Here is a 48,849-nt window from a genome sequence, read left to right on the forward strand (position 1 = left end):
TTTCGGGCCACAAAATCGTAAAGTGCTTTGCGCTTGTTCACCCCGAAATCGTGTTTTTCATCGGGTAAATGCACATTTTCTACCTTATTTTTTGCGCCGTAGTAGCTGTAAATATTTTGCAGATACGGAAAATCATGCAAAGGTGTATGTGCTGTCCAATCGCCGCCATCAGAAACCAACAATTGCGGACGTGGAGCGGCAAAAGCGGCCAGTTCTACGTTATCTGTTCCGCCAGCGCATAAGTGGATAGGCAAACCGCTTTCGCAAGGGCAACCGCCATAAAAGTATGAGGATATAGCCACCACCGGTGCGCTCAGTTTAATACGGTCGTCAATAGCCGTAACTAAAACCGTGTGACTTCCAGCGCCGGAACCTCCGCTGATACCCACACGTTCCGGGTCAACATCTTTTCTGGTTAAGAAATAATCCAACAAACGGATGGCATCCAAAGTTTGTACTGCCATTGAGAGACTTTTGCGGTGGTCTTCGTAATCAAACTGCAGCATGGATTCGCCCCAGGCAAACAAATCGTAGCTGAAAGCCATTGCGCCCATACGGGCTAGTGTGGCGCAACGTATTTGGCAATCTTCACGGTAACGTTGCTGGTACCAATGCCCGTCCGGACTTAAAATCAAAGGAATTTTTCCTTTTACTTTAGTCGGGCGATATAAGGACCCGTTGATATAAACTCCCGGTAAAACCTCTAAGGCCATATTTTGAACGGTGTAACCGTCAAACTGGCGGATGCTGGTAAAAATGGGTTTGCTGTTAGGCCTTGGTGGCATCGGCGAAAGCTTTAATGCTTCTAATAAACAAGGTTTAATTTCTGCTTTGCGCTGTTCCCAGCTTCCTTTATCGTGATATTTAGAAGCCAGTCTGGCCAGTTCTGCCCAGCCGTCCTCCGGTTGCCAACGGTAGTATTCGTATTCCTTTAGCTTATAAACGCCCTCTTTCTCTTTGTTCACCTTCATATCCAAAGGCTTAAGAACATTGTTTAAAGTTTCGTCTACATCTGCGCGGAAACGCCATTGGGCATAATCCACGGTTTTTCCTTCGACCTGTTTGTCGCTGAATTTAATGGTTACGTGATAACGATCCTGAATTTCTAAAAGCACATCCTTTAATGATTTTGGGTATTTGTCATCTGAATTTTGCGCTTTTACTGTCATCAGCGAAAGCAAAAATAAAAACGAGAATAAAAGCCTCATCCTAAATCCTTCTCCGAAGGAGAAGGACTTGCCTATCGTGGTGTATTTCTTGTGTTTTATCAACATCTTAAAGAATTATTTCAATGTAAAAACCATTAACCAACTAATCGCCTAACTAACCATCGAACCAACTGAACCCTATTCTTCTGCTGGTACGTTTTCTGGTTTTGGTGCGGTGTAACCTTTTAATTTTGGCCATTCGCCGTTTTTAATTTTCTTTAATTTAAGTTTTGAAGGATCAACCACCACATGCTTAATTTTCTCACGTCGCCAGGTGTAAACAAAATGCAACAAACCGTCGCTGGTTTGGATTACAGATGGATACGAATATTGGCTGATCGGTGAATCTTCGAGAATTAAAGCGGCTTTCCAATGGATTCCATCTTTTGAAAGCGAAACATTAAGCGGTGTACGCGGGCCTTTAGCCAAATTTCCCGGAGGCAAAACGTGGTTGTAAACCAAAACATGCTTGCCATTTTTCATGGTTACCGCATCTGTACCGGAGTTGTTGTTGGGCAAATTTGTTTTTTCTAAAGGCGTCCAAGTTTCTCCGTTATCATAAGACCAAGCGGTTGCCAAAGCCCTGCTTCTACTACGAGCTAAAATCTGTAATTTTCCGTCGCCATGAGTTAAAATACTAGGCTGAATGGCATCAATGGTGTCTTTTCCTTGATCTAAAGGACCAATTTTTCTCCACGTTTTTCCGAAATCCGGCGTTACTTCAAAATGTATATGCCAGCCATTCCCTTCTGTGCTGCTTGGTGCAAATAAGTTTCCGTTGCTTAATAAAATAGGTTTGTTTTTTACGGGACCAATTTGATTGTTTGGTAGTTTTTCTGCTGCTGACCATGTTTTTCCGCCATCTTTAGAGCGTTTTAGCATTCCCCACCATTCTGACGGTTTTGGACCTATTTTGTAAAACAGCATTAAATCGCCACCGGGAATCTGGTACAAAACCGGATTCCAAGTAGGTAAGCGCTTGTCAGCACTTTGCACACCATCTGCAACAGAAACCGGAGCTGTCCATTTGCCGTTTACCATGCGCGAAACATAAATTTCCACATCCGGATTACGCTCTCTTGTGCCTCCAAAAAACGCACTTACTAAACCTGTTGGCGTTTCGGCAATTGTTGCCGAATGTACCGACGGAAAATTGGCTTTATCGTAAATAAATTCATCGGTAATAATGCCTTTTCGCCAAGGTTTGTCTTGTGCAATGCTGTAACTGCTTAGTAAAAGTAATCCGGCTAATAATACGCTGTTTCTCATCTGTTTATTTGTTTTTTTGTGCTTTTATTTTCTTTACGTAATCGCTGTACATTTGGCGCCAATTGCGTCCGTTGTTATTTAAATATTGCTCGGCTTGGGTTTTGTAGATTTCAAAAATGGCCGAAATCTGCTTCATACTTTTATAATCTACCGCTTGCTCACGGGCTTTCTCTAACAATGCGCGGATGGTTTTTGCTTCTGTTTCTGTGAGGTTAGGCACAATGGCTTCGTAGCCTTTCATGGTAAAATCCACTTTACCGATGGTGTATTTATCTAAAATGGTATTCACCTGCGCTTCGGTTAAATCTTTACGCAAACCGTCCATTAGATTTTGGTGTACCGATGTAGGGATGGAAGAATCCACAATGATTTGCCTAAATAACTCGGACAGCGGTTTTCCGTCGAGCGGATTGATACCCGCCGGCACCAAGGTATAAGGATGGCTATTATGCCAATCTCTGATTTGTGTTAAATGCAAAGCAATTACATCGGTAAGTCTTGCTTCCTTTTCGGGATTTTTGAGCGCTAAACTGCTTACCCATTCTCTGGCTTTTGTGATATTTTCAGCATCAGCTTTTTGAGTGACTTCCTGAGCTTTTACAAGCGTTGTCATCGCCGTAAAGGCAATTATTAAAACAGTTTTTAGATAGTTGATTTTCATATTCCTTATTTATTTAAATAATTCCTTTCGCTAATGCCTTTTCAGCACAGCCTTTCCTGCCCTCATGCCGGGCAGTGGCATTTACTTTTTTTCCGCAAAAAAGTAAACAAAAAACTCTCGCCTGCGCAATTTGCTAGGGAAGGAAGTGCTTTTACTTTCTCCACTTGTACCGCAAATTCCAAGGGCGAAAAAGAGTTGAACATCAGTCTGTGCTTGAGGCCGGATTGACGGGATACAGCCAAAATATGACACATACGATATGTTAAACTCGAAACCACGTTATTTTTTAATTTGAAAGGCATAATTGCCTGAATTTATTTTATAAATCATTTTATCTCCGTCTTTACGGATGAATTCAATATCTTTTTGATTGGTAATGTTTTTCCCGCTTTCGCTGATTGATTTTTGATTGCTTGCTGGCAAATAAACTGTTGCCGAGGTATTTGCCGGAATACTGATATTCCAATTGAAAGTCTTTTTATCCCTTTTCCAGTTGCTTTTAATTTTACCAAAAGGAGAATCAAAACTTGCATTTACATAATTAAGCCCGGCAATGCTTGTTTCTGGTTTCATTAAAATTTCTTTAAACCCGGAGATTTCAGCTTTTATCCCAGCCAGATTTTCGTAGTACCAAATCAGCAAATCGCCCAGCATCATCACGTGGTTCTGCGAGTTCATTCTGGGGTGTGCGGTATTGCCGTTCCACAACTCCCAAATGGTTGTTGCACCGTTTTCTATCATATAACCCCAACTTGGGTAAGTTTTTTGGGTAGCTATGGTATAAGCCAAATCTGGCCGACCGTAATCGTTTAAACAACGCATTAACCATTGTATGCCTACCAAGCCGTTGCTTAAATGTCCGTTGTTGGTTACCTCAACGGTGTAAACTATATTTCTAAAAACTTTGTCGGTTTCTGCTTGTGGCACCATCCCAAAATAAAGTGGAATAATGTTATCGGTTAATTTGTTATCGCCATAGAAACCTTTATCGTTGTAAAACTTTTGATTAAAAGCATCTTTCACTTTTTGTGCTAAAATTTCAAATTGGCTGTAGTCATTTTCGTTTCCGGTTAACTTGCTGTACTCCATCATCAACTTTAAAAAATGATAGTGATAGGCGGTGGAAATTAGCTGTGACGGATATTTTTTATCGGCGCTTTTGCCTCTTCCGGCTTCGATGGTAATGGGCGGCGCACACCAATCGCCATAGCTATCTTTGGTCATGATGTAGTTTTCCATGTACCTATCCTGCATGTACGCGAGCCATTTTTTAATTGCCGGGTAGTTGTCTTTAACAACCTGAACATTTCCAGTTTGCGTGTACAACATATCGGTTATGGAGGCAATTGTGCCTGCCCAAGTCATGTTGTCGCTGTAGTAACGCCAAAATGCAGGCGCCACATCGGGGATTGCACCATCCTCTTTTTGCGAGTTGCGGATGTCTTCTAACCATTTGGTGTAAATGCGTTCGTTATCGAAAACAAAATTTTCGCCGTAAGCCACCTCACCTCTATCGCCCAACCAAGGCATGCGCTCGTTCCGTTGCGGACAATCTAAAGGCATTCCTTTATAATTGCCGGCAATGCCCCACCAAGCATTTTTAAAAATTTGGTTGAGCAACGCGTTTGAACTTTCAAAAGTGCCAACGGTTTCGATATTATCATAAACCATTTTACCTACAAAATCCGCGACTTTTGGTTGATAGGTATAGCCAGAAAGCTCTACAAATCTAAATCCGCGATACACGAAAGTAGGTTCCCATGTTTCCTCCTCTCCCCCTTTTAAAGTATATAAATCGGTGTTTTTTGCGTTGCGAAGATTAGCTGTAAAAAGTTCGCCGTTATCTTCTAACGATTCTGCAAAACGAAGTTTAATCTGCTGACCTTTTTTGCCTTTTACTTTAATCTGCAACCAGCCCACCATATTTTGTCCCATATCCAAAATATACCTTCTGCCCGAAAGTTTGGTAATAGAAACAGGCTGAAGCGTTTTCATCACCTTCATATTCTCGTTCATCTGCGCTTCAATGGTGCCGCTTGGTTCTTGCACATATTCTGCTTGTAGCCATTTGCTATCATCAAAACCGATTTTATTCCATCCTGCAAATTCTTTTGTGGCATCATATTCTTCGCCATCATACTCGTTATTGGTGCGGATTGGCCCGTCGGCAGTTCCCTTCCAACTATTGTCGGTTTCAATCTCTGTAGAAGTTCCATCGGTGTAAACGATATGAAGATTCAATAGCATTTTTGGGAAACCAAATGTTTTGATTTTATAGGGCTTTTCATTTTGCCGCATAGCGAAAAACCGACCATTGCCCAAAACTGCACCTACCGCATTTTTCCCGTTTTGGAGGTAGGATGTAACATCGTACGTATTGGCTTTTACGTTTTTGGTATAATCTGTTGACGACGGTGCCAAAACATCATCGCTCACTTTTTTGCCATTGATAAAAAGCTCGTACAAACCCAAACCTACAATAGATACTGTGGCCGATTTAACCTCTTTTTTGTTTTCAAATTCTTTTCTGAAATACCTTGCAGACAAGCGAGAAGCGTTTTCGATGCTATCCCAGGGAAAAGCCCTGTCGAAACCAATCCATGCTTTTGGCCAGTCTTTGTAATAAAGCAAACCCATAGTCCAAAAGTTGGTTTTGGACCATTCACTTTCGCCAACATTTGTCCAGATTTTAACTTTCCAAAAGCATTTGCCTCGGCTTGTTAATTCTTTGCCATTGTATTTTACGTAGATGGATTCCGAAGAATTTACTTTTCCGGTGTTCCACAAATCGCCTTCATTTTGTGCCAGTTTTTCTGCTGAAGAAGCCACTAAAACTTGATAAGCTTTTTGCCCGACACCGCGTTTTTGCGAAACAATTTGCCAGCTCAAATTCGGTTGCTTTACATCTATACCCAAAGGATTTACCAACTGCTCCACCTTAAGCGCAGTAACTTGCAAAACCTGGGCTTTTAGGCTGTAAAAACCAAAAATCAGCAGTGATAATATGATGAATCTCTTAGTCATTTCCAGTAAAATCAAAGTATAAAGTCAGCTCTTTTGCCCTTTCTGGACTTTTCTCGTAATCGTAATAAATATTTTTTTGCCCCATTGGCCCGGTACTTTCTGCGGTTTGTGTTTTATTGCCGATGCTTGGAATGGCCTGCATAAAACTGATATCGCCAGTAGGGAAAAGTGGCACATAATTATGCCATTGGTCGTCCATAAATCTGGGTGTAAACAATCGTAAAAAAGTATCTTCATCGGCAGCCAAAACCTTAAAATCCTGACCTTTTGTTAAAAACTTGCACCAATACATATTAGAGTGATAACCCTTAAATTCGGGATAAACAAAAGGGATTTCGCCGGTTTCGGTGTTATTATAGTCTTTGTGCCAAACACCAAATTCGGTTCCTTTCATCCGGTTTTTCCAAACGCGGTAAGGGCCGTTGCCCATATACTCCACGCCTTTTATCTCGCTTTCCGGAAAAGAAAAGTTAACGCCGGCAAACCAGGTATAAAATTCGCCTGGGAAATATTTCACTTTTAACTGTATAAATCCATTCGGATAAACGCTCCACTGTAAGGTGTTGTAGCTCTCTTTCTTGTTAAAAACCGATGCTATTACCAAAGTATCGGCATCCATTTTAGCGGTAAAACCTTTAAAGTTGTTTGCGCCCTCCTGCAAAACCGGACCGTTGTTAAAAGGGATTTCTCGGTTTTCATTGTTCACGCTTTCCAAAATCCCAGTGCTTCTGTTGATTTTGATTTGCAGGTTTTTAACTTTTACCAAAAAGCTTTCGCCGATGCTTGAATAAGTTACTTTATTGTTGGCTTTAGCCTGATTTAAAATTGCTTTACTTATCTGATTTGGTTTGCTGATTGGAAACGACCAAGTGAAAATTTCATGCTGATTTACATCTTTTGCGGTGATATAAAGTGCATCGTAACTGAACCAATCTTTTGGTAAATCTATATTTAAAACGCCTTTTGCATGCGGCTTAATATCTGGTGCATTGCTTTTTCCTGATAAAATGGGTTTTGCTAAGGAATTATCTAACAAATTGAATTTCTTCAGTTCCCAAGTAAAACTGCATTGATTGATGTTTGTAAAATCGTAACGGTTTTCGATGTTGAATTTTCCATCAAAACCTGCGGTCATTTCTCTGGCTTCAAAATGAACAGGGCTCCAAACTTCTTTTATTGTAAAATAGCTTCCTTCTTTTTCATGGAAAGGTCCAACAATTCCGTCTGGGCCACGGTCTTTATCGGTATCAATAATTCCGTCTTTATCTGTGCGCACCACGCCTTCATCAGCAAAAACCCACAAAAAACCACCGGCAGACGTTGGTTTGTTCCACATAGCTTCCCAATAATCATCCAAACCGGCTCCATGTCCGCCATCGTACAAACCATGTAAAAATTCGGTTGGCATTACAATATCATGTCCGTTCATGTAATTGCCAATTCCGTAATTGTACTGGCGGTAATGTTGCGTATCAAAACCGCCGTAATTCGCCCAAGGATGCACAACCGGACGATTTTGTATATCCCATTCTTTGAAATATCTATCCAAATCTAAATTGTGGCCGCCTTCGTTTCCGTTTGCCCAAAAAATAATAGACGGATGGTTTACATCATGCGTCATCATTTCTTTTAACAGTTTTTTGCCGGTTGGTGTATCATAATGCCCATGCCAGCCCGCCAATTCGTCCATCACGTAAAGTCCTAAAGAATCACAAACGTCCAAAAAATGCGCATCCGGCGGGTAATGCGCCATCCTCACGGCGTTCATGTTCATGTCCTTCATCAGCTTTACATCTTCAACACTTTGTGCCTTGCTGGTGGTTCTGCCGGAGGTTGGCCAAAACGAGTGGCGGTTTACGCCTTTGAACTTCATTTTTACACCGTTCACATAAACACCATCGCGCTCTTTTACTTCTATGGTTCTGAAACCAATTTTTTTATCGATTTGATGAAGAACCTTTCCTTTGTTCAAAAGCGAGAATTTTGCGATATAAAGATTTGGAAACTCTGCCGACCATAATTTCGGGTTTTCGAAATTTGCGTTCAGGAAAGCAGATTGACCACCATCAATTTTTTGTGAGAACTTTTTGCCGAAAGCTTTCCCATTAGCATCCAATAAATCCATTTGGATTTCATCGGCTTTGCCCGTAAAAGAAAGTTGAGCTTTTAAAACACCGCTTGCTTTCGCATCAATCGCCAATTCCGTAATGTGCTGTTGCGGTAAAACTTCCAAATAAACCGGACGGAAAACACCTCCGAAAAGCCAAAAATCGCCACGGCGTTCCGCATCATTCACAGATTCGTTTGCCGAATGTTTGGCAACATCAACCTCCAGCAAGTTATCCGCACCGTATTTTAATAATTTGCTGATGTTGTAACGGAAAGCATAATAAGCCCCTTGGTGAGTTGGCCCGGCAAGTTTTCCGTTGATTTTAACGGTTGCATCGGTAAACACGCCTTCAAAAACAATTTGAACAACTCTATTTTTGTAATTGGCGGGCACATTGAAATGGTAGCGGTATTTGGCTGTTTCTTTTCCACGCAGGCTGTCTTTGGCAAAGCCGTAATCGTACTTGCCAAAACCTTGCAGTTCCCAACAAGACGGAACGCCAATTTTTGTCCATTTGCCAGAGTTTTGCCCTGCCGAACAGTAAAAATCCCATTTCACCATATCGTCTTTCCCTTTTCCGGAAAGATATATTTTCTCTGTTTCCTGAGCGTTTGCTGAAAAGAAGCTCATTAAAAAGCCAAAAATTGCGATATGTTTGATAAAAGTCTTCAAAAATTTAGGGATTAAATTGGTTGATGATCGGGTTATCCGTTCTGAAAGCGCTTGCCGGTAAATTTGCGCTGTTCACTAAATTCGGCTGGGCAATTTCATCCCAACCGAAACGGGCTTTTACAGGATTTTCTACTTCCGTTGCCGTTAATAAAATCTTTTTTCCTTTGATTTCCGCTTTCGCGGGATGAAAAACACCGTCGGTACCGGCCAGCTCAAAATAATTTAGAGGTTTGCCGTCTCTGCTTTTTAAGCCTTTAGCATTATCAAAATAAAGAACTAGCTCTTTGCCTTTAGTTTTCATTTTATCATAAACAGGACCATCAGAAACAAGTCGCTCGTTATAAGTTTTGTCCAAAGCTTGAAGCGCCAATCTTCTACCTACCTCCCATTTATAACCGGGATGAATGCCGCCGCCACCATCAAATAAATCGGTAATTACCGCCATTCCAGTATTCGGGATTTTTAACGCTGCGGATTGTGCCTCCCAAAATTCGGGTAAATCGTATTTGTCCAATTTTGGTTCTCCTTGTGATGATGAATATTCAAAAGGTGCGATTTGCACATAGTAAAAAGGCAATTCTGCGCCCCAATCTTTTCGCCAACCGTCAACCAACGCTTTCATTTTATAGGTATAGTTGACGCGGTCTTTTAAAAAGCAGTTGCTTTCGCCCTGATACCACAGAAATCCTTTGATAGCAAAAGGAACCAACGGTTCTATCATTGGATGATAAAATTTGGCGGGGTCGCCATCTACTTTTTTGTCTTTAAAATAAACGGAGTTGGTGAAATCTTCTTCATTAATCCAAGGCTCAATTCTGCTTCCGGGAACGGAAGAAGCTATTACACCAACCGGTACATCTAATTCTCGATTTAAGTTTTTAGCAAAGAAATAACCCACGGCAGAAAAGTTTCTTAAGGCCGTTCCTTCGGCAATATCCCAACCCTCGTGTGTTGGCGATGGCTTAATTAGTTCTTTTCGGTTTACCAAAAACAGACGGATATTTTTATGATGCGCAAAAAATAGTTCGTCAATAGGGCTTGGACTTAATCCTTCGGCTTCTTTTCTATCAACCTTGCTATTTTTTCGCATGGTGTATTCCATGTTTGACTGGCCGGAGCATAACCACACTTCGCCCACCAAAATATCTTTCAGTACAATGGTGTTTGTGCCTTTAATGGTCAGGTCGCGGTTTTCAAAACTCGCTTCAAGCGGATTTAACACCACTTTCCATTTACCATTTTCATCGGCAAGGGTTTGTGCGGATTCATCGGCAAACGAAACAGAAACTTGTTCGCCAACATTCGCGGTTCCCCAAATTACAATCGGTTTTTGCTGTTGCAAAACCATTTGGTTGCCTAAAATTCGTGGCAATATTATTTCGGCTTTCAGTTGAAAACCCGCTAAGAGCAATAGAAAAAGTGTTTTTATAAACTTCATTATTAACTTGCTTAGGTCTAGCGCCTTTTCAGCACAACCTTACTTGCCTTTATTCCGGGCAGTGGCATTTACTTTTTAGGCTTACGAAGTTTTAGAAACTTCGTAAGTCTTACAAAACCCAAAAGAAAGTGTTTTTACTTTCCTCATCTCTTCCGCAAATTCCAAGGGCGAAAAAAACGTTACGTCGGTTGTGCTTGGGCTGGATTGAATGAAAAGCCATCGCACTTCACATTATTTTACATCCCTCAAAACCGTTCATTTTAATAGGTGGTTTTTAATGAATGAACATAAAAAACCGCTTCTGGTGCTTTTTCGCCTGCATTTTTTAAATCATAATCTTGGTCTGTTGGCGTTTCTGCGTTGGGGAAATGGCGTACTTCTCCGGTTCTAAACATCACTCTGTTAAATGCGCTAACCGGAGCGAAATAAACTTTTGCCCCTTTATCTTGTCCGTTTACCTTTATTTTATAAATACGGGTATTGCAGTCCAGCTCCAGTGCTATTTTGTAAGTTTTTCCAGCTTCGTAATCCATCACTCCCGAATAGCGGTATCCAACTTTAGCTTTTAATTTACCTTCGGCATCAAAAACTAATCTTAATGCTGGCAAACCTTTGGCATCTTGCAGTTCAATTTGGAGTTCGCCGTTGTTGTTCTGTTTTGGCGTAACTGTAAATTCAACGGTCAGTTTTTTTGCGGGTTTAATTACTCTTTCTGCCTTGGCATAATCAAACGGGTCCGAATCGTGTAAAGCCAAAACTTTTTCTCCGTTCAATTTCTCAATCTGGGTTCTAGCCCAAATCGGACTGAACAGGTTCCATTTGTCCAACTCTTTACCATCAGGCATTTGGCTGAACGTTTCGTTAACCACAGCAGTTTCTTCGGCCGTAACCGGAACAGGAACTTTAGCTACCCAAATATCCTCTTTATTCATGCTGTAGGTTAACCACATATCGCCTCCCGGCGGATTTCCGTTGCCCTCAATAATTCCACGAATGTATTGCGGACCGTACGATTTGTAATTTCCACCATAGCGCATAGAAGATATTTCGCCGTTAACTAACAGCAAATCGGTATAATTTAAACCGTCTGCACTGGTTGAAACCGCCAAAGGCCATCTAAACTCCGAAGGATTATAAACCGTTGCGTACTTTCCGTCCGAAGTTTTTTGTCCCCAAATTTTAGCGTTGCTGTTGATGAAACCGGGCGCTCTTAATGGATTATATTCCCAAGTTTTCCCTTCATCGGCGCTTTCGGAAGTTAAAGCGTGTTTCCACAAGCCAATCACTTTTCCGTTTGGCAAATGGTAATAGCTGAACGCTTTATATTCCTTTTTTAATGGGATTAATGGATCGTCGCGGTCTGCTTCTTCTACCCACTGCTGCATCATTAAGGGGTTGGCAAGCAACTCTTCGCAAGCTTTTTTAAAACCTTTATCTTTTGATGAAGTGTAAAACGGATAAGTGGATAATTTTTTGTTCCAATTTTTATTGTTTCTGATGAAGTAAATAGGCCCGTAAGTGCCGTTTTTGTAAACTTCACGCACCACGCGGCCAATTCCCTTACCATCGTTGGGGCTGTCTTTCATATCCATGGCAATGCCATAATATGCCAAGGTAAGCAAGCGACCGCTTTTGGCGGTAAAAAATGCCATCCGTTGATGCATTACGGCGTATAAATCTTTGGCTACGCCCGGATAACCTTCTTTTTTATAGCCATCAGGGATTTTGTAAGGCGGAAAAAGAATTTCTGGCTTGCTCCAGTTAATGCCGTCTTTAGAAGTAAGCATTAAAGTTTGCCCCGGTGCAATATGCTCGCCGACCGGATTGCTTAAATATTGCAGATAAAATTGGTTGTTCCAATAAGCCATCAGCGGTTGGTGGTTGTAAGTCCAGTTGTTACCACCGGCCCACTCTGGATGTTCTCGGTTTGCTCGGAAAACCTGCATATTATGCACACCAATAGCCGGGCTTAGCTGCCCGTGGTGGTAATCGACGTTTGAAAGCGTATTGCCCGTATAGCGGATAGTATCTTGCGCAAAAACAGAGCTGCTGCACGCAACTAGGGAAAGTAATATTGCTTTTGAAAATTTCATTTAATTATGGTGTTGCTAAATTTTTCTTTAGCCGTTTTAAAAATGATTTGCTAACCGGCACAATGGTGCCGTGTTTATGGTTTAGAGGTACAGAAATTTCTGCATTGGCATCCTCAAACGTGATAAAATCTTTAGTTTTCACCGCTCCGTAGCTTTTATCATCATAAGAATCGAAATAAATGAGCCAGCCGTCTTTTACTTTTACCACCGTAGGGCCTTCGGTAAATTTTTTGGTGTAAGGCGCAGATACGTTTTTGTAGGGTCCTAACGGATTATCGGCGAAAGCCACTTTTAAATCTCTTTCTGGCCGGGTATTATCTTTTAAAACTAAAGCATAATCATTTTTTGCCCGTTTTACAATTACGGCATCAATTACGCTAAAACCCGGGTCGATGAATAATTTTGTTGGGCTAAAAGTTTTGAAATCTTTTGTGGTGGTATAATACATCCGATGGTTATTTTCTTCCTCTTCCTCTCCTTTTGGAAAACGGAACGGAATGGTAGAAGCCCAAATAATAATGTACTGTTTTTCAACGTCATCGTAAAAAAGTTCCGGCGCCCAAACATTTACCGTTGTAGGCTCTTTGTCCATTACTGAAATAAATTGTTGATTACTCCAATGGATTAAATCTTTAGAACTGGCATAGCCAAAACCTTTATCGCCACGCCAACTGCTGGTCCAAACCAAATGGAAAGTTCCATCTGGCCCTTGCACCATTGACGGGTCTCGCATTACTTTTTGTTGGCCAACCTCTGGCTTTAATAAAACGGTATCAAAAGCCGTCCAATGGTAGGCATCGGTACTGTAAAGCATGCGCAGTCCTTCGGTTGCGGGCTCGTGAAAAGAGGTAAACAGATAGGCTTTTTGGCTACACGAGCTAAAAACAAATGCTACAGCAATTAAAAAATATATGATTTTAAGTCGCATTAAATACTTTCTAAAATTAAAACCCAATCATTTCCTTCTTTTTCGTCTCCCGGAGGATCAAAAGTTTTTGTTCCTGTGTTGTCGAACTCTCCGATGGCTGTTTGTGTACCATCAGCAGGTTTAAACCAAGAAGCTTTTACTTTTTTGCCCTCAATTTCACCCATATTAACTTCCAAATCTCTACCCGTCCAGGTGTACACAAACGCATAGTCTTTACCTCTGGTTGCTGCCAAATATTGATGTTTTTCTTTTTGGTTGGCGATGATGGATTGATCTGGAACACGCTCAAAATAAGGTTTAGAAAGCATCAGCTTTTTGATGTACTGCATCTGAGTAGCCGCGGGATCATTCAGAGCTTTAGTGTAAAACTCCCAATTCCTAACTCCATAGGCGCCGGGGCCTTCGCCCTCTTTATAAAATTGCATCACTGCATTATGTCCGTAGGTAAAACCCGCTGCGCCGGCAAAAACCGACCAATAAGCATAGCGTCTGATGGCTGCATCTGTCCAGCGTACTTCCAAAGAATCATGCAAACCTTCTGGGATAGCCTCGTAACTTGGTTCCGCATCTAAAGTTGGCTTTGTTGGCGTTTGTGGATAATCTTCCAAAACGTACTTCCAATTGTCTTCGCCGTAATGGCGTTTTTCGTTTTTTGAAGTATCCTGATCGTATCTTCTGTGGCCAGACTGGAAGGTGTTAAAATCCAACCATTTTTCTTTATGAAACCATTCGGATGATGTGGTACGGCCACGCGGGTGGTAGGTCATTAAATGTACACTGTCTTGCAATCTGATGGTTTTTCCGATGGTCTGCCACACGTCTGTATATTCCGAACCTTTAATGTCGCCACCGTTCATCCAAATAATGTTTGGCTTATCGCCGAAACGTTTCACCAAAAAATCGGCATATTTTTTTGCTTGTTCGGGCTGTACATCGCCACTTTTAACAGCGCTTCCCCAAACGGTTACAAAACCTATGTACAGATGTCTTTTCGCGGCTTCGTCAATTACATACTCCACATGGTCCCAATAGTCGTATTGCAAACTATCGTTAAAATCGTTGCCCTCGGTTACTTTGGGCGCATCAATTTTTTTGTTGACCAAAGCAGAATCCCCGTAGAAATCTGTTACGCCTAACTCGTGCAAAGCCATTACCTGTATCACGTTGAAACCTTTTTGTTGGCGGTCATCCAAATAGGCTACTGCTTCTTCGCGTGATAGCTTTTTAAACAACAACCAGCCGGTATCGCCCAACCAAAAAAATGGTTTTCCGGTTCTGGTTTCAAAATATCTCCCGTCTTTGTTTATCTGTAAACCCATTTCGGCAACTTGCTCTTTTTGCTTACACGAAACGAAAAGCGCAACCAAACCGAGAAAGAAAACTGTTTTTTTTAACATCATTGCATTTATTTTTTATGAATCCATAAAACAGCGGCGCCGTTTGCTGGTTTTTTAATCTGATTTATTTTTTGTGTAACGATGGTTTTTCCGCTGCTTGGGCTAATCCACGTAGCGATTGCAGATTTAGCTAAATTTAGCGCGCCAAAGTCGGCATCCGCATCTGCATAAATGATGTACTCGCCTTTATCATTTGCTAAAGCATAAGGACTTTGTTTGATAGTTGTTGGGCGCATGGTTGCAGCCGCGTGTAAAAAAGCAGGTTCGGCTTTGATATCTGTAAAAGAACCGCCCGCTATAAACGCTGCCCATGTAAACGAAGGATAGTTATCGCCCGAATACATCACAGCTTTATCCGGATATTTATCACGATATTCTCTAACTGCTTTGTAAACTTGCTCAAACGAAGTTTTTTTAGGTTTAAACTGGCGGGCTTGCTGGCGAGGTGCTAAACTTTGTCCGCCCAAAGGTGCATAAGCAGAACCATCTGCTTGGTAATGCCAATAACGGATGTCAATTATATCAATGGTTGGTGCTAAGCTTGGATCTTCCAAAATGGCATCTTGCACATCTTTAGTGGTGCTTAGCCCAATTAATGCCTTATTGCCGGTTTTACTCTCCCAATCTTTTATAGTTTGCACCCAAAATTTGGTAAAATGCGTTGGGCCTGTAAATTCTTCGCCAATAAACTGAATTACCGAAGAATTACCTACAAAATTATTGAGGCACTGCTCTATATAAGCTTGGTGCAAAGGCCGGCGTTGCGGATTTGTTTCATCGTAAAACTGATCTGCCAAGAAAATACGTTTATCGCCCGCGTAGGGTACTGGTTCTGCAAAGCCCGTGTTGTTGATGTTGTTTGCGGTACGCCAAGGGAAATCTGCATAATGCGCACCGGCTTCAATAATATTATGTTGGAAATAGTTTTGATGGATGAGCACCAAGCCTTTTTCGTCTGCTAAATTGGCGTATTGCTTTAGCCTATCCCAATACCAAGGGTTGTATTTCGTTAAATCGTATTTAGATAAACCGTCCCACGCTGTTCCTTCGCCGCTTCGGGCAAAAGGTAATTCGTAAAATGGAGGCCAAACTTCGCCGCTCATTCTGCGGATACGTTCGTGGTCGTCGCGTCTTCTATCGTACCATAAACCGTAATTTTGTTCGGTGATTAGTTTACCTTCTTTCAGCATATTGTCGGTCATTTCCTCCAAATCGTCGGTTAAACCTTTGCCTACTCTGCCGGGTACGTAACGTGTAATTGCAGGCTTTGCCTTGATAATATCGGTACCATGGATACCGCCCGTCCACCAAGGCACGCTTTGGCGACCACCGGTAAGCACCAAGCCATTGCGCGTTAACCATCCGTTTTGCACCAGCAAATATGCTTTTTTTGCTTTTGCCAAGGTCGGCGTCATTTTAATGGCATCTAAAGACGTCATCTTATTTCCATTGGTTGGGATAGGATTACGGACGGCGGCGCTATCAATAAAATCTTCTAGGAGCGGAAGCGGCTGTGCAGCAGCTAAAGTCATCTGCCGGGCTTGCTCTACGGTGGGACTGCTGGTCGCCTCGCTAAACTTGTTAAAAATCTGTGCGCGCGCATCCACATTTTTGTTCAGCCTTTCGGCGAGTTGTGCGTAATACAAGCTCCGTGGATTGATATGTTCGTTAGAAAAATCCCAAAAACCGTCTCCCTGAAACTCGGACCAAGTACCAAAAGCCCAGTTTTGGGCGGTAGGCGGTTTAAAATTATAAACGCGCGATGCGCTGCATTGCCAAAAAACACTGTTGGCTGCGGTCCAGCCTGCTCCACGAGCATCTTGGCCGATGTTGGCGTAGCTTAAAGCGTTGCCGTCGATGTTCATCACATCAAATAAAGCGCCCGACGCCCAAGTATCAATGGCGCCGCTGTAGCTAAATGGCAAATAAGCCTTGCATTGTACAAATGCGTTTGGCCCGGCGGCTAAATAGCCAACGGCAAAATCATGATAACCATACTCGGAGTAAAGCCTTTGAAATAAAGTTTGCTGGCCACTGGTAAGAAAAGTGTAGCGCCTTTGACCGCCAATTTCGGAAACCGGCGCTAATGATTTGCAATCTTCTACGGTAATGCACCTGCCGGTGGCCAAAATATTTACCGCCGAACCGGCGAAATGTTTAAACGTGACCTGCCTTACCCAAGCATTTTCGCAATTTTCTAGGGTGATGGCCATCCAACGATGGTTCTCGTCTTTTGGGTTGCTTTTATCGTAAGTAGAAACCAAAGAAAGGTTTTCGATGCCGATATTTTCTATTCGGCCCTTCCATTCATATTTTTGGATGTAGGCGCCTCCAAACTGTTGGTCCAAAGCAACGGTGATTGGTGCATCTACGGTAATTTTATTCCCGTTAATTGCGGTAATTTGCCTGTCCCACACCACGTCTTCTTCTCCGGGTTTCCAGCCTAAAGAAGAAACATCTCCGCCAAAAGTCCAGGTTTTCATGGTATCCAACCATGCTGCGGTTGAGGGGCGGGTAAGCCTGATACGGTCGCCAACTTTATAAGCATCGGCCTTAGCCAAAGTAAAACTAAAAGCGTTTACCGGAACATAAGCATCCGTAATGGCGGTTTTAACCAATGTTTTAGCATCGTCCACCCCATAAACCCTAATTAAAGTCTCTCTATCCAAACCCGCACCCGTAATCGTAGTTTTTTGAGTTCCGCTACCACGCAAAACCACGCCGGACACCCTCATTTTTAATTGGCCCCACACTTCAAAATTCCCTTCCTGCAACAGTACCGCTCCTCTGAAACCATTTTTATCTAAAGGTTGTTTGGCTACATAATCTATAGCTTGCTGAATACGCACGGTGGCATCCCCTGCTTTTGGCGCAACTGTAATTTTAATGTCCACGTTTGGTATTTCTGCGTTTCCGGCTTGGTAACCGGCATAAGAGAAATCTGGAATACGGTTGCCCTGCGCGTCTGCAACGTACCTTAACTTGCCTCCTTTGTCGAAAATTAAGGGCTTAAATGGCTCCGGTTTCTTCTTTTGCGAAAAAGCCTGTTGTTGAAAGCTCAACAGACAGGCTAAAATCCACACATTAATCTTGATTTTATGATAAGAAACAATCACTGATGAATTTTTAAAGTTCATGTTAACGTGGTTTTGAATATAATTTGCTGATTATTCCCCCATCGCTCACGGTCTTTTCTGCCCTCGTGCCGGGCATTGGCATTTACTTTTTTTCCGCAAAAAAGTAAACAAAAAACTCTTCCCGATAGCTATCGGGACGCCATTTGCTTTTAACGGTAGTGCTTTTACTTCTTCATCACTGCCGCAAATGCCAAGGGCGAATTTAAGCACATTTAATGTCAGTGCTTCAGCTGGATATAATTGGCTAAACATCCAATTTATCTTACTTAGTTGATGGCGCAACCGTTTTCACATCAACCAAACTGTTCAGGTAATTTTCGATATTGCTATAACCGTTTTTGCTAATTACCTGTGCATCGTTAGGATCTTTTGGGTTTAAACCCATTTTTTTTTCATAATCATCCGGCATCCCATCATTGTCGCTGTCTTTGTAAGGCTTACCGCTGTAGGTTGGATAACCGCCCACTTGGCTCACATCTGTAATAATACCTTGCTTGTACGAATCCACCGGCAACCGGCGTTTGATAAATTCTTTACCTACACCTGTTTTGCCACCTTCAACATATTTTATTTTTCCGGTACGTACGGTTTCAACCACGCGCGCATCAACCGCGTCGCGTTTAGGCAAGCTAGCGCCCGCATTGGCCAAAACATAATCGTAAGCTTCTTTGGTATCCATAACGCTCACTTTAGCCATTGGCAAAGGCTTGTTAACGCGCATAGAATCAAGCAATTTATTTAAATCGCCTTTGGTCTCGGGCTGTACACCGCCATCCCAATTGTTTTTGCTAACCTTATCATTACCCTCAACAATATTACCGGTAACGTATGCCTTTCCAAAAGTGTTTACGAAACGCTTATCGCGCCCAGATTCTGGCTTTAAAATACGGTAAGATATGGGCTGGCCTGCCGGCGTAATTGGCCCGGGCTTGTAGTAGTTATTGATGAAACTGTAAAAAGAATCGTTATCGCCACCGTCGGCGCTGCGGTTCCACCAGTTAAAAATGGTGTTGTTTACAAAACCGAAATCTCCGTACATGCCTACAGATGGGTTACGGGCAATGTTATTAGCCCAAAGGTTGCGCATAAACGTGCTGTTTAACCCTCCTATGGTGCTGCCAAAAGCATGGTTGTAAGTATCTAAAGCTTCAGAAAAAATGGAGTTTTGGATAGTCACGTTTACGGTTGGAAGTTTTTGGGGCTTAGAGCCGTCTTTTTTATCGTAAACATGGCGATAGATGGACATGTTTTCATCTAAGCCCCAACTTGCGGATACGTGATCAATCATGATGTTACCAACCGGGTTGCCACCAATGGCATCGTCTCGGCGGGTAACGTCTGTGGCGCCTCTTCTAAAACGCATATAGCGGATCACTACGTCGTGCGTATTAATCCAAACCGATTCGCCTGCTACGCAAACGCCGTCTCCGGGCGCACTTTGGCCGGCAATGGTAATATATGGCGCACGGATGATTACCGGGGTTTTTAGCTGGATAATGCCTGCTACGTTAAACACCACCACACGTGCTCCGCCTTGCTCACAAGCCCATCGGAACGAGCCGGGGCCACTATCATTTAAATTAGTAACCACGTAAACTTTACCGCCACGGCCACCAGCGGTAAACGCGCCACCGCCCTCGGCACCCGGGAAAGCGGCTATTTTTGCCTGCGGTAAATCACTAGGTTTGGATGCCCAAGGAATAAAAGGTTTGCCGTTTTTTGCTTCTGCCTCTACAATAGGCATCACTTTGGCAAATTGTAGGTCCGATTGTCTTTCCACTTCGGCCAAAGCCGAATCCGCTTTAGCTTCTATAGCTGGTGGGATTACCGGATATTGTGCTTTTACAGTCATCGCGCTAGCTAAAAAACTGGCCAGCACAATGCTTTTATTCATTTTTATCATTTGCTAACAGGTTTTACTGTGTTTACAGGTACAACGCTATTTAAGTAAACTTCAATATTTGAATAACCGCTTTTTGTGATTTTAACGGCATCAGCAGGGTCTTTCGGGTTTAAACCGTTTTTAAGCTCGTAAGCATCCGGCATACCGTCGTTATCGCTGTCTTTATATGGTGTTCCTTTATATTCTGGGTAACCGCCTACCTGAGAAATTTCTGTGATGATGCCCAATTTGTACGAATCTGGTGCTAAACGGCGATGCTCAAACTGAAACTCTGAAGGTTTTGCGTTTGGATGGACTTCAATTTTGCCGGTGCGCACCTGCTTAATTACACGCTCATCAACCGGGTCCCTTTTAGGTAAAGTTGCGCCAACGTTTGCCAAAACATAATCTTTTGCCTGCAAAGTTGGGATGATGGTCATTTTGGCCATTGGGAAAGGCTTGTTGACCTTCATAGCAGGAAAATAAGCGCTCGCTTCTTCAAAGCTCATTAAATTCCCCTGCTTATTTTCAAGCTGGATACCGCCGTTCCAATTGTCTTTAGTCACTTTCTCGTTTCCTTCAATAATGTTCCCGTTTACATAGGCACGGCCAAATACCACATAAGGCAATTTGCTACGACCAGATTCTGGCTTTAAAATGCGGTAGCTGATGGGATCTTTTAAATCTGTAACGGGGCCGGGTTTGTAGTAGTTATTGATGATGTTGTACAAGGCGGTATAATCGCCACCGTCGGTTGAGCGGTTGTTCCAGTTAAACACCACGTTGTTGGCGAAATTGAAGATACCGTTCCAGCCGATAGACGGATTACGCGCACCGTTATCGGCCCATAAATTTCGCATGAAAGAACAGTTTTCGCCACCCAAGGTACTTCCGAAAGCATGGTTCCAATAATCTAAAGCCTCAGAGAATATAGAATTTTGGATGGTGATGTTTACCGTTCCCAATTTAACTTCTTGTTTGCCGGTGCTATCATTATACATATGGCGGTACATGGACATGTTCTCGTCTAAACCCCAACTTGCAGAAACGTGGTCGATCATGATATTACCAATCGGGTTTCCACCGATGGCGTCATCTCTACGACCTACAAAAGTTTCGCCTCTGCGGAAACGCATGTAGCGGATTACCACATCGTGCGTATCAATCCACACCGATTCGCCGGCTACACACACCCCATCACCGGGCGCGGTTTGCCCCGCAATGGTAATATATGGCGCACGGATAATTAACGGTGTTTTTAGGCGGATGATACCTGCAACGTTAAATACGATGATTCTGGCTCCGCCTTCTTCGCAAGCCGCCCGTAGAGAGCCTGGACCGCTATCATTTAAGTTTTTTACCACAATTACCTTACCTCCACGGCCTCCAAAACTGTAAGCGCCCCCACCTTCGGCACCCGGGAAAGCCGGAATTTCTGCCTGTGGCAAATCTGTTGGCCTACCGGCCCATGGGATATACGGTTTACCCTCTGCCGCTTCTTTTTGGATAATTACTTTTGCCTTTTCCCAAGCCACATCTGCATGGTGTTTGGCGGCGGCCATTAAAGAATCGGACTCGCGTTTTACTTCTGGCGAGATTTTAGGATATTGGGCAAACAAGCTGCCACAAAAAAATGTGAGTAAGATAAATAAAGAACAACGTTTCATTTATGGTGTTTATAAATATCCCTAACGGGAAGCGTAAAAAATAATTGGGTAAAGCTTTTATCAAATTTGGGTTTTAAGTTTTTAACATCCGATTTTTAGTTTAAAAAAGAAAGGGAGCTTTGTGGGCTCCCGTTCTCTTTCGAAAGTATTGGGAACTTTCTTTTAGATAACCAATTACATCTAAATTATGGAGAGAATCTTATTTCAAACTATTAATCCTTGTGTTGTTAATTAAACGCTCTAATCTGTTGTATCAACTAAAAAGAGTGGGTTTAAATCCGGTTTTCAATAATCATATATGAATATGATATTCAAATATAAAAAATTACACACATATATGCAAGAGGTTTCTGCACTTATTAAAACAAATATCTTATAAAACAAAAAAAGAGGCTATCCTTTTAAGACAGCCTCTTCAAACTCACCACACGTTAATATTAATTTTTTATAAACTTCAATGTTGTTTGTTTACCGGAGTTTGTTACGTTAAGTACATAAGTGCCGGGCACTAATTTCGCAACGTTAACAGACGTGCTACTCGCGCCATTGGCCAGGCTCTGTGATATCAGAACTTTACCCTGTAAATCAAATACGCTTAAAGAACCTCCATTAACAGGTCCATGTTCAACATTTAATAAACCTGTTGTAGGATTTGGGTACGCGCTAACAGTTGCTGAACCAGATAAATTAACGGAAACTACGTCGCTGTAAGTAAATTTACCGTCATTATCTACCTGCTTCAAACGATAGTAAACATTACCGGAAGCTGCGGTGTAATCCGTGTAAGAGTAAGAATGTTCTCCAGCCACATTCTTACTGGCTTTTATGCCGATAGATTCAAATTGGCTGTTGTCGGTTCTTCTTTCTATTAAAAATTCTTTGGTATTAACCTCATTAGTTGTTTTCCAATTTAAGTTTACAGATTTACCCAAAGCATCTGCTTTCGCGTTGAATGAAAGTAAGTTTAGAGGAAGAGTTGAGAAAGTTGATGAAGAAGAGGCCGCAATGCGATATAACTTTGGTGCCGTACCAGTACTTCGTCTGATTACAATATATTTAACGTCGGTTTCAGTAAAATTATGGAACTTCGCCACCCCAGGCGCGTTCATTGAATTATCTACCGGATCAAACGTAACAGTTGCGGGAGCTAAATCTACATCATCAGCTGAAGGCCCATAACTTATGGTGAACCCTGTAGCTGTAGTTCCGGAACTACGATATACCAATGCTAAGGTTTTAATAGGTACGGTAGACTCGATAATCATAGCACAATCATTATGCCCAAATTGCGCCCTAATATATTGCGGATTTGTATCATCCGGTTCATTACCAGGAGACAGCGAATTTACGCGATTATTCTGAAGTACAGATGCTGAAATGTTGTTTTGCGTAACTTTAGGAACCGGGTTTGTCGAACCGTTACCTCGCCAAGCAGTGAAAGCACTTTTAGCGTCAGTTTTACCATAATCTGCCATGTGAGCGTTAAAATACTGGTAAAAATCCAAATCAAAATCCTGTGCACTCACTTTAGTTGTGAATAAAACAAGAATGAACACATTTAAAAATAGTAATCCTTTTTTCATAATAAATAATTATAGAGTTTATATTAGGTAATTTAAATACGAAGATCTTTTTCCAAATTTAAATCATTTAAATAACGAATTTCTGTATGATATTATCATGTATCTGTATGATGTTTTTAAATTTGCAAAATGAGTTTAAATTATTTTTGTAGTTCAAAAATCATTCCACAAGGACTTTTTTAACAAACAACTCGTTTCCCGAGGGCGACTTAATCCTTATTATGACAATGCCTTTAGTTTGAATCGTTAATTTTTTCGTCTGGTTAAAGGAGATTTTATCGGTCAACAACTGTTTTCCTAGAACGTCGAAAGCCATCAACAACGCTGGGTCTTTTAATGCTCCAACAGAAACAAATATGTCTCCTTTCGAAGGTATAGGCCAAACATTAAAAACAACTGGATTGCCTTTTACTACTTTAATTTCTGACAAATTCTTGGCGCCATCCCTGTCCACCTGAACCAATTGATAATAGGTGTTATCTACATTATTATTATTATCGGTAAAATCGTAATACAAGTTAGTGGTGCTGATCCCGTTAAGAGCCTTACTACTTATTTTAGCACCTAAGTTTTCAAAAGCTTCACCATTGTTAGACCGTAATATTTCAAAGTGGCTATTATTATTCTCGTGTACAGTTTCCCATTTTAATTCAACTTCCTTCCCGTTTTTCCTGTCGGCAGCCAAGGTCACTAAGTGTACCGGCAACTGAGTAAGATCTGCCCCTGTAACAACGTTTACTTTACGGGTCATATCATGACCCTCGCCATCTGTTACAGTAAAATCAAACGAAGCCAATCCAGCTCCATTTGGTGTGAATTGCACTACTCCACCTGTCGTGATTGCGCTACCACCCGCAACATTAGACAACGTATAAACGGGCAAGTTGGTAAATCCCATAGATAACTTTTGAAGGTCTATATTTATAGTTTCACCGTTTACAGATTGATAATGCGGTTCCGCCATCCATTGCAAATAGAACTCCAATTCGGTAATGCCGTCTCCATCACTATCGTCATTAGCGTCGGAAAAATCATTGGGCGCAGAATTAATGTTGGTTCCTTTTATTGTTTCCCACCAGTCAGGCAAACCATCCTTGTCAGAATCCCAATTAGCTTTTCTGCTTACCTCAGGATATGACTCGAAACCTCCTGCATCTAATTCTGTATCAGGAAAGCCTTTTTTATTACTTACGCTACCGACCACAGAATACGTTCCATTTAAAGTTTCCTTAACCATTCTTATATCGTGCTCATCTAAAACAGGTTGGTTTGCTCCAACGTCAGATAAAACGATTTTATAAGCGTGCGTTGCGGATTGAGTTGTTACATAAGAAGCAAAAAACGGCGTGTTTACAAATGGATCATACGTTAGAGCTGGATTTCCATTTGACAAGCTATATTTTCTTCCCTGCGTTTGGTTACTTTCATTAAAGCGTCCCGGCATCACATTGCCAGCGAAATAGTATTTTTGAGTTCCTTTCCCAACATTTTCATATTGTGCATTTAATGCGTAAAAGAAAGTAGTCCCTGCTCCTGGTTTATAATAATTATTTACAAAGTTAACCTCATGAGCACCTCCGTCCGTTGCCCTAGAGCCCCAGTTATATACTACGTTATTTGTAATGTCTAACCGACTTGCAAAGTATCCGTCGGCATCAAGTCCCCCTCCTAAACTCCAGTTGCGTCCGTAACAATGTGCCAATAAATTATGGTGCAAGCTAGCGGTGTTACCTCCAACAGTTGCTGCATATCCGTGTTCGGTACCGGCAGGATAATTTTGATGCCCAGCTACATTTAAAGCCTCAGATATCAATGTTTTTTGCAAGGTAATATTTTTTGAGTTTCTTGAACTGAAGGCTTCGTCGATAGTCCAACTTATAGAACAATGATCCATAATAGAATGATTACCTGTTAGTCCCATCCCATCATTGGTAGGGCCTGCTCCTAATCGCAACCGCATATTTCTTATGATTACATCATTACCACTGTATCCAAATGGTTTATTACGGATACAAATTCCCTTACCAGGGGCAGTTTGCCCTGCAATAGTCACATAAGGATCACTTAACGTTAACCTTGACTCTAGCTTTATAACTCCGCCTACATTAAAGACGATTGTACGAGGTCCAATGTTATTAGTTACCGCTTCTCGTAAACTACCTGGCCCACTGTCATTAAGATTTGTAACATAAACAACCTTTCCACCTCTACCTCCACGCGCGTAACGCCCATAACCTTCAGCTCCTGGGAAAGCTAATTGTGCTGGCGTAAAAGACCATACCCTTCCCTTCACTGTTCGATCGGAATAAACTTCGTCAACCCTCCAATAGTAAGTGTTCATGCTATATAAACCGTCCGCCGTATATGAATTGATAGTAAAGTTTCCCTTAAAAAATTCAGAAGATTTATCAGCCGAATAAATAGCTTGCTCATTGATACCAAAATATATATCATGTGATATAGCCTCGTTCGCCGCATCCCATTGAAGAACAGTTTCTTTACTACTAGTGACTACGTGTCCATCAGCGTTAGCAGGTACAGGATTTTGAGCTTGTGTTGACAAATCTCCAACGTTTAGCTCAAATCCATTTATAAAGACGTTTTTATACAAAGCTGTAGAACTTTCACTAGCTTCAAACCTTACAACTACGTCCTCGCTTTCCGCAGCGTCAAAAGTTAAATAAACAAATCTTGCATTGGCGTTGTTAGCACGTACTGTAGGATGCACATCTGCTGCATATAATACATCATTTAAATAAACGTTTATTGGCGCAACATCAACCGTTTGGTAACCATCTACATAGTTTAAATAAACTAGCAAGCTTTGCGCCCCAAGTGGCAATCCTTTTATTCTCAATTCCATCTTCGCCCCTCCGTTACCATCCTTTACTGTTACCCCATCTGAGACTAAACGGGCTTGATTGATATTGGCAACATCAACCGCCCAGTTTTTATACCAACTCGTACTTAATCCGCTACCTTTGGATCCTAACAAACGGATAAAAAATTTAACACCCTGCACCTCCAGACTATCTTGAATCGATGCATTTAAACCCATTTTCCATGGCACATAACCATCCTCAGTCGTCTGTTCATCTCTCCCCCCGGAATGGTTTATATCAACTTTAATAACAGGGTTGCTTTGTGCATAAACTTCCGAAGTTATAGCAGTAGCAGTAAAAAGGGACATCACCCCATAAAGAATGTACTTCATACTTTAAACTCCATGAAGCTGAATAACTTTAACCAAACTCATTTTTCTATTTTGACATCAATATTTGCAAAATATTTTCCGTTTCTGTCTTTACCGAAATTATTGAAAAATATTGCGCCATACTTACCTTCCGGGGTCTTGAAATACATAATGCTACCTATTGCAATGCTGTTTACAACAGTTCTAGTTAGCAGATTTGCATAACGACCATATCCAACAGCTTGGTTAATAGCTGTTCCAGAAACCATAATATTGCTAAAGACCTCTGCTGAAGGTAAAGCAGCTGCGCCATTAAGCTGTGCTACACTTGGGGTTGAAGGACCATAAGTAATTGCTCTTTTAGTCCAACTTGAGAAATCATAAAGGGCTTTAGCCTGAGCAGGCGCACCGGTTATGGAATATAAATTTAAGGTGTAAGGGATTGCTTTATTTCCTGTAGCAACCAAATAAAGACCGAAGTCAATATCTGACGAAATTTTCGTAGCTTCGGCATACGTATAAGCTTTTTTATTTTTTATGGAGTAAAAACATGCATTTGTAGCTACTTCTGGACTGTCTATGGTAGATTCAGCCTTTGAAGCATACACAAATTTGTTTGCCGACAATTCATAACCGGTTTGGACAGTTGCGTTGATTGTTGTGTAACCATCCCCGATGTAGTCATTAGCTTTATCTGTTACATAAAGACGATATTTAATCCCACCGTCCCTATTGGGAGTTAAACGAACAACGCCGCGATATGTACGCATATCTGCATTATCATCTAAGGTAGCAATATTAACTCGAGATGGATCTGTTAGACCTAAAAAGGATTCAAGCCATATATATTTAATATCGTGCTCTTGAGAAGTAACGGTATAGTCCACATACACTGTTTGTCCTTCTGGCAAAGATTTTTTCTCTTTATCAGTAAGTAACACAGCGTTATTAACCACTTGTTTGCCAGCCGGATAACTAATTGTTACTACTGACGTAATTTCTTTGGCCTCCTCATCATAAACTTTTATGATGTAAGAAGTAGAAGAAGGATTTGGAGACTTTAAAACGATTACACCTGGACTAAAACTGTAACGGCTACTGTAAGGGATGGCTGCTGTGTAAGCCACTGTCGATGTTCCAGACTCAACTAAAACCACTTTCGCCATATTTGCTCCACTAGCTGTTTTAGATAGTGTAAATTCTACATACACCTCATCAGCGGCTTGGGCTTCTCTAAAACTTATATTTAAACCTTTAAATATATCAAAAGTACTTTTAGATTCTTTCTTACATCCGCTTACCATTATTAATAGTAGTAATGCTAAACTATATTTTTTATATTGTTTCATGACTGTCCTTTTATATATAATTTAATCAAGCGGGTCAAAAGTTCCACCGGCCCAGCCAACTGTAGGCTTAATGTCTTTGCCTGTGTAAACAAAATCGTTGTGGAAGGTATAAAAAATATGATACGCAGGAACGTTGTACGTACGATTTGCCTCAGTAACCGATATGGGCGGCAAGAAATATTGTAGATAAACACTCTCATCATTTAAATTTAAGGTCTCACGGAGCATTTTTCCGGATGCTGGATCTACTTTTTCAAGTGCTTTTTTAGCATCATCATCCTTCGCCTCAAAATAGACAGAAGTTAAGTTGCCACTCAACAGATGCATCCTACGCATTCTTCTCAAATCTGAGTTTCTTTTATTTTCAAAAGCAAACTCGATAAACCGCTCGTTGAATATCAATTCGCGCATTTGATCTTGATTAGCGTCAGCTAAACCATAATCTTTATCCCCCTTCTCTATACCAGCTCTTACCCTTATCTGTCTTACTAAATCTTTGGCAAGTCCTAAATCACCAGTTTCATTAGCACATTCTGCATAATTCAAAATCACCTCGGCAAATCTCATCTCTATCCAGTCCATCCCGCTGCCTCCGCCTATGTCGCCGTTATATTTTACCGAACCTGTTGCGAGAGCAGGGGTCGAAAAACGCTTGCAAAAAACGCCGTTGTCTGCAGATGACTCACCGCTTGCGCCAGCATATCCCCATTGCTTTCTATCCGCTTTTCCACTCAAAGGCCAAGATGCACCGTTATAGGCAATAGTCGCTGCGAAACGAGGATCGCGATTCACCCAAAAAGTCACATCGCTGTACGCGTATTTACCAGACCCTGGTATGCTGCCGTCTTTCATAGGGTAAGCATTTATTAGCGCATAGGACGGACGATATCTTTTTTTAGCATCTCCCCCCTCTGATTTTGGTCTTATTTCTTGTTCGATATTATGACCTCGTTTTGGCAATGTTGAAGAATACGTTCTTACTATAATAGCCTCAGGATTTGGTTCAACTCGGAATATGTCTCCATATGTTCCTGGATCCGAAAGCTTGTGTCCAGCCGCTAAACAATCCTCATAGGCTTGCTTGTTGGCAACTAAGGCTTGGTTCCAGCGACTAGGATCATAGGCGTGTTTCCCATCATCTTTAGGATTAAACTGTGGACTTGCCCAATACAGCATCACCTTGCCTTTAAGTGCAGATGCGGCAGCTTTTGTAAGTTTACCTCTTCCCGTACCGTCGTCCCATTTCAAACCGTCAAGCATTACAATTGCAGAATCTAGGTCGTTGATAATAGCAGTGAAACACTCCTTTGCGGAAGCTCTTCCACTTACGGTAATATTATCTGGAGTTTGAGGTTCTAACACTAGTGGCACGCCTCCGTAAACCTTAACTAGGCCGAAGTATACCATTGCCCTTAAAGCATAATACTGTCCAAGATATACTTTTTGCACTGATCTAGGTAAAGTACCTTTAGGAATATTATATATCGCGTCATTACAACGTGAGATATCAGAATATTTATTTTCCCCCTTGTTACTGCTGTATTTGTCACCTACATACCAAACACTGTTGTTTCCTAAGGGTTCGCCTCCTAAACCTAAAGCTGCAAGCGCGTATTCGTCTTCAAAGGGCAAAAAACTTTCATCAGACGCATAGTGGATTCCGGCTCGAGCATGCAATTGAGTGGTTCCTAACTGTTCATAACCGAATTCAGGTATAACAACGTCATATGCTTTATTTAAATGAAATTGTATGGCCCCTTCCGTACTCCATATGGCCGCATCCAAGCCATTTCTATCTGGTAATTCAAAGAAATCATCACTATTAACACATGAAGTGATCACGCTGGCGCCCAACAAAATGATGCAGGCCCCTTTTATATACTTATTAAAATTATTCTTCATCGTTTTACTTTTATAAGTTCACACTTAAGCCTAAAGAAATAGTACGTAAAGTTGGGTAGTCATATGCGCTAGAAGTGTACGGATCTTTATAAGGTAATGGGTTTACAATTGTCCACAAATTATTACCTGTCAACAAAACACGCGCACTTTGTAAGCCCGCCTTCTGAGCAAACTTAGCCGGGATTTTGTAAGCCAAAGACATATTATTTATCCTAATGGTCGTTCCGTCAACCGCCCAAAAATCAGAATTCTTGTTAATGGTAGGATCATCAAATCTTGGGAATTTGCCACCGGTATTGTCTGATGACCAATGGTCTGCCCAAAAAGACAATACATTTGTGGTTGTAGAAGGTTTGGTTCTAGCCCTCGAATCATAAAACACTTTTCCTCCGAATCTTGCAGCAATATTCGCATTTAAGGAGAAGGCTTTATACGAAGCTCCTAGAGTTATGCTGGTTGAAAAAAACGGATTGATGTTATCATAAAGATAAACCATATCATAGTCGTTAATGGTTCCATCTCCGTTGGCGTCCTCATAATATAACCAACCCGGTTGAGGCGTAACCCCATAAAGTTTATAGTTAGGGTTTTCGGCTAAAAATGCATCCACCTGTTCTTGGGTGCGGAACATTCCTTTTGAAATTAAACCAACATTAGAGGAATTATATTTACGCGGATCTGTACCAAACTTGTTCCCAAGATATTTACCATCATTCAGGTTCGTCTCAATTGCATCACTTATAGGATAAATCATTTGGTCTACAACAGAATTTCCGTACGAAAAGTTCATACTGGCATTCATGTTAACTTCCCTACCGATTTTAGCTTTATACCCCAAAGAAAATTCAGAACCCCACACATACGCTTGTCGGTAATTGACAACAGGCGCTCTAAACCCAGCATAAAACGGGTACAAACGTTCAGCTCCCTTATCGAAACCATCAAAGGTTTTGTTTTGGAAAAATTCGGCACTAACGTCCACTTTGTCATTGAACAAAGAAGCTTCAACACCTAAATTAAATGTTCTTTTTTTCTCCCAGGTGATATCCAGATTAGGGAACGTAGATGGATTTATCCCTAATGCATCATTATTGCCGAACAGGTACCCGTTGCCAGCACCATCCAACAAAAATCGTTGTTGCCAAAGCCTCGCTGTTACCCTATCATCTCCTGCGATACCATAATTCATTTTCAGCTTCAAGAAATTCACAAAAGAGACATTATCTTTAAAAAAATCTTCTTTACTAACAACCCATCCCAAACCTACGCTGGGAGAAAGTCCCCATCTGTTACCTGTAGCAAAATTCGAAGAAGCATCTAAACGAGCCACACCTTCTATCAGATATTTTTTATCCCAATCATAACTAAGGCGGCCAAAGAAAGATCTTTTAGTACTTTCATTAATCGTGTTGCTTCTAAGCACAAGAGTGTTTCTATCAAATGCCCATTGATCTGAAAAACCTGGAATCAACTGATTGGTTAATTGTATTTCAATATTCTCGTCATTACCTACGGTCTGTTCGCCACCGACCGTTAAGTCCAAACTGTGTATTCCAATTTTTTTACTGTAGTTTAAGGTGATAAAACCTTGATAGCTGCTATTTTCAGATATTGAGGGAGTTAAGGATGCTGATGCCGGAGAAACCGCTTGATAAATTGGATCTATCCCGTCGGGAGTGTTCAAACCGCGAGCAAGCGAATCCATATACAGCGCGTTGTTGTTTCCTGTCCTCCTAAAATTATATAATTTATAAGGTGGCGCATATTGTCGGCCTTTAGAATTTCCCGCGGTTTGGGAAATCTGAAACCTGGCAGTAAGCCCTTTTAAAAAGGATGGCTGATAGCTTAGCGCGGCATTTACTCTATAGCTCTTAGACTTGCTATTCTGGTAGTAACCTGACTCTAAAATAGCTAAAGGATTTCTTAAAGATGTATTTACATACATGCCGTTTATACTTATAGGCACCCACTGAGGCGTTGTAATAATGGACTCAAAGAAATTAGCATCATTCTCAGAAACAGAACTTTTACTTTCGCGGATTCGATGATCTACGCTAAAATTAAGCTCTGCCGTTAAACCTTCTACAACTTTGGCTGTCAATCCGCTTCTAAACCCATATCTATCTTGTTTAAGCCCAATATAGTTGCCATTTTCGTTCTGGTAACTACCGCCCACAAAAAAAGTAATTTTATCACTACCGCCAGAAACGCTTAGGTTGTGTTTTTGAGTTAAGGACGAACTCCAAACTTCATCGTACCAGCTTTTGAAATTTAGATTTTTGATGTAATCTAAATCCTCTTGGCTGAAAAAAGAACTAGCCGTAGCCGTACCTTGCGATTTATAACCATCATTAAGTAAGTTAGCCAACTCATATGCAGAAAGCATATCAGGTGTTTGTGCAGCATCGGAAACACCTACATACCCGTTGTAAGATATACTTGGTTTTCCTTGTTTACCTTTTTTAGTAGTTACCAGTACAACGCCTTTTGCACCTGCCGCACCATAAATAGCTGCTGAAGCATCTTTCAAAACTGTAATGGTTTCAACCATCGATGCGTCTAAGTTGTTAAACTCGTTGCTACTAACTGTAATTCCGTCAATAATATAAAGTGGTTCTGCAGTTGCACCTATGGCTGCACCTTGATCCGACACGCTGGAATTTCTGACATTCAATGTAATGCTGGAGCCTGGTCTGCCCGAAACTTGGTTAACACTTAAACCCGCAATCCTTCCTCTTAATGCTCCCGCGATATTTGGCGCAGGGATATCTTCCAAAGCAGAACCGGAAATTGTGGCAACAGATCCCACCAGCTCAGACCGCTTCTTAGTTCCATAACCAGTCACCACTACTTCGTCTAGTGAAGATGTTGATTCAGTCAGAACAATGTTTAACTGAGTTCTCCCTCCCACAGCGATTTCCTGAGTACTAAACCCTAAATAACTTACAACTAAGGTTTCATTCCCGGTAGGTAAATTAAGTCTGAACGTTCCGTTAATATCCGTTACAGTACCGGTATTTGTCCCCTTGATTTTTACACTTACTCCCGGAAGAGGTTCGCCTTGATTATCTTTAATAGTTCCGGTGATGTTTTCCCATTTCACGCTAGAAAATGCGGATGGGTAAGTGATGTTGCCGGCAGGAAAATCAGAAGTCAAAGCGGACGCTTTAAAATTTCCAATAATCAGTGCGCAACCAATAACACCCCCGATACCAAATCTCGCTTTATACAGTCGCTTGTTCATGCATTGTAGGTTTATACTCATTTATGTTGGTTTAATTAATTCTCCGTTTAATCTAAAATATTAAATAAACATGAGACATTATCTTCTAATAGCTATGCAAATGCAGATAGTTTATAAAAGGTTTCTTTTTAATCATATATAAATATGATATTCAAATATAAAAACTTCTTTTAAATATAAACCCAACTTCATGGTTTATTTTTTTCCTGCCTTTATCCGCTCTTGCCAAGCATCGCCTTCTTTCTTTAAATCAATGCCGGCGGCAGATAGGTAATTGTTGATACGGCCTTTGTATTTGCCAAACCATGCGTGTTTTTTGTCTGATGATTCTGCATCCATCGCATGTTCGCGGGCTTCTACCAGCCAAACGTAAATTTGGTCTTTTTGCGCTTGCGTAAGCATCGGGAGCATATCTTGGTAAGCCCTAAAAGTTTTTGGGACAACACTATAAGTCATGCCGTCTTTCACGCCTACCACCTGCTCGTCGCTTAAGTTTTTGCTGAGGTTTTTGATGTATGTGTTATGCAACTTGCTTATTTTGCTATCCACGTCTTTGGTTAACGCATCTAGCTTAGCTTGCTTTTGCGCTTTATCCAACCCAGAAGTTTCAATCTGTTTCTTTTGTGCATCACGATAAATGTACACGTCGTTTAAATCCATGTACTGGTTGGCAATAATATCGCGCACTTTTAGGGCTTTAGCCTGATCAGTTACGTTTAACTGTTGCACAATTTTCCAGGACCGTTCTTGGATGGTTTTAACATAGGCCGTGTCCGAGCGCTGGGCAAACACCGTATTAAAACTTGCGCAAAAGACTACTAGAGCTATTAAGATTTTTGTAAATTTCATCATTTTTTTAATTGAGTATGCTTTTGATTTTATGACATCCTGCTTTGTTAAAACACATCGCCGCAAAAGTTCACTTTAATGCCCAGTTCTTGCAAGGCGGCAGCTTTAATCTTACATGCGCGCAAGGCATCAGCCTCGGTTGGTGTATATACAACGTGGATATGGTTGGCTTTATGTTTTGCCATCATCTGATTTTGTGAAACGCCCTTTAACGTGGCGTTCATGATAGGCCATTGCGGTGTGGTCATCTCCCAGCGGCGCTGCACTTCTTGCTGTGGCAAATCTACCGATTGGCCTACGCCAATATCACAACGGAGTTCGTTTTCTTCTACATAAATCCTGCTCCACACCAAAGCCCCCGGTTTGCTGATGCCCTTTAAAGAACCGCCGCCCAACCTAAAATACATAGCGGGTTGCCTATCACTGCTGGCACCTTTATAAGCATTTACAAAATGTGCCGGCGGCGCCGCGCCACTAATTAAGAAAACCCATACAAAATCATCTATCCCGTTACCTTTAAAATGTTCGCCGTAACGCAAATCGTGCAACGTGTTTTCGGCCTCGAAGCCTAAAGAACGCCAAAGTTTGTAAGTTAATAGCGCATCAATACCGGCGCATTCATCCACCTCATTAAAATGCGGCAGTGCTTCGCCGGCAAACAGCTCTAGGCCTTGCTCGTCAAAAACAGGCGGACGGTCTTGGTTGTTGAGCAAGCCTTCCACCAAATCGCTGGCCGGCACTAAATCTTTTAAACCTTGCTGGTATTGGATGCCTATGGTATCGCAACCAAACGCTGCCGCTAAACGCACCGCAGCAATGTACATTTTGCACTGCAACAAGGTTTGCTGGCGCGTAAGCTCGGTAGCTTCATCTGTGCCCCAGTTGAAAATCATTCCTTTTTGTAACAGCCAGTTTAATACGTCTTCCGCTTCATCATCTTTTACCTCCAGCATTTTTGCATACAAAGTAGATTGCGACAAACGCTCTTTAAATATCCCGGTAGGGTGAAGCAAATGATCGGGCACTATGGCGTTGAACATGCCCATGCAGCCTTCATCAAAAACACCCATAATAGCTTTATCGGCACGGAATTTCTTCGCAAAATTGGTCCCGGTTTGCAACTCATCTGCGCCAAGCAATTGCCGGTCATAAGCACGTACGTGCGATAAATCGTGCGCTATCTTGCCCGTTTTTATCCATTGTTGCAGCTTATCACGAAAGAATTCATCCGAAAAATCCCGGCTCCACAGCGTATGGTAATTTACGCCGGCTTTGGTTAATGAGCCATTTAAGTTGAGCATACCCACCAAACCCGGCCACTCGCCGCTCCAGTTGGCAACCGTTAAAATGGGGCCTTTGTGCGTGGTTAAACCCGCTAACACATGGTGCGAGTATTGCCACACGCTTTCTGCAACGATCAAAGGCGCATCAGGGTCGATATTTTTGAACACCTGCATACCCATTTTCTGGCTGTCGATAAATCCGTGCTGTTTTTCTTCATCATAAGCGTGGGCGCGGATAAGCTCTGCTCCTGCATTCCGCAATGCCTCGGCTAGTTTTTCTTCCATACTGCGCTGCGCTTCCCAACATACTTGGTTGGCCGATAAACGCAAATCGCCACTTGCTACCAGATATACTTTCATACCTAAAAATGCTATACAGATTAGAGATTTTTAAACGGGTTTTTTGGTTTATAATATTTATATATGAATATTATATTCAAATATGCAAAATTTGTTCTATATTGGCATACATAAATGTTGACAAATCTTTATAGGATATTGTCATTACAGTTTTTTTGCCTTACCAATTTTAAACAGTTATTGATTATGAAACCGCTTTTTCACAAAGTTTCTACCAACCTTCACAACTCCTTTGGGGTTAAGCACAACATCAGCCCAAGCTTTGGTAAAACTTGGCATTTTCATCCCGAACTGGAACTGCACTACGTTATTAAGGGCGAAGGTGTAAGGTTCGTAGGCGACAATATCAGCAACTTTAGCGAGGGCGAGCTGGTTTTGCTGGGCGAAAATTTACCGCATACTTGGCGTTGTAGCGATGAGTACCACCAAAATGGCGCCGAAGATGGAGTTGAAGCTATCGTAATCCAATTTTTACCCGAATGTTTTGGCAAAGACTTTTTGGCCCTGCCCGAAACTTTTATGCTCCCGAAGCTTTTTGAAAAGGCCAAACGCGGGATGGTCATCAACGGAGAGGCAAAAGAAAAAGTTGTGGCTTTAATGAAGCAATCTACCGAAGCCGACCGCTTGAACAAACTCATCATCTTATTGGAGATGCTGAACATTTTGGCACATACAGATGATTATGAGGAAATTACATCGGCCCATGCCTTTTACAAATCCAACGAATCCGACTCTATCCGCCTGAATAAAATTTACAGCTATACGCTATCCAACTATAAAAACGATATTACTTTACATGACGTAGCCACCATCGGCAATTTAAGCGTAACCTCTTTTTGCCGCTATTTTAAGCTGATGACCAATAAAACCTTTTACGATTTTTTGATTGAGATAAGGGTAAGCCACGCTTGCCGGCTTTTAATAGAAGACAAAATGCCTACAGAAATGATATGCTTTGAATGCGGTTTCAACAACGTGTCTAACTTCTATAGGCACTTTAAAAGAGTTGCCGGGATAACGCCACTTGATTATAAAAAGCGTTACCTGCTTAACTAAATTCCTACGCGTTGCTTTAAGGTGTTATAGTCGGTATATAAATGTTCAACTTCCTGCTTAATTTGCGGAGAAAAATCGCCTACGTTTCTGCGCGTAAAAGTGCTGATGTTTAAGCCACGCTTTTGCAGCGAATACTTTGCAACCACCGGATAAACGTTGTGCATCACATCCATATTGGCTGCTAAAAAAGCCTGTACGCTTGCCACTTCATCCGCTTTAGTGGCATTATTGTAGTTATCGCAAAGCCACACAATCAGCTCGGGGAAAAAATTGCCTTGTATGCACGATAAACCCGCCGAGCCTGCTTTTAAAGACTCCACCGCGTGTACAATATAAGCGTCGTACAATCCGAAATCCGGATTTTTTGCTGCCTTAATTTTTGCGCCTACTTGCCCAATATCCAAACTGGTATCTTTATGATAAATTACACGGCCGGTAGCTACAAACTGGCCCAACTGCTCAGGTTTTATAAGGCGCTTATAAGGCACGGGACATTCGTAAAAGCCGGTCATTACGCCCGGTGTCAAATCTAACAGCTGGTGAACACGCTGGTTGAAAACCTCGTCGCTTTCGTCTGCTTTGGCCAACAAGCTACTGATTAAAATTACGGCGTGAATACCCGTTCCGTAAATGCGCTTCACAAAATCGGCTTGTTGTTGTAAACTGCCCTCAAAAGTTCCGGTTGCTACCACAGGCACTTCGCCTGCTACCACATCCATCACGTGGCTCACCAATTTTATACGTTCCTCATCGTTTAGCTCAAACATCTCGCTAGAAAGGCAATTGGCAAACAATCCGGTTACGCCTGCCTTCAAATACATTTCTGTAAGGCTGGTGAGTGTTTTATAATCGATGGTACCATCGTTATTAAACGGCGTAAGCATTACCGGAATAAAACCTTTTTTCGTTTCTTTCATAATTAAAAATTAGGTTGTAGATGATGTATTAAACTTTTTTTTGATTTTGGTGATGATGATACCGGCCAAAAAGATGCTAAGCGTACCGATTACGATAATCATATTGCTATCAAATGGGCTTTTGAGATATGCATAGTCGCCGGTGAGCTTTCCCGATAGGCTCATCCATAAAATCACCAATACGCCTATCGCGGTAGCTAACATGGCCGAGTGGTTTTTGGTTTGCCTGCTCAGCATCCCCAATAAAAACAAACCCAACATACCGCCTGCAAAAATGCCGCTTAGCTCCCACCAAATATCCAACACGCTTTTGGTGCCAATTAAAGAAATGCCTACCGCCATTCCGCCGATACCAAATATGGCTGTGGCGATATAAAGCAAGCGCGTAAAACTCTTCTCCGCCATATCTGGCTTAAAATATCTTTTGTAAATATCAATGCTGAAAACCGTTGCAGAGGCGTTCATACCCGAGCTAATGGTGCTCATGGCGGCAGACATAATTGCAGAAATAATTAAACCCACTAAACCTGTAGGCACTTCCTTCACCATAAAATGAGGCATCACTTTATCGCCAAATTCATTTGCCTTTAGATTTTGGGCTATACCGGCAAGCTCCGTTGCATTAGCATGTGGGTAGCGTTCTGCCGCCGCCTGGTTGCGTACCACGTCCAAAAATTCGGGATGCGCGTGGTAGTAGGCAAACAAACAACTGCCGATAATGAAAAACAGCAGAGAAACCGGCACATACATGGCCACACAAACCCATAAAGATTTGGCAGCCTGCTTCTCGGTTTTTGCGGTATGATAGCGCTGCACGTAGTTTTGATCGATACCGAAATTGTTAAGGTTGATAAAAAAGCCGTACAACAGAATTACCCAAAAGGTAGAGGTGCTAAAATCGGGTTTAAAAGAACCTAAACTAAATTTGCTATTGGCCATGCCCACCTCGATAATTTCACCTACTCCGCCGGGCATTTTTGCGATAATAATAAACAGCACACTTAAAGCACCCACGGTTAATAAAACCGCTTGCACCACCTCTGTCCAAATTACGGCTTCAATACCGCCCAATACGGTATAAATCACAATACAAACCCCAACCACCAACATAATAGATTGCATGTCATAGCCGGTAAGGGCTTGCAAGCTTAAAGCAATGCCAAAAAATATAGAGCCCATACGCGCCAGTTGCGTTAGTATAAAACAACACACGGCATAGGTACGCGCCCACAATCCAAAACGGTGCTCAAGATGGGTGTAAGCAGATACCTCTTGCGTTTTGCGGTAAAAAGGCACAAAAAGCTTGGCAGCAATAATGGCTGCAAAAGGCATGGATATGCTAAAAACAAAAGCATTCCAGTTGCCCCCAAAAGCTTTGCCCGGCACGCCTAAAAAAGTATTGCTACTTAAAAAGGTAGCATATAAGGATAAACCTATCGCCCAACCGGGGATAGTGCCCGAGCCCGTTGTAAATTGTTCGGAGTTTTTATTTTTGAACGAGAAATAAACGCCCACCCCTACCATAGCCAATAAATAAATGGCGATGATAGCTAAATCCAAGACCGGTAAATTTGTCATGCGAAAAGATGGAAATTTTATTTTAGGTTTTAAAATGCCTGTATGCTTTACAAAAGTATAAGCGCTTTTGTTGCCTTTTTTATGATATTTTCTCTAGCTTATGTAGGATATTAGCAAGGCAAAAACAAGACCTATAATTCCGCAAAACCATGATTACACCTAACTTTAGCAAGCATTTAAAAAAGTTTTCTAAGCTTAGCGATGCAGACATTCAAACAATAAGTTCTGCCTCGAAGGTTTTAAAACCTTGCAAAAAAGAAATGCTTTTGCGCCAAGGCGAGGTTTGCCGTTCTAACTATTTTGTGGAAAAAGGTTGCTTGCGCTTGTATTTTGTGAATGATAAAGGAAACGAACACATTATACAATTTGCGATTGAAAACTGGTGGATTTCTGACTACAGCAGTTTTACGCGGGGCAACGCTTCTGAATTTTATATACAGGCGGTAGAAGACAGTGTGGTGGTGGTGCTTACTAAAACCGTTCAGGACCAACTGTTGACAGATATTCCGGTCCTTGAACACTATTTTAGGCAGATGTTTCAGCTGGCTTATGCGGCCACCCAAAACAGGTTGATGTTTATGCACGGATTGTCTAAAGAAAATCGTTACCTGCACTTTAGCTCGCTGTTTCCAGATTTTATCCAACGCATACCGCAGTATATGCTAGCCTCTTATTTAGGTTTTACACCCGAATACCTGAGCGAACTACGCAAAAAATTGAGCTGAAAAGTGTTTCTTAAACCAGTTTAAGTTTTTTTAACGGCAGTATTTTCACCTTTGTATCAGCAAAACAAATAAAATATGGAAAAAAGAATGAACATGGCCGCTTTACAGCCAGGCGCCTACCAAGCTTTAATAGCTTTGGAGAGCGCTTTAAGCAAAATCAGTTTAAGCAAAATTGAAAAAGAGCTTATTAAAATACGGGCTTCGCAGATAAATCAATGTGCTTTTTGCCTAAATATGCACACCATTGATGCACGAAAAATAGGCGAAACCGAGCAACGTATTTATCTGTTAAACGCTTGGCGCGAAACCAATTTGTTTAGCGCGCGAGAGCGTAGCATTTTGGCTATCACGGAAGAGGTGACCCTGATTAGCCATAAAGGTTTAAGCGAAGAAACCTACCAACAAGCGCTAAACTTGTTTAATGAACAAGAGATTTCGGAAATTATTATGTGTGTGGTAGCCATAAACGCTTGGAACCGCATTGCCATTGCTACACATTTACAGCCAGAAGATTTGTAAAAACCAGAAGGACCGTCAGACTTACGATTTTCTGATCAAGTACTAGAAAGTCGTAAGTTCTTGTACGTCCCGCAAGTCTTTGATCACATATCTCAAAATCTCTTTAATGCGGTAACCGCGATTGAAAACGTCCGTATAGCCACGTACCTGCAATAGCGCTTAATAAAGTTATCATCACAGCTAAAAAACCAGCGCCAATTTGTGCAAATAAAGGTCCTGGACAAGCACCTGTAATTGCCCATCCGATACCAAAAATTAAGCCTCCATAAATTTGCCCTTTGTGGAATTTTTTAGGCGGAATAACCACCACCTCTCCACTTATAGTTTTGATTTTAAACTTTTTGATCAGATAAACCGAAAGCATCCCCACCAGCACCGCCGTGCCAATAACGCCGTACATGTGAAATGCCCCTAAACGGAACATCTCCTGGATACGGAACCATGAAACAATCTCGGCTTTTACAAACACAATCCCGAAAAACACGCCCAACACCAGGTATTTTAAATTCACGAAAAAGAGGTTGCCATTAGGTTGTGCCTTATTTAAATTAGTTTCCATTACAAACCCGCGCTAAAAAAGTTGGAAAATTAAGGGCAACAACACCCATGTTGAAAAAAAGCCACCTACCATAAAACAAATGGTGGCTACCAAAGAGGGCCATTGCAAGTTGGACAAGCCCATTATCGAATGCCCAGAGGTGCATCCATCGGCGTAACGTGTGCCAAAGCCCACCATTAAACCGCCAAAAACCAAGAAAATCAATCCTCTAACGGTAAAAATTTGCGATGTACCAAAAACATCCAAAGGCAACAAAGTGCTAAAATCTGTAAGGCCTAAAGCCTGCAGCTGTTCCTTTGTACGCTCGGCAATGTGTACCGGCTGATTTCCGCCCAGAAACTGGCCGGCAACAAAACCACCGATCAAAATTCCGGCGACAAAAAACAGGTTCCAAGCTTCATGTTTCCAATTGTATTGAAACAGCGGAATTTTAGCGGGCATACATGCCGCGCACATGTGTTTTAAGGAAGATGAAATACCGAAAGGTTTGTTGCCCAACAGCAATAAAGCGGGTACGGTTAAACCGATAAGAATACCGGCAACATACCAGGACCAAGGTTGTTTAATAATTTCTAACATTTGATTTTTATGTGAAACCCAAAATTAATTTGCTGTGTTAGGGATGGAAACGGCATCCTTTTTTTTGCTTGGGCAGTGGTGCGGAGGCAAAAAAAGATACAGTGTACAGCCCGACCCAATTTTTCATTGGGGAACACCCAAACCACTGTAAAGTTAGTTGTTTGAGAAGTTTAAACCGGCATCTTTTAAAGCTGCATAACCGCCATTGATGTTCACCACATTGGTAAACCCGCGCGATTTTAGAATAGACGAGCTAATCATAGAGCGGTAGCCTCCTGCGCAGTAAATGTAGTGCGTTTGCTTTTTATCAAAATCATTTGTCCATTTATTGATAAAATCCAGCGCCTTGTTATCGGCATTTATTAGATGGCCTGCGTTAAATTCATCGGGGCGGCGGACGTCTAAAACGTGCAAGTTGCGCTGTTGCAGCTGCGTTTTTAGGTCTTTAGCATCAATGGTAACTACGGCATCTAATGCTTTGCCGGCTTGCTCCCAGGCCTTAACACCGCCTTTTAAATAGCCAATGGTATAATCGTAACCCACGCGGGCCAAGCGCTTAACCGCTTCCTCTTCCCTGCCCTCGTCAACAATCAACAAAATTGGCTGATTTAAATCGGTGATTAGGGCACCCACCCAAGGCGCAAAAGCACCATCTAAACCTATAAAAATAGAATTTGGGATAAATCCCTTTGCAAAATCTTGTGGCGAGCGTACATCCAAAAGCAAAGCACCAGTTTGGTTGGCGGCATTTTCAAAATCATTGGGCTGTAGGGCGTGCAAACCGCGCTGGTAAACTTCATCAATAGCTTGTGTACCTTCTTTATTCATCTTCGCATTTTTTGGAAAATATTGTGGCGGAGGCAATATACCGGTGGTGAGCTCTTTAATAAAATCTTCGCGAGAGATATTACTTAGCGCATAATTAGTGGCTTTTTGATTCCCTAAAGTGTCAAAAGTATGGCGGCTCATGTTTTTGCCGCAGGCCGAACCCGCTCCGTGTGCCGGATAAACAATCACCTCATCGGGCAAAGGCATAATTTTGCGGCGCAAAGAATCGTAAAGGTTGCCGGCCATGGCTTGGGGCGTGGTATCGGCAGATTTTTGGGCCAAATCTGGCCGACCAACATCACCGATAAATAAGGTATCTCCTGTAAATATGCAGTACGGTTTGCCATCTTCATCTAAACATAAATAAGTGGTTGATTCTAAGGTGTGCCCAGGCGTATGCAATGCTTTAATAGTGATGTCTCCGATTTTAAATTCTTCATCATCTTTAGCGATATAAGCCTCAAAACCGGTACTGGCCGTAGGCCCATAAACTATTTGTGCACCTGTTTTTTGCGCCAAATCTACATGTCCGGATACAAAATCGGCATGGAAATGCGTTTCAAACACATACTTTATTTTTGCATTGTTTTCTTCCGCTTTCGCGATGTATGGCGCTACTTCGCGTAAAGGATCAATTACCGCCGCTTCGCCCCTGCTCTCTATATAATAAGTGGCCGTGGCCAAGCATCCCGTATAAATTTGTTCTATTTTCATATTTATTTTTTTTAAAACCTTAATGTCTGTTTTTCGCTCTCCCCGCACCTCAAATCTCCCGTCTCAAATCTCAAATCTAACTAGCTGCTTAAATTTCCCCAAAAAACACCACTGCCGCCATCAGCAATACAAAATAACCGAAGCCTATTTTTAACTTATGCTGATTAATAAACCGGTTAAGATAAATGCCCAAGAAAACCCCTACTGTGGCAATACCTGCAAAAGGCAACAAAAAAGTCCAGTTGATGCCTGTAAAACTCAGCATATCGCCCGTAAAACCTATTAAAGAATTTAGCGCGATAACCACTAACGACGTGGCCACCGCTTTGTACATGGGCAGGCGCATTAAAAACACCAGCGCCGGCACAATTAAAAAACCACCGCCAGCACCTACCAAACCCGAAAGTATGCCTACGCCAATGCCACTTAAAAAAACTTTTAAATGCTTGGTTTCTGTAGTTGGGGATGATACTTCTACGGCATCATCGTTAATCATTTTATAAGCCGCCACCGCCATTACCACCGCAAAAAACAGCATCAAAAACCAATCTTTACCAAGGATAAACAGGCTGTTTTGCCACAAAACATCGGGCAAGTTGTGTATCAAAAATTTACGGATAAGCCACACGGTGAGCAAAGACGGCAAAGCAAAGATGAAGGCCATACGCAGGTTTACCAAGCCTTTTTTTAGATATACCAACGCGCCCGCCAATGAAGTGAAGCCTACAATAAAAAGCGAGTAGGCTGTTGCCGTTACAGGCTCTATTTTGGCAGCATACACTAAAACCGGAACGGTTAAAATAGAGCCACCACCACCTGTTAAGCCTAATGAAATGCCAATAAACAATGCAAAAAAATAGCTAAGGTATAAGTGCATGGGGTTACATATTGCAGTTGCAGTTTTCCATGCAATCTAAAAGTTTCACTAAATCTGTTTCTTTTAAAGAATAAAACACCTGTACCCCTTTTTTTTCGGCCTTTAACAAGCCTTTAATTTTCATATTGGCCAAATGGTGCGACAATAAAGACTGTTCGCAACCTAAAAATTCTCCAATTTGGTTCACGCTTTTAGGGCCCTCGCTTGCCAGCAAATCGATAATTGAGAGCCGCAGAGGGTGTGCTACCGTTTTTAAAATAAATGCGGCCTTTTCTAGCTTCTCTTGACTAAGGTTACGCGCATGGATTGTTTTCATATATACAAATGTATGAACATATTATCATACATTAGAAAAGCAAACATCTTTGGCATGTCATTTTAAAGAAACATATCCGTTACCATAACGGCTTGCTATTATTTGTATATTTAAATTTAACTTCTGTAAAACCCTTTGCAGGGGTAATCCGTTATATAAAAACGTCTTATTTGGACGTAACCATCATCAACAACTTAACAAAAAGCAAGATGTCTAAAAGTTATTATAATGCAGACGATTTAAAGAAATTCGCAAATATCACCGAGTTTCAGAAGCCTTTGGGCGATAAATTTTTTGAGTATTATGGCGAGGTTTTTAAAGACGGCGCCTTAACTGCACGAGAAAAATCTCTGATAGCCTTGGCGGTAGCACATGCGGTGCAGTGCCCTTATTGTATTGATGCTTACTCTGGCGATTGCCTGCAAAAAGGTGCCGATGAAGAACAGATGATGGAGGCGGTGCATGTAGCTGCGGCGATTAAAAGTGGCTCGACATTGGTTTATGGCGTGCAGATGATGAACCACGTGAAAGAGAAAACAATGTAGTTATGGGCGTTAAGCAAATCTCTAAATCTTTAAAAGCTAGCGGAAACAGCCTAAGCAACAATTTTTACCAGCTAAAAGTGTTATCGCAAAAAGATTTGGCCGGGGATAATTTTCAAAACTTTAAGCAGCGAATAAAACAAGCGGGCCGGGAGGCCATAACGGTAACAGCTTTAGAAATTTTGCAGATTAACATTGGTAAGTTGTGCAACCAAACCTGTGCGCATTGCCATGTAGATGCCGGTCCCGACCGTAAAGACGAGAACATGTCGCGCCAAACATTGGAACGCTGTTTAGAGCTTATCGCCACGTATGGCTTTAAACAAGTTGATATTACTGGCGGCGCACCAGAGATGAACCCAAATTTCAGGTGGTTTGTAGAGGCCTGCCGGGCTTTGGATGTAAATGTGATGGTGCGTTGCAACCTCACCATTATCATGGCCAACAAAAAGTACGCATATTTACCGCAGTTTTTTGCGGCAAACAAAGTACATGTGGTATCCTCTTTACCCTCTTTTTCGGCGCTGCGTACAGATGCGCAACGTGGCGATGGCGTATTTGCTAATTCCATTGCCGCGTTGCAACAATTAAACGCCGTGGGTTATGGCATAGCCGATAGCGGGTTGATGATTGATTTGGTGTACAACCCCTCTGGCGCTTATTTGCCCGGCGACCAAAAGAGTTTGGAGGCCGAGTTTAAACGCCAACTTCAGCGGAAATTCAACATTAGTTTTAACAAGCTCTTGGCAATTACCAATTTGCCGATAAGCCGTTTCCTCGATTATTTGTTAAGCAATAATAAATATTTGGATTACATGCAGGAGCTGGTGAACGCATTTAATCCGGCTACGTTAAACGGGCTAATGTGCCGCGATACACTCAGCATTAGCTGGGACGGGTTTATTTACGATTGTGATTTTAACCAGCAGCTAGATTTGAAGATGCAGGGCAAGGCAAAGCATATCGACGATTTTGATTTTGAGGAGTTGCTCAACCGCCAAATTATCATCAACAACCACTGCTATGGATGTACGGCAGGCGCAGGCAGCAGTTGCGGCGGAAATATTGTGTAAAGCTTTATTAAAAAAATTGCTAAGGCTGTACGATTGTGTATTTTGTGCTAAAAATTGCAATGAAAAAGCTTAAAATATTTGAACGCCAGGTAGCAATGAGCAGTTTCCAAGAAGATAATGTGATGGATGCCATGACTGCGCATATTAACCAAGCCATTGCCTTATGGGTGCAAAAAGAAAACATCAAATCGTACGAGGTAATTAACAGTCAGCTTACCGCCATGAATATGTACGAGATTGGCTTTAGCCGTTTTACGCCCTGCATGGTGCTTTCTGTACATTTGGTTTATTAGGCCAATACAACATTGGCCAAAAACTAATTCTTTGGCCAATGCACTCACATTTTAAAGCAGCGCTAAACCTTCATAGTTTCTCACAAAACGGATGATGTTATCTGTGATGTGAAATTCATCCGGAGTATGCAAAGTGGTGAGCGCCAAAGCTTGCATCCCTGCATTTTTAGCAGCCTCTACGCCTTTTGGTGCATCCTCAAAAACGAGGCATTTGCTGGCTTGTACACCTAGTAACTCGGCGCCTTTGGTAAAAGTTTCAGGATCGGGCTTGCTGGTGCTTACGTCATCTGCACTTACTACTACCGGAAAATATTTGCGCAGGTTTAAGTTATCTAAGATAAAATCAATATTAAAGGTTATCGCGGCAGAGCCGATAGCCATTTTTATACCCGCATGATGCGCTTTTTCTAAAAACACATCCAATCCGTCAATTAACTTCAAATGCGGTTTAAAAGCCGCTTGGTAGCGACGTTCCTTTTCCATAGAAACCTCGTCCATAGTTTGTTGGCTAAAATGACCTTTACCAAAAACACGTTCCAAAAGTTCCTGATTTTTGCCGTACATCTGCAATACAGTATCTTCATAAGAGATGTCGGATTTTAAGTCGTTGGTTAAGATGTCATGCCATGCACGAGCGTGAAAATGCATATCATCTATGATTGTTCCGTTTAAATCAAATAAATAAGCCTCAAATTTTGTATTCATGGGCGCAAATTAGCAATCCTTATATTAAGAGGATGTAATTTTATTTTGATGGGAGATTTATGGGATAAAGTTTTATTTTTGCGTCCCTTAACGGAGAGGTGTCCGAGTGGTCGAAGGAGCACGCCTGGAAAGTGTGTATACCCCAAAAGGGTATCGTGGGTTCGAATCCCACTCTCTCCGCCGGTAATGATACCAAAAATTGATAAAAGCCTGCAAATCAGATGATTTCAGGCTTTTTTATTTTAAGGTAAACGCTAAAATATGTAAATACTCTCTATTTAAACGAGAGTATATCGAGAGTATTTAGATAGTACCGGCAGCACTCTCGACTTGGACGGATAACACACTGATAAAGAAGCCGTTCAGTCATCGAACATCTTGATTTTGGTTAGTTGCAGAAATACTTTTGTTTAACTTTTAATCCCAAAATTATGAGTACTTTAGTCCAGCTTCACTTTTATCTTAAAACTCCCAAAGCTTACACCGGTGGCCCTATGCCGGTTTATTGCCGGATCACAGCGGGAGGAAAAAGAACCGAAATCTCGCTCAACAGGAAATGTGAACCCTCCAAATGGTCAAAAAAAACCTGCCGCGCCACCGGAAACCGTGAACCCGAAAGGATGCTGAACAGATGTATCGACCAATTGCAGGTCAAGATCTATGACGCCCAGGAGTTCTTGTCGAAAAATAACGAGACAATCAGCACAATGTCCCTGCGTGATAAAATATTGGGCACAACAGAAAAAGTCCGGACGATATTGGGCGTTTTTGAAGAGCACAATTCAAAGGTAGAAGCGCTGACAGGGAAAGAGTTTGCAGCCGGCACGCTGGAGCGGTACAGAACATCGTTTAAGCATACCGCTGACTTTATCCAATGGAAATACCGCGTAAAAGATATGGATATCAGAAAGATAGACCACCAGTTTATCACCGAGTACGATTTTTATCTGAGGACCGTGCGCAGCTGCGCAAATAACACGGCGGTCAAATACATCAAAAACTTTGGGAAAATCATCCGGATATGCCTGGCGAACGGATGGATCACTGTGAACCCGATGCTGAACTACAAACCGAAAGTCAAAAAAGTGGACCGCGTTTTCCTGACGGCGGAAGAACTGGATGCGCTCAGCAACAAAGAATTCAGGATTGAGCGCGTTGCGCAGGTGCGCGACGTTTTTGTATTTTCATGCTATACCGGCCTTGCTTATGCTGACGTAAAAAAGCTGAAAAAGGAGGAAATTATCAAAGGTGTGGACGGGCACGAGTGGATTTATACGCACCGCCAGAAAACCGACGTGGCCTCGCGGATCCCATTGCTGCCGCCCGCCAAAAAGATACTGCAAAAGTATGAAGACCACCCTAAATCCATTGCAGAAGGAACTGTTCTGCCGGTGCTGAGCAACCAAAAGATGAACGCTTATTTAAAAGAAATTGCAGATACCTGCGGTATTGAAAAAGAGCTCACCTACCATATCGCAAGGCATACTTTTGCCACCACCGTAACGCTTTTGAACGATGTGCCGATAGAGACCGTCTCTAAAATGCTCGGCCACAGCAGTATTAAAATGACCCAGCATTACGCTAAGATTTTAGATGTTAAAATCGGCCGGGACATGGCGCATCTAAGGGAGAAATTTTCTTAAAATTGAGTTTGCAAAGTCCCAGTTAGAGGTTTGACTGGGACTCTTTATGGGTGTTAAATACAGCCAATATTATCTGCATTAGAAAACTCATTACACCTAATATATTTCACCTAAACTATGTGATTTTTCTAGACATCCTGCTTTCTTTTGCGCCTTTTCCTGCGTGTCTTTTTCAGCTGGCACGTCAAGGTTTCGTTACACAAATTCTCCCGCGTTTACGCTCGGTTTACCGTCATCCGAACGTCCTCAGGACAGTCCGGTTGAGGTTGTTTGCCAGCCCGTTCAGGTCTTTCCGTAGCTTGATCAGCTCTTCCATCAGCCCGTCCAGAGAGGCGTTGCGGTAGGTTGCGACTACCGGTTTCTCCAGCAGTATTTTGCGGGCGTAACCGCTCAGCTTCCTCTGCGTGGTCTTCAGGAAAGCTTTATGGATCTGTATCTTTTCGCTCTCGGACAGCCTCAGGTGCAGCCATTGGTTTCTGTTCTGTTTTCTCTCTTTTTCCATTGTCTTTATCTAATAGCTTCCAGCGCCCACGACTCCGGAGTTAGGGCGCCAAAAAAACCGGTTGTGACACAAACGGACATCTTGCCGTTTGCAGGAACGTGGCAAACTGCCATTTTTTGGGGCTGGGGGTTAGAGTTTCAGTGCCTGTTTTGATTTTCTGGAAAAGCCTTTCAT

The 48,849-nt window shown here is 41.9% G+C and carries 35 protein-coding genes and 1 tRNA gene (1 of these 36 running past the window's edge); 8 read left to right on the forward strand and 28 right to left on the reverse strand.

Annotated elements, in window-relative coordinates; all coding sequences use genetic code 11:
- From BCY91_RS02980 to BCY91_RS03075, 19 genes are all read right to left on the reverse strand, one after another.
- A protein-coding gene (locus BCY91_RS02980) for an alpha/beta hydrolase family protein (RefSeq protein ID WP_245988989.1) crosses the window boundary here: on the reverse strand, positions 1-1,274 show its 5' portion. The gene continues 163 nt to the left of window position 1, outside the view; the window shows 1,274 of its 1,437 coding nt (coding positions 1-1,274); it begins with the start codon at positions 1,272-1,274; the stop codon falls past the left edge of the window.
- Positions 1,275-1,346: 72 nt separating this feature from the next.
- Positions 1,347-2,477 carry a sialidase family protein gene (locus BCY91_RS02985; RefSeq protein ID WP_120180543.1) on the reverse strand — a complete coding sequence of 377 codons (1,131 nt, stop codon included), beginning with the start codon at positions 2,475-2,477 and terminating at the stop codon, positions 1,347-1,349.
- A gap of 4 nt (positions 2,478-2,481) precedes the next feature.
- On the reverse strand, positions 2,482-3,138 hold the full coding sequence (locus tag BCY91_RS02990; protein WP_120180544.1) for a DUF3826 domain-containing protein: 657 nt from the start codon (positions 3,136-3,138) through the stop codon (positions 2,482-2,484).
- Between the two features lie 279 nt (positions 3,139-3,417).
- Positions 3,418-6,162 (reverse strand): alpha-L-rhamnosidase, encoded by a 2,745-nt coding sequence (locus BCY91_RS03000; protein WP_120180546.1) that lies wholly within the window; start codon positions 6,160-6,162, stop codon positions 3,418-3,420.
- Positions 6,155-8,944: a glycoside hydrolase family 2 protein gene (locus BCY91_RS03005; RefSeq protein WP_245988990.1), complete on the reverse strand. Its 2,790-nt coding sequence runs from the start codon at positions 8,942-8,944 to the stop codon at positions 6,155-6,157. The genes BCY91_RS03000 and BCY91_RS03005 overlap by 8 nt, the downstream gene beginning before the upstream one ends.
- Positions 8,945-8,948: 4 nt before the next feature.
- On the reverse strand, positions 8,949-10,382 hold the full coding sequence (locus tag BCY91_RS03010) for a sialate O-acetylesterase (RefSeq protein ID WP_120180548.1): 1,434 nt from the start codon (positions 10,380-10,382) through the stop codon (positions 8,949-8,951).
- A 260-nt stretch (positions 10,383-10,642) separates the two neighbouring features.
- A complete protein-coding gene (locus BCY91_RS03015; RefSeq protein ID WP_120180549.1) occupies positions 10,643-12,475 on the reverse strand; it encodes a sialidase/neuraminidase family protein in 1,833 nt (610 codons plus the stop codon).
- Between the two features lie 4 nt (positions 12,476-12,479).
- The gene (locus BCY91_RS03020; RefSeq protein ID WP_120180577.1) at positions 12,480-13,403 is read right to left on the reverse strand and encodes a glycoside hydrolase family 43 protein; all 924 of its coding nucleotides are present in this window, start codon (positions 13,401-13,403) and stop codon (positions 12,480-12,482) included.
- The gene (locus BCY91_RS03025; protein WP_245988991.1) at positions 13,403-14,803 is read right to left on the reverse strand and encodes a glycoside hydrolase family 140 protein; all 1,401 of its coding nucleotides are present in this window, start codon (positions 14,801-14,803) and stop codon (positions 13,403-13,405) included. Before BCY91_RS03025 ends, BCY91_RS03020 begins: the two co-directional genes overlap by 1 nt.
- A gap of 5 nt (positions 14,804-14,808) precedes the next feature.
- Positions 14,809-17,937, reverse strand: a complete 3,129-nt coding sequence (locus BCY91_RS03030) for a DUF6298 domain-containing protein (RefSeq protein ID WP_120180551.1) — start codon at positions 17,935-17,937, stop codon at positions 14,809-14,811.
- A 262-nt stretch (positions 17,938-18,199) separates the two neighbouring features.
- A complete protein-coding gene (locus BCY91_RS03035; RefSeq protein WP_120180578.1) occupies positions 18,200-19,831 on the reverse strand; it encodes a pectate lyase family protein in 1,632 nt (543 codons plus the stop codon).
- A gap of 5 nt (positions 19,832-19,836) precedes the next feature.
- Positions 19,837-21,486 (reverse strand): polysaccharide lyase, encoded by a 1,650-nt coding sequence (locus BCY91_RS03040; protein WP_120180552.1) that lies wholly within the window; start codon positions 21,484-21,486, stop codon positions 19,837-19,839.
- A gap of 437 nt (positions 21,487-21,923) precedes the next feature.
- On the reverse strand, positions 21,924-23,069 hold the full coding sequence (locus BCY91_RS03045) for a T9SS type A sorting domain-containing protein (RefSeq protein ID WP_120180553.1): 1,146 nt from the start codon (positions 23,067-23,069) through the stop codon (positions 21,924-21,926).
- A gap of 160 nt (positions 23,070-23,229) precedes the next feature.
- Positions 23,230-26,283 carry a T9SS C-terminal target domain-containing protein gene (locus BCY91_RS03050; RefSeq protein WP_182995290.1) on the reverse strand — a complete coding sequence of 1,018 codons (3,054 nt, stop codon included), beginning with the start codon at positions 26,281-26,283 and terminating at the stop codon, positions 23,230-23,232.
- 38 nt (positions 26,284-26,321) lie between these two features.
- Positions 26,322-27,611, reverse strand: coding sequence for a hypothetical protein (locus BCY91_RS03055; protein WP_120180554.1), 1,290 nt, complete (start codon positions 27,609-27,611; stop codon positions 26,322-26,324).
- A 21-nt stretch (positions 27,612-27,632) separates the two neighbouring features.
- Complete coding sequence (locus tag BCY91_RS03060; RefSeq protein WP_120180555.1) at positions 27,633-29,513, reverse strand: RagB/SusD family nutrient uptake outer membrane protein; 1,881 nt, start codon at positions 29,511-29,513, stop codon at positions 27,633-27,635.
- Between the two features lie 10 nt (positions 29,514-29,523).
- The gene (locus BCY91_RS03065) at positions 29,524-32,616 is read right to left on the reverse strand and encodes a SusC/RagA family TonB-linked outer membrane protein (protein ID WP_245988992.1); all 3,093 of its coding nucleotides are present in this window, start codon (positions 32,614-32,616) and stop codon (positions 29,524-29,526) included.
- A 336-nt stretch (positions 32,617-32,952) separates the two neighbouring features.
- Positions 32,953-33,609 (reverse strand): DUF3826 domain-containing protein, encoded by a 657-nt coding sequence (locus tag BCY91_RS03070; protein ID WP_120180557.1) that lies wholly within the window; start codon positions 33,607-33,609, stop codon positions 32,953-32,955.
- 44 nt (positions 33,610-33,653) lie between these two features.
- Positions 33,654-35,249, reverse strand: coding sequence for a fucose isomerase (locus BCY91_RS03075; RefSeq protein ID WP_245988993.1), 1,596 nt, complete (start codon positions 35,247-35,249; stop codon positions 33,654-33,656).
- 186 nt (positions 35,250-35,435) lie between these two features.
- On the opposite strand from BCY91_RS03075, the gene BCY91_RS03080 reads away from it, so the two are divergent.
- Entirely contained in the window at positions 35,436-36,305 is an 870-nt protein-coding gene (locus BCY91_RS03080; protein WP_120180558.1) for an AraC family transcriptional regulator, read from the forward strand.
- Here the strand turns inward: BCY91_RS03080 and BCY91_RS03085 are convergent.
- Positions 36,302-37,222 (reverse strand): dihydrodipicolinate synthase family protein, encoded by a 921-nt coding sequence (locus tag BCY91_RS03085; protein WP_120180559.1) that lies wholly within the window; start codon positions 37,220-37,222, stop codon positions 36,302-36,304. The genes BCY91_RS03080 and BCY91_RS03085 overlap by 4 nt on opposite strands.
- Positions 37,223-37,231: 9 nt before the next feature.
- Positions 37,232-38,800, reverse strand: coding sequence for a sodium:solute symporter (locus BCY91_RS03090; protein WP_120180560.1), 1,569 nt, complete (start codon positions 38,798-38,800; stop codon positions 37,232-37,234).
- Positions 38,801-38,949: 149 nt separating this feature from the next.
- On the opposite strand from BCY91_RS03090, the gene BCY91_RS03095 reads away from it, so the two are divergent.
- Both BCY91_RS03095 and BCY91_RS03100 read left to right on the forward strand, forming a co-directional pair.
- Complete coding sequence (locus BCY91_RS03095; RefSeq protein WP_120180561.1) at positions 38,950-39,525, forward strand: Crp/Fnr family transcriptional regulator; 576 nt, start codon at positions 38,950-38,952, stop codon at positions 39,523-39,525.
- A 75-nt stretch (positions 39,526-39,600) separates the two neighbouring features.
- Positions 39,601-40,044, forward strand: coding sequence for a carboxymuconolactone decarboxylase family protein (locus tag BCY91_RS03100; RefSeq protein WP_120180562.1), 444 nt, complete (start codon positions 39,601-39,603; stop codon positions 40,042-40,044).
- A gap of 103 nt (positions 40,045-40,147) precedes the next feature.
- Here the strand turns inward: BCY91_RS03100 and BCY91_RS03105 are convergent, their stop codons facing one another.
- From BCY91_RS03105 to BCY91_RS03125, 5 genes are all read right to left on the reverse strand, one after another.
- On the reverse strand, positions 40,148-40,603 hold the full coding sequence (locus BCY91_RS03105; protein WP_120180563.1) for a DUF6691 family protein: 456 nt from the start codon (positions 40,601-40,603) through the stop codon (positions 40,148-40,150).
- Between the two features lie 12 nt (positions 40,604-40,615).
- Positions 40,616-41,182, reverse strand: coding sequence for a YeeE/YedE family protein (locus tag BCY91_RS03110; RefSeq protein WP_120180564.1), 567 nt, complete (start codon positions 41,180-41,182; stop codon positions 40,616-40,618).
- Positions 41,183-41,335: 153 nt separating this feature from the next.
- The gene (locus tag BCY91_RS03115) at positions 41,336-42,724 is read right to left on the reverse strand and encodes an MBL fold metallo-hydrolase (protein WP_120180580.1); all 1,389 of its coding nucleotides are present in this window, start codon (positions 42,722-42,724) and stop codon (positions 41,336-41,338) included.
- An 88-nt stretch (positions 42,725-42,812) separates the two neighbouring features.
- Positions 42,813-43,601 carry a sulfite exporter TauE/SafE family protein gene (locus BCY91_RS03120; RefSeq protein WP_120180565.1) on the reverse strand — a complete coding sequence of 263 codons (789 nt, stop codon included), beginning with the start codon at positions 43,599-43,601 and terminating at the stop codon, positions 42,813-42,815.
- Positions 43,602-43,605: 4 nt separating this feature from the next.
- Complete coding sequence (locus tag BCY91_RS03125; protein ID WP_120180566.1) at positions 43,606-43,917, reverse strand: ArsR/SmtB family transcription factor; 312 nt, start codon at positions 43,915-43,917, stop codon at positions 43,606-43,608.
- 209 nt (positions 43,918-44,126) lie between these two features.
- Here BCY91_RS03125 and BCY91_RS03130 point away from each other — a divergent pair, with 209 nt between their 5' ends.
- From BCY91_RS03130 to BCY91_RS03140, 3 genes are read left to right on the forward strand one after another with little or no spacing between them, the layout of a single operon-like run.
- Entirely contained in the window at positions 44,127-44,462 is a 336-nt protein-coding gene (locus BCY91_RS03130; protein WP_120180581.1) for an arsenosugar biosynthesis-associated peroxidase-like protein, read from the forward strand.
- Positions 44,463-44,464: 2 nt separating this feature from the next.
- Positions 44,465-45,532, forward strand: coding sequence for an arsenosugar biosynthesis radical SAM (seleno)protein ArsS (gene arsS, locus BCY91_RS03135; protein ID WP_120180567.1), 1,068 nt, complete (start codon positions 44,465-44,467; stop codon positions 45,530-45,532).
- A 59-nt stretch (positions 45,533-45,591) separates the two neighbouring features.
- Complete coding sequence (locus BCY91_RS03140) at positions 45,592-45,825, forward strand: hypothetical protein (RefSeq protein WP_120180568.1); 234 nt, start codon at positions 45,592-45,594, stop codon at positions 45,823-45,825.
- 51 nt (positions 45,826-45,876) lie between these two features.
- Here the strand turns inward: BCY91_RS03140 and BCY91_RS03145 are convergent, their stop codons facing one another.
- Positions 45,877-46,530: an HAD family hydrolase gene (locus tag BCY91_RS03145; RefSeq protein WP_120180569.1), complete on the reverse strand. Its 654-nt coding sequence runs from the start codon at positions 46,528-46,530 to the stop codon at positions 45,877-45,879.
- Between the two features lie 92 nt (positions 46,531-46,622).
- Here BCY91_RS03145 and BCY91_RS03150 point away from each other — a divergent pair.
- A tRNA-Ser gene (locus tag BCY91_RS03150) sits at positions 46,623-46,710 on the forward strand.
- Positions 46,711-46,961: 251 nt separating this feature from the next.
- Positions 46,962-48,173, forward strand: coding sequence for a site-specific integrase (locus BCY91_RS03155; RefSeq protein ID WP_120180570.1), 1,212 nt, complete (start codon positions 46,962-46,964; stop codon positions 48,171-48,173).
- Positions 48,174-48,405: 232 nt separating this feature from the next.
- Here the strand turns inward: BCY91_RS03155 and BCY91_RS03160 are convergent, their stop codons facing one another.
- Positions 48,406-48,675 carry a plasmid mobilization protein gene (locus BCY91_RS03160; RefSeq protein ID WP_182995291.1) on the reverse strand — a complete coding sequence of 90 codons (270 nt, stop codon included), beginning with the start codon at positions 48,673-48,675 and terminating at the stop codon, positions 48,406-48,408.
- Positions 48,676-48,849: the final 174 nt, after the last annotated feature.

The sequence above is a fragment of the Pelobium manganitolerans genome (assembly GCF_003609575.1).
Taxonomy (GTDB): domain Bacteria; phylum Bacteroidota; class Bacteroidia; order Sphingobacteriales; family Sphingobacteriaceae; genus Pseudopedobacter; species Pseudopedobacter manganitolerans.

Coding starts and splice junctions, on each gene's coding strand:
- BCY91_RS02985 (WP_120180543.1), bottom strand. CDS start 2,477: ATGAGAAACAGCGTATTATTAGCCGGATTACTTTTACTAAGCAGTTAC.
- BCY91_RS02990 (WP_120180544.1), bottom strand. CDS start 3,138: ATGAAAATCAACTATCTAAAAACTGTTTTAATAATTGCCTTTACGGCG.
- BCY91_RS03000 (WP_120180546.1), bottom strand. CDS start 6,162: ATGACTAAGAGATTCATCATATTATCACTGCTGATTTTTGGTTTTTAC.
- BCY91_RS03010 (WP_120180548.1), bottom strand. CDS start 10,382: ATGAAGTTTATAAAAACACTTTTTCTATTGCTCTTAGCGGGTTTTCAA.
- BCY91_RS03015 (WP_120180549.1), bottom strand. CDS start 12,475: ATGAAATTTTCAAAAGCAATATTACTTTCCCTAGTTGCGTGCAGCAGC.
- BCY91_RS03020 (WP_120180577.1), bottom strand. CDS start 13,403: ATGCGACTTAAAATCATATATTTTTTAATTGCTGTAGCATTTGTTTTT.
- BCY91_RS03025 (WP_245988991.1), bottom strand. CDS start 14,803: ATGATGTTAAAAAAAACAGTTTTCTTTCTCGGTTTGGTTGCGCTTTTC.
- BCY91_RS03030 (WP_120180551.1), bottom strand. CDS start 17,937: ATGAACTTTAAAAATTCATCAGTGATTGTTTCTTATCATAAAATCAAG.
- BCY91_RS03035 (WP_120180578.1), bottom strand. CDS start 19,831: ATGAATAAAAGCATTGTGCTGGCCAGTTTTTTAGCTAGCGCGATGACT.
- BCY91_RS03040 (WP_120180552.1), bottom strand. CDS start 21,486: ATGAAACGTTGTTCTTTATTTATCTTACTCACATTTTTTTGTGGCAGC.
- BCY91_RS03045 (WP_120180553.1), bottom strand. CDS start 23,069: ATGAAAAAAGGATTACTATTTTTAAATGTGTTCATTCTTGTTTTATTC.
- BCY91_RS03050 (WP_182995290.1), bottom strand. CDS start 26,283: ATGAAGTACATTCTTTATGGGGTGATGTCCCTTTTTACTGCTACTGCT.
- BCY91_RS03055 (WP_120180554.1), bottom strand. CDS start 27,611: ATGAAACAATATAAAAAATATAGTTTAGCATTACTACTATTAATAATG.
- BCY91_RS03060 (WP_120180555.1), bottom strand. CDS start 29,513: ATGAAGAATAATTTTAATAAGTATATAAAAGGGGCCTGCATCATTTTG.
- BCY91_RS03070 (WP_120180557.1), bottom strand. CDS start 33,609: ATGATGAAATTTACAAAAATCTTAATAGCTCTAGTAGTCTTTTGCGCA.
- BCY91_RS03075 (WP_245988993.1), bottom strand. CDS start 35,249: ATGAAAGTATATCTGGTAGCAAGTGGCGATTTGCGTTTATCGGCCAAC.
- BCY91_RS03080 (WP_120180558.1), top strand. CDS start 35,436: ATGAAACCGCTTTTTCACAAAGTTTCTACCAACCTTCACAACTCCTTT.
- BCY91_RS03085 (WP_120180559.1), bottom strand. CDS start 37,222: ATGAAAGAAACGAAAAAAGGTTTTATTCCGGTAATGCTTACGCCGTTT.
- BCY91_RS03090 (WP_120180560.1), bottom strand. CDS start 38,800: ATGACAAATTTACCGGTCTTGGATTTAGCTATCATCGCCATTTATTTA.
- BCY91_RS03095 (WP_120180561.1), top strand. CDS start 38,950: ATGATTACACCTAACTTTAGCAAGCATTTAAAAAAGTTTTCTAAGCTT.
- BCY91_RS03100 (WP_120180562.1), top strand. CDS start 39,601: ATGGAAAAAAGAATGAACATGGCCGCTTTACAGCCAGGCGCCTACCAA.
- BCY91_RS03105 (WP_120180563.1), bottom strand. CDS start 40,603: ATGGAAACTAATTTAAATAAGGCACAACCTAATGGCAACCTCTTTTTC.
- BCY91_RS03110 (WP_120180564.1), bottom strand. CDS start 41,182: ATGTTAGAAATTATTAAACAACCTTGGTCCTGGTATGTTGCCGGTATT.
- BCY91_RS03115 (WP_120180580.1), bottom strand. CDS start 42,724: ATGAAAATAGAACAAATTTATACGGGATGCTTGGCCACGGCCACTTAT.
- BCY91_RS03120 (WP_120180565.1), bottom strand. CDS start 43,601: ATGCACTTATACCTTAGCTATTTTTTTGCATTGTTTATTGGCATTTCA.
- BCY91_RS03125 (WP_120180566.1), bottom strand. CDS start 43,917: ATGAAAACAATCCATGCGCGTAACCTTAGTCAAGAGAAGCTAGAAAAG.
- BCY91_RS03130 (WP_120180581.1), top strand. CDS start 44,127: ATGTCTAAAAGTTATTATAATGCAGACGATTTAAAGAAATTCGCAAAT.
- arsS (WP_120180567.1), top strand. CDS start 44,465: ATGGGCGTTAAGCAAATCTCTAAATCTTTAAAAGCTAGCGGAAACAGC.
- BCY91_RS03140 (WP_120180568.1), top strand. CDS start 45,592: ATGAAAAAGCTTAAAATATTTGAACGCCAGGTAGCAATGAGCAGTTTC.
- BCY91_RS03145 (WP_120180569.1), bottom strand. CDS start 46,530: ATGAATACAAAATTTGAGGCTTATTTATTTGATTTAAACGGAACAATC.
- BCY91_RS03155 (WP_120180570.1), top strand. CDS start 46,962: ATGAGTACTTTAGTCCAGCTTCACTTTTATCTTAAAACTCCCAAAGCT.
- BCY91_RS03160 (WP_182995291.1), bottom strand. CDS start 48,675: ATGGAAAAAGAGAGAAAACAGAACAGAAACCAATGGCTGCACCTGAGG.